At 72.0% G+C, this 55,309-nt stretch carries 56 protein-coding genes and 1 pseudogene (2 of these 57 cut by a window edge); 30 read left to right on the top strand and 27 right to left on the bottom strand.

The genetic code is table 11. The annotated features are described in order from the left end of the window. Both AC0666_RS02380 and AC0666_RS02375 read right to left on the bottom strand, forming a co-directional pair. A protein-coding gene (locus AC0666_RS02380; protein WP_468963110.1) for an SMI1/KNR4 family protein crosses the window boundary here: on the bottom strand, positions 1-283 show its beginning. It extends 335 nt beyond the left edge of the window; the window shows 283 of its 618 coding nt (coding positions 1-283); it begins with the start codon at positions 281-283; its stop codon lies off the left edge, out of view. A gap of 59 nt (positions 284-342) precedes the next feature. Then, positions 343-729 (bottom strand): DUF192 domain-containing protein, encoded by a 387-nt coding sequence (locus AC0666_RS02375; RefSeq protein ID WP_478706933.1) that lies wholly within the window; start codon positions 727-729, stop codon positions 343-345. A gap of 69 nt (positions 730-798) precedes the next feature. On the opposite strand from AC0666_RS02375, the gene AC0666_RS02370 reads away from it, so the two are divergent. Further along, positions 799-1,533 (top strand): prepilin peptidase, encoded by a 735-nt coding sequence (locus AC0666_RS02370; RefSeq protein WP_468963113.1) that lies wholly within the window; start codon positions 799-801, stop codon positions 1,531-1,533. Positions 1,534-1,674: 141 nt separating this feature from the next. On the opposite strand, the gene mgrA is transcribed toward AC0666_RS02370, so the two are convergent. Further along, the gene (gene mgrA / locus AC0666_RS02365) at positions 1,675-2,712 is read right to left on the bottom strand and encodes an L-glyceraldehyde 3-phosphate reductase (protein WP_478706932.1); all 1,038 of its coding nucleotides are present in this window, start codon (positions 2,710-2,712) and stop codon (positions 1,675-1,677) included. Positions 2,713-2,842: 130 nt separating this feature from the next. Between mgrA and AC0666_RS02360 the strand changes: the two genes are divergently transcribed. From AC0666_RS02360 to AC0666_RS02340, 5 genes are all read left to right on the top strand, one after another. Further along, a complete protein-coding gene (locus tag AC0666_RS02360) occupies positions 2,843-3,604 on the top strand; it encodes an isoprenyl transferase (RefSeq protein ID WP_361712060.1) in 762 nt (253 codons plus the stop codon). Between the two features lie 350 nt (positions 3,605-3,954). Continuing rightward, positions 3,955-5,271: a PhoH family protein gene (locus tag AC0666_RS02355; RefSeq protein ID WP_478706931.1), complete on the top strand. Its 1,317-nt coding sequence runs from the start codon at positions 3,955-3,957 to the stop codon at positions 5,269-5,271. A gap of 455 nt (positions 5,272-5,726) precedes the next feature. Beyond that, the gene (locus AC0666_RS02350) at positions 5,727-6,425 is read left to right on the top strand and encodes an aggregation-promoting factor C-terminal-like domain-containing protein (protein ID WP_468582323.1); all 699 of its coding nucleotides are present in this window, start codon (positions 5,727-5,729) and stop codon (positions 6,423-6,425) included. 107 nt (positions 6,426-6,532) lie between these two features. After that, a complete protein-coding gene (locus AC0666_RS02345; RefSeq protein WP_468963118.1) occupies positions 6,533-7,894 on the top strand; it encodes an AI-2E family transporter in 1,362 nt (453 codons plus the stop codon). Beyond that, on the top strand, positions 7,884-8,561 hold the full coding sequence (locus AC0666_RS02340; protein WP_478706930.1) for a hypothetical protein: 678 nt from the start codon (positions 7,884-7,886) through the stop codon (positions 8,559-8,561). Before AC0666_RS02345 ends, AC0666_RS02340 begins: the two co-directional genes overlap by 11 nt. A 20-nt stretch (positions 8,562-8,581) precedes the next feature. Here the strand turns inward: AC0666_RS02340 and AC0666_RS02335 are convergent. From AC0666_RS02335 to AC0666_RS02325, 3 genes and pseudogenes are all read right to left on the bottom strand, one after another. Further along, positions 8,582-8,977, bottom strand: a pseudogene (locus AC0666_RS02335) (Uma2 family endonuclease); the annotation flags it as partial. A 70-nt stretch (positions 8,978-9,047) separates the two neighbouring features. Beyond that, positions 9,048-9,587 (bottom strand): alkyl hydroperoxide reductase, encoded by a 540-nt coding sequence (locus tag AC0666_RS02330; RefSeq protein WP_361719575.1) that lies wholly within the window; start codon positions 9,585-9,587, stop codon positions 9,048-9,050. A gap of 3 nt (positions 9,588-9,590) precedes the next feature. Next, entirely contained in the window at positions 9,591-10,145 is a 555-nt protein-coding gene (locus AC0666_RS02325) for a peroxiredoxin (protein ID WP_356845352.1), read from the bottom strand. Positions 10,146-10,280: 135 nt separating this feature from the next. Between AC0666_RS02325 and AC0666_RS02320 the strand changes: the two genes are divergently transcribed. Both AC0666_RS02320 and AC0666_RS02315 read left to right on the top strand, forming a co-directional pair. Next, on the top strand, positions 10,281-11,228 hold the full coding sequence (locus AC0666_RS02320) for a LysR substrate-binding domain-containing protein (RefSeq protein ID WP_468963123.1): 948 nt from the start codon (positions 10,281-10,283) through the stop codon (positions 11,226-11,228). Positions 11,229-11,396: 168 nt separating this feature from the next. After that, the gene (locus tag AC0666_RS02315; RefSeq protein WP_468963125.1) at positions 11,397-12,896 is read left to right on the top strand and encodes a DUF2079 domain-containing protein; all 1,500 of its coding nucleotides are present in this window, start codon (positions 11,397-11,399) and stop codon (positions 12,894-12,896) included. A 31-nt stretch (positions 12,897-12,927) separates the two neighbouring features. Here AC0666_RS02315 and AC0666_RS02310 read toward each other — a convergent pair whose 3' ends face one another. Then, positions 12,928-13,179 (bottom strand): type II toxin-antitoxin system antitoxin, encoded by a 252-nt coding sequence (locus AC0666_RS02310; RefSeq protein ID WP_361719585.1) that lies wholly within the window; start codon positions 13,177-13,179, stop codon positions 12,928-12,930. Next, the gene (locus AC0666_RS02305) at positions 13,176-14,093 is read right to left on the bottom strand and encodes an SPFH domain-containing protein (protein ID WP_478706929.1); all 918 of its coding nucleotides are present in this window, start codon (positions 14,091-14,093) and stop codon (positions 13,176-13,178) included. The genes AC0666_RS02310 and AC0666_RS02305 overlap by 4 nt, the downstream gene beginning before the upstream one ends. Positions 14,094-14,325: 232 nt before the next feature. Here AC0666_RS02305 and AC0666_RS02300 point away from each other — a divergent pair, with 232 nt between their 5' ends. Next, positions 14,326-16,581, top strand: coding sequence for a transglycosylase domain-containing protein (locus tag AC0666_RS02300; RefSeq protein ID WP_471230199.1), 2,256 nt, complete (start codon positions 14,326-14,328; stop codon positions 16,579-16,581). A 73-nt stretch (positions 16,582-16,654) separates the two neighbouring features. On the opposite strand, the gene AC0666_RS02295 is transcribed toward AC0666_RS02300, so the two are convergent. The 3 genes from AC0666_RS02295 to AC0666_RS02285 all read right to left on the bottom strand — a co-directional run bounded on the left by AC0666_RS02295 (position 16,655) and on the right by AC0666_RS02285 (position 21,633). Beyond that, on the bottom strand, positions 16,655-18,559 hold the full coding sequence (locus AC0666_RS02295) for a SpoIIE family protein phosphatase (RefSeq protein ID WP_468963514.1): 1,905 nt from the start codon (positions 18,557-18,559) through the stop codon (positions 16,655-16,657). A gap of 871 nt (positions 18,560-19,430) precedes the next feature. Then, positions 19,431-20,126, bottom strand: a complete 696-nt coding sequence (fomD, locus tag AC0666_RS02290; RefSeq protein WP_471230200.1) for a cytidylyl-2-hydroxypropylphosphonate hydrolase — start codon at positions 20,124-20,126, stop codon at positions 19,431-19,433. Positions 20,127-20,229: 103 nt separating this feature from the next. After that, positions 20,230-21,633: a class II fumarate hydratase gene (locus tag AC0666_RS02285; RefSeq protein WP_468963132.1), complete on the bottom strand. Its 1,404-nt coding sequence runs from the start codon at positions 21,631-21,633 to the stop codon at positions 20,230-20,232. A gap of 107 nt (positions 21,634-21,740) precedes the next feature. On the opposite strand from AC0666_RS02285, the gene AC0666_RS02280 reads away from it, so the two are divergent. Then, positions 21,741-23,267: a ricin-type beta-trefoil lectin domain protein gene (locus tag AC0666_RS02280; RefSeq protein ID WP_478706928.1), complete on the top strand. Its 1,527-nt coding sequence runs from the start codon at positions 21,741-21,743 to the stop codon at positions 23,265-23,267. A 107-nt stretch (positions 23,268-23,374) separates the two neighbouring features. On the opposite strand, the gene AC0666_RS02275 is transcribed toward AC0666_RS02280, so the two are convergent. After that, the gene (locus AC0666_RS02275; protein WP_468963136.1) at positions 23,375-24,139 is read right to left on the bottom strand and encodes a glycerophosphodiester phosphodiesterase; all 765 of its coding nucleotides are present in this window, start codon (positions 24,137-24,139) and stop codon (positions 23,375-23,377) included. A gap of 53 nt (positions 24,140-24,192) precedes the next feature. On the opposite strand from AC0666_RS02275, the gene AC0666_RS02270 reads away from it, so the two are divergent. After that, positions 24,193-24,561, top strand: a complete 369-nt coding sequence (locus tag AC0666_RS02270) for a hypothetical protein (protein ID WP_468963138.1) — start codon at positions 24,193-24,195, stop codon at positions 24,559-24,561. 45 nt (positions 24,562-24,606) lie between these two features. Here the strand turns inward: AC0666_RS02270 and AC0666_RS02265 are convergent, their stop codons facing one another. Beyond that, complete coding sequence (locus AC0666_RS02265; protein ID WP_468582304.1) at positions 24,607-26,274, bottom strand: fumarate hydratase; 1,668 nt, start codon at positions 26,272-26,274, stop codon at positions 24,607-24,609. A 149-nt stretch (positions 26,275-26,423) separates the two neighbouring features. On the opposite strand from AC0666_RS02265, the gene AC0666_RS02260 reads away from it, so the two are divergent. Both AC0666_RS02260 and AC0666_RS02255 read left to right on the top strand, forming a co-directional pair. Beyond that, entirely contained in the window at positions 26,424-27,101 is a 678-nt protein-coding gene (locus AC0666_RS02260; RefSeq protein WP_468963140.1) for a DUF1707 SHOCT-like domain-containing protein, read from the top strand. 174 nt (positions 27,102-27,275) lie between these two features. Further along, positions 27,276-27,674: a WhiB family transcriptional regulator gene (locus AC0666_RS02255; RefSeq protein ID WP_468582300.1), complete on the top strand. Its 399-nt coding sequence runs from the start codon at positions 27,276-27,278 to the stop codon at positions 27,672-27,674. Between the two features lie 185 nt (positions 27,675-27,859). On the opposite strand, the gene glpX is transcribed toward AC0666_RS02255, so the two are convergent. Continuing rightward, positions 27,860-28,891 (bottom strand): class II fructose-bisphosphatase, encoded by a 1,032-nt coding sequence (glpX, locus tag AC0666_RS02250; RefSeq protein WP_356845365.1) that lies wholly within the window; start codon positions 28,889-28,891, stop codon positions 27,860-27,862. A gap of 273 nt (positions 28,892-29,164) precedes the next feature. Between glpX and AC0666_RS02245 the strand changes: the two genes are divergently transcribed. Next, complete coding sequence (locus AC0666_RS02245; protein WP_468582630.1) at positions 29,165-29,683, top strand: DUF4245 domain-containing protein; 519 nt, start codon at positions 29,165-29,167, stop codon at positions 29,681-29,683. 71 nt (positions 29,684-29,754) lie between these two features. Here the strand turns inward: AC0666_RS02245 and AC0666_RS02240 are convergent, their stop codons facing one another. The 4 genes from AC0666_RS02240 to AC0666_RS02225 form a co-directional block, all read right to left on the bottom strand. Then, positions 29,755-30,345: a malonic semialdehyde reductase gene (locus tag AC0666_RS02240; RefSeq protein ID WP_361719615.1), complete on the bottom strand. Its 591-nt coding sequence runs from the start codon at positions 30,343-30,345 to the stop codon at positions 29,755-29,757. Between the two features lie 123 nt (positions 30,346-30,468). After that, positions 30,469-30,714: an exodeoxyribonuclease VII small subunit gene (locus AC0666_RS02235; protein ID WP_468963143.1), complete on the bottom strand. Its 246-nt coding sequence runs from the start codon at positions 30,712-30,714 to the stop codon at positions 30,469-30,471. 72 nt (positions 30,715-30,786) lie between these two features. After that, a complete protein-coding gene (xseA, locus tag AC0666_RS02230) occupies positions 30,787-31,995 on the bottom strand; it encodes an exodeoxyribonuclease VII large subunit (protein ID WP_361719621.1) in 1,209 nt (402 codons plus the stop codon). 32 nt (positions 31,996-32,027) lie between these two features. Next, positions 32,028-33,410, bottom strand: coding sequence for an APC family permease (locus AC0666_RS02225; RefSeq protein ID WP_478706927.1), 1,383 nt, complete (start codon positions 33,408-33,410; stop codon positions 32,028-32,030). A gap of 93 nt (positions 33,411-33,503) precedes the next feature. Between AC0666_RS02225 and AC0666_RS02220 the strand changes: the two genes are divergently transcribed. Together AC0666_RS02220 and ppgK are read left to right on the top strand one after the other, a co-directional pair. Beyond that, entirely contained in the window at positions 33,504-34,508 is a 1,005-nt protein-coding gene (locus tag AC0666_RS02220) for a 4-hydroxy-3-methylbut-2-enyl diphosphate reductase (RefSeq protein WP_468963146.1), read from the top strand. 25 nt (positions 34,509-34,533) lie between these two features. Beyond that, on the top strand, positions 34,534-35,298 hold the full coding sequence (ppgK, locus tag AC0666_RS02215; RefSeq protein WP_468963148.1) for a polyphosphate--glucose phosphotransferase: 765 nt from the start codon (positions 34,534-34,536) through the stop codon (positions 35,296-35,298). Positions 35,299-35,391: 93 nt separating this feature from the next. On the opposite strand, the gene AC0666_RS02210 is transcribed toward ppgK, so the two are convergent. Next, complete coding sequence (locus AC0666_RS02210; protein ID WP_468963150.1) at positions 35,392-35,883, bottom strand: DUF6542 domain-containing protein; 492 nt, start codon at positions 35,881-35,883, stop codon at positions 35,392-35,394. Positions 35,884-36,042: 159 nt separating this feature from the next. Between AC0666_RS02210 and ychF the strand changes: the two genes are divergently transcribed. Next, positions 36,043-37,131, top strand: coding sequence for a redox-regulated ATPase YchF (gene ychF / locus AC0666_RS02205; protein WP_356845373.1), 1,089 nt, complete (start codon positions 36,043-36,045; stop codon positions 37,129-37,131). 132 nt (positions 37,132-37,263) lie between these two features. Here ychF and AC0666_RS02200 read toward each other — a convergent pair whose 3' ends face one another. Both AC0666_RS02200 and AC0666_RS02195 read right to left on the bottom strand, forming a co-directional pair. Then, positions 37,264-37,527: a type II toxin-antitoxin system RelE family toxin gene (locus tag AC0666_RS02200; RefSeq protein ID WP_478706926.1), complete on the bottom strand. Its 264-nt coding sequence runs from the start codon at positions 37,525-37,527 to the stop codon at positions 37,264-37,266. Continuing rightward, positions 37,520-37,789, bottom strand: a complete 270-nt coding sequence (locus tag AC0666_RS02195; protein WP_468963154.1) for a type II toxin-antitoxin system Phd/YefM family antitoxin — start codon at positions 37,787-37,789, stop codon at positions 37,520-37,522. Before AC0666_RS02195 ends, AC0666_RS02200 begins: the two co-directional genes overlap by 8 nt. 104 nt (positions 37,790-37,893) lie before the next feature. On the opposite strand from AC0666_RS02195, the gene AC0666_RS02190 reads away from it, so the two are divergent. After that, positions 37,894-38,094, top strand: coding sequence for a DUF5988 family protein (locus AC0666_RS02190; RefSeq protein WP_468963156.1), 201 nt, complete (start codon positions 37,894-37,896; stop codon positions 38,092-38,094). A 24-nt stretch (positions 38,095-38,118) separates the two neighbouring features. On the opposite strand, the gene AC0666_RS02185 is transcribed toward AC0666_RS02190, so the two are convergent. Next, positions 38,119-38,793, bottom strand: coding sequence for a hypothetical protein (locus AC0666_RS02185; RefSeq protein WP_468582288.1), 675 nt, complete (start codon positions 38,791-38,793; stop codon positions 38,119-38,121). Beyond that, positions 38,790-39,359 (bottom strand): RNA polymerase sigma factor, encoded by a 570-nt coding sequence (locus tag AC0666_RS02180; RefSeq protein ID WP_468582286.1) that lies wholly within the window; start codon positions 39,357-39,359, stop codon positions 38,790-38,792. Before AC0666_RS02180 ends, AC0666_RS02185 begins: the two co-directional genes overlap by 4 nt. Before the next feature lie 136 nt (positions 39,360-39,495). Here AC0666_RS02180 and AC0666_RS02175 point away from each other — a divergent pair, with 136 nt between their 5' ends. Further along, positions 39,496-39,948, top strand: coding sequence for a cupredoxin domain-containing protein (locus AC0666_RS02175; protein WP_478706925.1), 453 nt, complete (start codon positions 39,496-39,498; stop codon positions 39,946-39,948). A 17-nt stretch (positions 39,949-39,965) separates the two neighbouring features. Here AC0666_RS02175 and AC0666_RS02170 read toward each other — a convergent pair whose 3' ends face one another. Further along, positions 39,966-40,979, bottom strand: a complete 1,014-nt coding sequence (locus tag AC0666_RS02170) for an SMP-30/gluconolactonase/LRE family protein (RefSeq protein WP_468963160.1) — start codon at positions 40,977-40,979, stop codon at positions 39,966-39,968. A gap of 48 nt (positions 40,980-41,027) precedes the next feature. On the opposite strand from AC0666_RS02170, the gene AC0666_RS02165 reads away from it, so the two are divergent. From AC0666_RS02165 to AC0666_RS02150, 4 genes are all read left to right on the top strand, one after another. After that, the gene (locus AC0666_RS02165) at positions 41,028-41,465 is read left to right on the top strand and encodes a MarR family winged helix-turn-helix transcriptional regulator (RefSeq protein ID WP_478706924.1); all 438 of its coding nucleotides are present in this window, start codon (positions 41,028-41,030) and stop codon (positions 41,463-41,465) included. Positions 41,466-41,632: 167 nt separating this feature from the next. Then, a complete protein-coding gene (locus AC0666_RS02160) occupies positions 41,633-42,745 on the top strand; it encodes an alpha/beta hydrolase (protein ID WP_478706923.1) in 1,113 nt (370 codons plus the stop codon). A 216-nt stretch (positions 42,746-42,961) separates the two neighbouring features. Further along, entirely contained in the window at positions 42,962-44,035 is a 1,074-nt protein-coding gene (locus AC0666_RS02155) for an alpha/beta hydrolase (RefSeq protein ID WP_468963515.1), read from the top strand. Then, positions 44,032-44,829 carry a trypsin-like serine peptidase gene (locus tag AC0666_RS02150; RefSeq protein WP_468963166.1) on the top strand — a complete coding sequence of 266 codons (798 nt, stop codon included), beginning with the start codon at positions 44,032-44,034 and terminating at the stop codon, positions 44,827-44,829. Before AC0666_RS02155 ends, AC0666_RS02150 begins: the two co-directional genes overlap by 4 nt. 15 nt (positions 44,830-44,844) lie before the next feature. Here the strand turns inward: AC0666_RS02150 and AC0666_RS02145 are convergent, their stop codons facing one another. Continuing rightward, complete coding sequence (locus tag AC0666_RS02145) at positions 44,845-45,654, bottom strand: isocitrate lyase/PEP mutase family protein (protein WP_468963168.1); 810 nt, start codon at positions 45,652-45,654, stop codon at positions 44,845-44,847. Between the two features lie 95 nt (positions 45,655-45,749). After that, on the bottom strand, positions 45,750-46,862 hold the full coding sequence (locus tag AC0666_RS02140; RefSeq protein WP_478706922.1) for a pyridoxal-phosphate dependent enzyme: 1,113 nt from the start codon (positions 46,860-46,862) through the stop codon (positions 45,750-45,752). Positions 46,863-47,042: 180 nt separating this feature from the next. On the opposite strand from AC0666_RS02140, the gene AC0666_RS02135 reads away from it, so the two are divergent. The 7 genes from AC0666_RS02135 to AC0666_RS02105 all read left to right on the top strand — a co-directional run bounded on the left by AC0666_RS02135 (position 47,043) and on the right by AC0666_RS02105 (position 55,158). Further along, positions 47,043-48,623, top strand: coding sequence for a S8 family peptidase (locus tag AC0666_RS02135; protein WP_468963171.1), 1,581 nt, complete (start codon positions 47,043-47,045; stop codon positions 48,621-48,623). Between the two features lie 104 nt (positions 48,624-48,727). Next, complete coding sequence (locus tag AC0666_RS02130) at positions 48,728-49,825, top strand: DUF4190 domain-containing protein (protein WP_468963173.1); 1,098 nt, start codon at positions 48,728-48,730, stop codon at positions 49,823-49,825. A gap of 138 nt (positions 49,826-49,963) precedes the next feature. Then, positions 49,964-50,716 (top strand): GntR family transcriptional regulator, encoded by a 753-nt coding sequence (locus AC0666_RS02125; protein WP_468582274.1) that lies wholly within the window; start codon positions 49,964-49,966, stop codon positions 50,714-50,716. A gap of 381 nt (positions 50,717-51,097) precedes the next feature. Then, on the top strand, positions 51,098-51,283 hold the full coding sequence (locus AC0666_RS02120) for an SPOR domain-containing protein (RefSeq protein ID WP_361719714.1): 186 nt from the start codon (positions 51,098-51,100) through the stop codon (positions 51,281-51,283). Between the two features lie 52 nt (positions 51,284-51,335). Continuing rightward, positions 51,336-51,794, top strand: coding sequence for a (deoxy)nucleoside triphosphate pyrophosphohydrolase (locus tag AC0666_RS02115; RefSeq protein WP_468963175.1), 459 nt, complete (start codon positions 51,336-51,338; stop codon positions 51,792-51,794). A gap of 164 nt (positions 51,795-51,958) precedes the next feature. Beyond that, entirely contained in the window at positions 51,959-52,387 is a 429-nt protein-coding gene (locus AC0666_RS02110; protein ID WP_361719772.1) for an ATP-binding protein, read from the top strand. Positions 52,388-52,599: 212 nt separating this feature from the next. Continuing rightward, complete coding sequence (locus AC0666_RS02105; RefSeq protein ID WP_468963516.1) at positions 52,600-55,158, top strand: SpoIIE family protein phosphatase; 2,559 nt, start codon at positions 52,600-52,602, stop codon at positions 55,156-55,158. A gap of 74 nt (positions 55,159-55,232) precedes the next feature. Here the strand turns inward: AC0666_RS02105 and AC0666_RS02100 are convergent, their stop codons facing one another. Then, positions 55,233-55,309, bottom strand: the final stretch of a protein-coding gene (locus tag AC0666_RS02100; RefSeq protein ID WP_468963177.1) for a hypothetical protein. It continues 148 nt past the right edge of the window; the window shows 77 of its 225 coding nt (coding positions 149-225); the start codon falls outside the window, past its right edge; the stop codon is at positions 55,233-55,235.

The following is a 55,309-nucleotide window of genomic DNA, read 5'->3' as shown; positions in this document are numbered from 1 at the left end:
AGGCGGCCCGGCCGCCCTCCGCCTCCCAGGTGAGGCGGGCGTTCTCGGTCTCCTCGGCCATCTCGGCGGGATCCCACTGGAGTCCGGGCTTGGGCAGCGGCAGCAGGATGCTGGCCTCGCCGTTGATGGAGCCCGCGCCGAAGCGGCCCATGAAGGCGACGTAGTCGGACGGGAAGCGGGTGCGCCAGGCGGCCTCGGCGGCCCGCCAGTCGATGTCCTCGTCGGCGCCGTGCGTCGCCGGCATGATCTGCTCCAGCGCCTTGACCCGCGCGTTCTCCGTCATGCCGCTCCCCTGACACCCCAGCCCAACCGCCCCAACCTACCGCCGTGTCCGCGCACCGCCTAGCCGCGGCTGAGACGCTCCGGGCGGCCCGGCCCCGCGATGTCCAGGCGGGACCCGGTCCGCAGCCCCCACGCGGCCATGGCACCCGCTTCCGCCTCCAGGACGTGCCGGGAACGCAGCCGGGGCAGCCCGAGCCGACCCGGGACCATGGTGGTCAGCGCGATCACCTCCAACCGCCGGTCCAGGTACGCCACGTCGATCGCGAACCGCATCCGGAAGGTGTGCACGCTCCCGGCGGGCGTGAGCAGCAGGGCGCCGGTGATCCCGTCGCGCCCGAGCAGCCCGCGGGTACGGGCCCGGTAGGAGGCGGCCACCTCCAGCGGGATCGCTTCCCCGGTCCCCTCGACGCGCAGCACCGCCTCGCCGTCCCTCCACCCCGTGGCCATGCGGGCAGCGTAGGGCCATTGGGTCTCCGGGCCCATGCCGCCCGCGCCGCTGCGGCCTACCGTCGGCGGATGGGCATGGTTGTGATCATCCTTGCCGCGGGCTACGGCGTGGCCGCCGGGCTGCTGCTGCCGCGCGCCGCCTACCGGCTCTCCGTGGCGCCGGGGGAGCCCTGGCGGGAGCGGTGCCCGCGGGAGCACCCCCTCGCGGGCTGGCTCGGCCCGGCGCGCTGTCGCGCGGGCGGCGCCGGGGAGCGGCATGCGTACGGGCCCGGGGCCGCGCCGGTCGCGGCGCTCAGCGGCGCGGTGTGCGGGCTGCTCGGCGCCGCCGCCGGGGGGCGGCCCGAGGCTGTGGTGTTCGCCGGGGTGGCGCCCGTACTCGTCCTGCTCGGGCTGGTCGACCTCGCCGTGCACCGGCTGCCCGACGTCCTGACCCTGCCCCTGGCGGCCGTCACGGCCGCCGGCCTCGGGGCCGCCGCCCTGCTGCCCGGCGCCGCCGGGTCCTGGCGGCACGCCCTGACCGGCGGGGCCGCGCTCGCCGCCGCGTATCTGGCGCTGTTCCTGATCAACCCCGCCGGGATGGGGTTCGGCGACGTCAAGCTGGCGCTCGCCCTCGGCGTCACTCTTGGGTGGTACGGCTGGGGGGTATGGGCCGCGGGGGCCTTCCTCGGCTTCCTCTACGGGGCCCTGTACGGTCTCGGCCTTGTGCTGAAGGGCCCCGGAGGAGCGAAAAGGGGCTTCGCGTTCGGTCCGTTCATGGCCGCCGGAGCCTTCACCGGAGTGCTGCTGGGTGGTTTCGGAGCGTAATCATCGCGCGCCGATGCACGCAGCAGGCTTTACGAAGGGTTATGGTGGAACCCCCCCCTCGGGCCGGTCCGTATCCCCCCCACGGACCGGCCCGTTTTCCGTTTCGCCCCATCCCCTCCGGCGGCCGCGCAAAAGCGCAGGTCAGCCGCGCTGGGCCCAGATGTTGGTGCCGGGGGTGGAGACGGCGAAGGAGTCGATCTCCTTCAGCTCCTCCTCCGACAGCGGCGCGCCGGCCAGGGCCGCGATGTTCTCCTCCAGCTGTGCCACGCTCGACGCGCCGATCAGCGCCGAGGTCATCCGCTCGTCGCGCAGCACCCAGCTGAGCGCCAGCTGCGCCAGCGACTGACCGCGCCGGGCCGCGATCTCGTTGAGCCCGTGCAGCCGCCGCCGCACGTCCTCCGAGAGCAGGTCCGGGTTCAGGGACTTGCCCTGGGCGGCCCGCGAGCCCTCCGGGATGCCCTGGAGGTACTTGCCGGTCAGCAGCCCCTGCGCGAGCGGGGCGAAGGAGATGCAGCCCATGCCGGCCTCCTCCAGGGTGTCCAGCAGCGCGTCCTCCTCCGTCCAGCGGTTGATCATGGAGTACGAGGGCTGGTGGATCAGCGGGCGCACCCCCGCCTCGCGCAGGATGCCCGCCGCCTCGGCCGTCTGCTCCGCGGTGTACGAGGAGATGCCGACGTAGAGCGCCTTGCCCTGCTGGACCGCGGACACGAGGGCGCCCATGGTCTCCTCCAGCGGGGTCTCCGGGTCGAAGCGGTGCGAGTAGAAGATGTCGACGTAGTCCACGCCCATCCGCTTCAGCGAGGCGTCGAGCGAGCTCATCAGGTACTTGCGGCTGCCCCACTCGCCGTACGGGCCCTCGTGCATGAGGTAGCCGGCCTTGGTGGAGATGATCAGCTGGTCCCGGTAGGACGCGAAGTCCTGCGCGAAGATCTTGCCGAAGTTGAGCTCGGCCGAGCCGGGCGGCGGGCCGTAGTTGTTCGCCAGGTCGAAGTGGGTCACGCCCAGGTCGAAGGCCCGGCGCAGAATGGCGCGCTGGGTCTCCAGGGACCTGTCGTCGCCGAAGTTGTGCCAGAGGCCGAAGGAGATGGCGGGGAGCCTCAGGCCGCTGCGGCCGGTGCGCCGGTACTCCATGGAGTCGTACCGTGAGGGCTCTGCCCGATAGGGATTGTTATCAGTCACGTTGTCCTCCCTATCACGGACTTGTGACGCACCGGGTTGGGTACCCGATCCCGCCGCGCAGTAATGTGGCGGCCTCGGGGGTAGGGACCGCATTTCGCACGGGGGCATTGCACGGAGGGGCTGGAAGATCGTGAAGCTGCGCGACCTGGTGTACAGGCTCTACGCACGCCGGGTGGAAGGCCGCCTCGACCATGACGCGTCGCCCAAGCACATCGGCGTGATCCTGGACGGGAACCGGCGCTGGGCGAAGGCGTCCGGAGGTACGACGGAGCAGGGCCACCAGGCGGGGGCCGACAAGATCTCCGAGATGCTGGGCTGGTGCACCGAGACCGACGTCGAGGTGGTCACCCTGTGGATGCTGTCCACCGACAACCTGGACCGGCCGGAGGTCGAGCTCCGCCCGCTGCTCAACATCATCGAGAACACGGTCCGGGGCCTGGCCGCGGACGGCCGCTGGCGCGTCCACCACGTCGGCAACCTCGACATCCTCCCCGACCGGACGCAGTCCGTGCTCAAGGAGGCCGAGCAGGCCACGCACGACGTCGACGGCATACTGGTCAACGTCGCCGTCGGCTACGGAGGCCGCCAGGAGATCGCCGACGCCGTCCGCTCGCTGCTGCTGGAGCACGCGGAGAAGGGCACCTCCTTCGAGGAGCTCGCCAACATCCTGGACATCGACCACATCGCCGAGCACCTCTACACCCGCGGCCAGCCCGACCCGGACCTGGTGATCCGCACGAGCGGCGAACAGCGGCTGTCCGGATTCATGCTGTGGCAGAGCGCCCATTCCGAGTACTACTTCTGCGAGGTCTTCTGGCCGGCCTTCCGCAAGGTCGACTTCCTGCGGGCCCTGCGCGACTACGCCGCCCGCCACCGGCGCTACGGCACCTGAGGCCTGACGCCCCCTCGGCACCCCCGGCCCGTACACGGCGCGCCCCGGACCTCCGTCCGGGGCGCGCCGTCTCCGTACAGGGCCTTCACCTGGGATTCACCGAGCGTCCGTCATATGCCATGGCATGGCTGGGCCTGATCTGGGAATACCCCTTTCAGGTCGATGCCCGATCCACGGGTGTCGAGTCTCAGCGGACGGCATGGGGCCGTCCGCCCGGGAGGCCCTTTGCACCAGGACGCACGTGCGGTTCGCACGGACGGAGTGGGAGGGCCGGAAATCGGCCCTGGCAGGGTGCCGATGACCGGTCCGGTCTTCATGGCCCGACCTCTTCCGAGGGGGTACGTCCTTCCGTGGTGACCAGCACAAAGCGCCGCCTGCCCGACAGGCGGACCTACGTCCTCGACACCAGCGTCCTGCTGGCAGACCCCAACGCGATCCGCCGCTTCGACGAGCACGAGGTGGTGCTCCCGATCGTGGTGATCACCGAGCTGGAGGCGAAGAGGCACCATCCCGAACTCGGCTACTTCGCCCGACAGGCCCTGCGCCTGCTCGACGACATCCGGGTTCGCTACGGTCGCCTCGACGCCCCCATCCCGCTGGGGGATCTGGGCGGCACCCTCCGTGTCGAGCTCAACCACTCCGACCCGGGCGTCCTGCCCGCCGGCTTCCGGCTGGGGGACAACGACTCGCGCATCCTCGCGGTCGCCCGCAACCTCCAGGCCGAGGGCTACGACGTCACGGTCGTGTCGAAGGATCTCCCGCTGCGCATCAAGGCCTCCTCGGTGGGGCTGCTGGCAGAGGAGTACCGCGCGGAGCTCGCGATCACCGACGCCGGCTGGACCGGCATGAGCGAGCTCTCCCTCTCCGGGGAACAGGTGGACCTCCTCTACTCCGAGGAGCGCCTCCACGTACCGGAGGCCGCCGAACTGCCCGTGCACACGGGTCTGGTCCTGCAGTCCGAGCGCGGCAAGGCCCTGGGCCGGGTCACCGCGGACGGCAACGTGCGGCTCGTCCGCGGCGACCGCGAGGCCTTCGGGCTGCACGGGCGCAGCGCCGAGCAGCGCATCGCCCTCGACCTGCTGCTGGACCCGGAGATCGGCATCCTCTCCATGGGCGGCCGGGCCGGCACCGGAAAGTCGGCGCTGGCGCTGTGCGCGGGCTTGGAGGCGGTCCTGGAGCGCAGGCAGCACCAGAAGGTGATGGTCTTCCGGCCGCTGTACGCGGTGGGCGGCCAGGAGCTCGGCTACCTGCCCGGGGACCAGTCCGAGAAGATGAGCCCCTGGGCGCAGGCGGTCTTCGACACCCTCTCGTCGGTGGCGGGGCGCGAGGTCATCGAGGAGGTGCTGAACCGGGGGATGCTGGAGGTCCTGCCGCTCACGCACATCCGGGGGCGCTCCCTCCACGACGCCTTCGTCATCGTCGACGAGGCGCAGTCGCTGGAGCGCAATGTCCTGCTGACCGTTCTGTCCCGGATCGGCGCCAATTCGCGGGTGGTTCTGACGCACGACGTCGCCCAACGGGACAACCTGCGGGTCGGCCGGTACGACGGAGTGGTCGCCGTCATCGAGAAGTTGAAGGGGCACCCGCTCTTCGCCCACGTCACGCTCGCCCGATCCGAGCGCTCCCCGATCGCCGCGCTGGTCACGGAGATGCTGGAGACGCTCTAAGGAGAGAAGGGGGTAAATCCCCCATAGCAGAAAAGAGAGTTGGCGCCGCCCGGCAAAGGTCCCAGAGCCTAGCCGGGCGGCGTCGTGCTGCACAGACCTTTGGGGAAACCAACGGCGACAAGCCAGGTGTGACCTTTCCCACGCAACGGAGAATTGCCTTGCGGTGTCGAGGTCCGGCAGAGTCTGTTTTCCGTCAGGCCCCGCATGCGGCACACTCCCCCAGACTCCGTCCGGGGGGACCCCGGTACCTCCCGTGAGGCCACTCCCGTGAGGTACGCGCAGCACCACAACTCCACAGTCGTTCGCCGCATGCCGCCCGAGCACCACGCGGCAGCACCCGCAAGGGAGTTGCCCACGGGCCCGCGTCTCCAGTGATCGCCGTAACCGGAGGCCAGTGTCGAAGGGGCACTATTGCGCCCGCCCGGTCACTGCGGACGCTGCTGGAAGGACACCGTGTGAGCCGGATCTCGGTCCGGGGATTCGCCGTGGCTTCGGCCACTGCAGTCACCACCGTCGGCGCCGTCGTGGGCGTTGCCACTGGCGACCCCGCCTCGAACAGCCTTGAGACCACCGCGTCGGGGGCGACTCTCCTCACCGACATCCCGGTCGGCGACCAGGCGCAGGTCCAGAACGCGTCCCTGACGCAGCAGGCCGACGCCATCTCCGCAGGTGCCGACGCCGACGCCAAGCGCTCGGCCGAGGAGGCCGCCCGCATCCAGGCCGCCGAGGACGCCAAGTCCAAGAAGGCGGAGGCCCAGAAGGCGGCGGACGAGAAGGCGAAGAAGGAGCGCGAGGAGAAGGAGCAGGCCGCGAGCCGCTCCGCGACGCGCAGCGCAGGCGACTTCGCGGTCCAGAGCTCCTACACGATCGCCCAGGTCAAGGCGATTGCCCAGCAGATCGTCCCTGCCGGGCAGTTCCAGTGCTTCTCCAACATCGTCAACCAGGAATCGACCTGGAACTACAAGGCCGTGAACTCGTCCTCGGGCGCGTACGGTCTGGTCCAGGCGCTTCCCGGCTCGAAGATGTCCTCGGTCGCCGACGACTGGCGCACCAACCCGGCCACGCAGATCCAGTGGGGCCTGAACTACATGAACGGCCGCTACGGCAGCCCCTGTGGCGCCTGGAGCTTCCACCAGGCCAACGGCTGGTACTAGCCGACAGCCGTCGCTCAACCTCCGGGAGCCCCGCACCGTCCTACGGTGCGGGGCTTCCCGCGTGTACGGTCATCCGAGGTGTCCACGGGCGGGGGAGAGGGAAAAAGATGGCGAAGAGGGCAGGCTGGCTCGGCCGGCTCGGGAGCAGGCTGAGCCGCATGGAGGCCCGGCTCGAACAGTGGCGTGCCGAGGTGGACGCGGAGACCCGCGACGAAGCCCCGGTCACCGCCCGCGCCGGCGTACCGGCCCACGCCGCCGCGCCCGGACACGGTTCCGGCGCCGAAGCCGGAGCCGAACACCCGGGCCACCACGCCCCGCGCGAGCGCCCCGACCCGGTGAGCGTGGTCCCCTGGGGCGTGCGCGTCGCCGCCGAGGTCAGCTGGCGGCTGCTGCTGCTCGCCGGGATGCTCTGGGTGCTGATGAAGGTGATCAGCGAAGTCCGCCTGGTCGTCCTCGCCTTCGCCGCCGCCCTGCTGGTCACCGCCCTGCTGCAGCCGTTCGTGGTCCGGCTGCGGCGCCTCGGGCTGCCCCGCGGGCTGGCCACCGCCGTCACCGCGATCCTCGGCTTCGTCGTCATCGGGCTGGTCGGCTGGTTCGTCGTGTGGCAGGTGATGGAGAACCTCGACGACCTCTCCGCACGTGTCCGCGAGGGCATCAACGAGCTCAAGGCCTGGGCGCTGGACAGTCCGTTCCACGTGACCGAGAAGCAGATCAACGACATCGCGAAGAACCTCAGCGAGACGATCGGCACCAACACCGAGCAGATCACCTCCGCGGGTCTGCAGGGCGTCACCGTCCTCGTCGAGGTGCTGACCGGGATCCTGCTCTCGATGTTCTCGACCCTCTTCCTGCTCTACGACGGCAAGCGCATCTGGACCTGGGTGCTCGGCCTGGTCCCGGGCGCGGCGCGGCCGGGTGTCGCGGGCGCGGGCCCGCGGGCCTGGCGCACCCTGACCGCGTACGTCCGCGGGACGGTCCTCGTCGCGCTCATCGACGCGGTCTTCATCGGCCTCGGCATCTACTTCCTCAAGGTGCCGATGGCGGTGCCGCTCGCCGTCTTCATCTTCCTGTTCGCCTTCATCCCGCTCGTGGGCGCGGTGGTCTCCGGAGCCCTCGCCGTCGTGGTCGCGCTGGTGACCCAGGGCCCGGTCAGCGCCCTGCTGGTGCTGGCCGTGGTCCTGGCCGTGCAGCAGATCGAGGGGCACGTGCTGCAGCCCTTCATCCTGGGCCGGGCGGTACGGGTGCACCCGCTCGCCGTGGTGCTGTCGGTGGCCGCCGGCGGGATGATCGCGGGCATCGGCGGCGCGGTCGTCGCGGTCCCGCTGGTCGCCGTCACCAACACGGTGGTGGTCTACCTGAGGGCGTACTCCCGGGAACAGTTGCGCCACGGGGCCGCGCTGGTCGGCCCCGCGCCGCACGGTTCGACGGCGCTGGACTCGGCCGCTCAGGAGACCGCCCGTGATCAGTGAGCCTGAATTAGCGGGGGAGTGGGACGAGGGGCGGCCGCCCGAGGAGGCACGGCCCGACACGGTGCGCGACCGCGTACGGGGGCCGCGGGGCGCCTGGTGGTGGGCGCTCGGCGGTGCCGTCCTGGCCTCGGCGGTCTGGGCGGGGGTCCTGGCGGCGCAGGATCGTTCCGCCGATGCGCCGCGGATCGCGTACCGGCACGGCGATGACCTGTGCAAGATGCCGCTGACCGCGCTGTCCCGCACCACGGTGCAGCTCACCGGGAGCTCTGCGCGCCAGGGCGAGCACCCCGTGCTGGACTGGTCGTACTGCGGCTACCACGCCCCGTACGTCGAGGGCGCCCTGTCCTACCAGGCCGAGGTGGCGGTCCAGCTGCACAAGAAGGCCGATCCCCGTACGGAGTTCGGCGCGAGCCCGGCCGGCGGCGCGGGCATCGAGGAGATGGCGGACTCCGGCGTCACGGCGGAGCAGGTCCCCGGGCTCGGCGAACGGGCGCTGATGAACCGGCGGACCCAGGGCCTGCGGCTCCAAGTGCTCGACGGCGGCGCTGTCTTCACGCTCGGCGTGGAGTGGTTCGGGGAGGACGCGGACAGCAGCCCGGACGTGGACGCCGTCCAGGCGGCGATGATCGAGGACATGCGCGCGCTGATGGGGGCTTTGAGGGCCTGAGACGGCGTCGGCCGAGGCCCTCAGCCGGCCGCGTCGGGCCCGGCGACCCGGCAACCGCCGGCTTCCAGCAGGGCGGCGGCGTCGAGGGTGACCTTGGCGCCGATGGAGTCGGGCAGGGTGAGCTGCCGGCCGGCGGCGTAGAGCGTGTGGTGGTCGTAGCCCTCGCCGGCGGGGTCGGTGAGAAGGTGCACGCGGACGTTCTTGCGGTCGACGAGGACGTAGACGGGGATGGCGGCCTTGGCGTAGGCCCGGACCTTGCTCTTGTGGTTGTTGCTGTGGTTGCTGCTGGTGACTTCCAGGACGAGGCGGAAGCAGGACGGCTCGTAGTAGTTGTTCTCGGTCTCGTGGTCCCTGTAATCGGCGTCGACGACCATGATCGTAGGGCGGTACAGCGCCCGGTGTCCTGCGAGCCGTTTGCCTCCCGAACGTGCGAAAGGGCCCCCGCGGCCGGAGCGGCGGCGGGGGCCCGGGGTCGTGCGCGTACGGCTACTCGGCGGCGAGGGCGGCCTCGGCGTCGAGGGTGACCGCGACGGCCTGGATCACCGAGGCGATCTTGAAGGCCTCCTGGATCGTCTCGCGGTCGACACCGGCCTTGCGCAGGACCTGCTCGTGCGAGTCCAGGCACTGGCCGCAGCCGTTGATCGCGGAGACCGCGAGCGACCAGAGCTCGAAGTCGACCTTCTCCACGCCCGGGTTGCCGATGACGTTCATCCGCAGACCGGCCCGCAGGGTCCCGTACTCCGGGTCGGAGAGCAGGTGGCGGGTGCGGTAGAAGACGTTGTTCATCGCCATGACCGCGGCGGCGGACTTGGCGGCGGTGTACGCCTCCGGCGACAGGGCCGCCTTCGCCTCCGGCTCCAGCTCACGCAGGACGCGCGGGGAGCGGGCGGCGATGGCGCAGGACAGGACCGTGCCCCACAGCTGCTGCCCGGTCAGGGTGTCCTGGTTGCCGATGACCGAACCGAGGTTCAGCTTCAGGTCCTTGGCGAAGTCCGGTATGGCGGACTTGAGGGAGTCGAGGGACATCCGTCACTCACCGGCCAGCAGCGCGCCGGCGTCGAGGGTGTCCTCGCCCTTGGTCCAGTTGCAGGGGCACAGCTCGTCGGTCTGCAGGGCGTCGAGGACCCGCAGGACCTCCTTGGGGTTACGGCCCACGGAACCGGCGGTCACCATCGAGAACTGGATCTCGTTGTTCTGGTCGACGATGAAGACGGCGCGCTGCGCGAAGCCGTCCTCGCCCTGCACGCCACAGGCCTGCATGAGCTCGTGCTTGGAGTCGGCCAGCATCGGGAAGGGCAGGTCGCGCAGGTCGGCGTGGTCCTTGCGCCAGGCGTGGTGGACGAACTCGGAGTCGCCGGAGACGCCGAGGATCTGGGCGTCGCGGTCCTGGAACTCCTCGTTCAGCTTGCCGAACGCGGCGATCTCGGTCGGGCAGACGAAGGTGAAGTCCTTCGGCCAGAAGAACACCACACGCCACTTGCCCTCGTAGGTCTTGTGGTCGATCTGGGCGAACTCGCTGCCGGCTTCGAGCGAGACGCAAGCGGTCAGATCGTAGGTGGGGAACTTGTCACCGACAGTGAGCACGTGCTCTCCTTGCGGACAGGAAAGTAACCCTTTTGGGGGCTTTCCGAGAGGGTTGGACGGATCTCACATGCTGACACAGCTGCATTGATTACAGAAATAGCTAGTCTTGCGGCAGGTGATCGGAGGTACCTATCAGTGGCTGTCGGTAATAGGGGAGCGAAGCAGGCGACGCTCGCGCAGCTGCGCGCCTTCGCGGCCGTCGCCGAGCACCTGCACTTCCGGGACGCCGCCGCGTCGATCGGGATGAGCCAGCCGGCCCTGTCCGGGGCCGTCTCCGCGCTGGAGGAGGCGCTCGGCGTCCAGCTGCTGGAGCGCACCACCCGCAAGGTGCTGCTCTCCCCGGCAGGCGAGCGGATCGCGGCCCGAGCGCGGTCGGTGCTCGACGCTATGGGCGCGCTGCTGGAGGAGGCCGAGGCGGTACGGGCGCCCTTCACCGGGGTGCTCAGGCTCGGGGTGATCCCCACGGTGGCCCCCTACCTGCTGCCGACGGTGCTCGGGCTCTTCCACCGCCGCTATCCCGGCATGGACCTCCAGGTGCACGAGGAGCAGACGGCCTCGCTGCTGGAGGGCCTGGCGGCGGGGCGGCTCGACCTGCTGCTGCTCGCCGTACCGCTGGGGGTGCCCGGGGTCACGGAACTGCCCGTCTTCGACGAGGACTTCGTCCTGCTCGCGCCGCGCGAGCACCCGCTGGCCGGGCGCAGGGACATCCCGCGCGAGGAACTGCGGGACCTCCAGTTGCTGTTGCTGGACGAGGGGCACTGCCTGCGGGACCAGGCCCTCGACATCTGCCGGGAGGCCGGGAGGGCCGACGGGGCGGACGTCACCACGACCGCCGCCGGACTGTCCACCCTCGTACAACTGGTCGCCGGGGGGCTCGGGGTGACGCTGTTGCCGCGGACCGCGCTGCGGCTGGAGACCGCCCGCAACGAGTACCTGGCCACCGGGTATTTCGCCGAGCCGGCCCCCTCGCGGCGGATCGCCCTGGCCATGCGGACGGGAACCGCCCGGCAGGAGGAGTTCCGCGCCGTCGCCGCGGCGCTGCGGGAGGCCGTGCGCCCGCTGCCCGTCTGGCCCGCCGCGTAGGGCCCGTCGCGCCGGGCGGCCGGCTGCGCAGGGCCCGTCGCGCCGGGCGGCCCGCCGTCGGGATGCGCCATTCGTAGGGACTCGGGGCCGCCGCGCCCCGGCTCGGAGCGGGGTCCGGGAGCGGCTGGCACTTTGAGGGCAACGGGCCCTGCTCTCGAAAGGCGCGCCATGCACGCACCCCCCACCGACCTCCCCGCGCTCCCGCCCCAGCAGTCGGGTGCCCCGGACCGGAACCCGGAGCCGTCCACCGGCCCCACCGACGAGCCATCCGGGCCTGCGTGGTGGATGTGGGCCCTGGTGTCGGGACTCTTCCTCCTGTACGCGACCCTGTCGCTGCGCATCCACGAGCAACTGGGCTCGCACAGCTTCGACCTGGCCATCTTCGAACAGGCCGTCCGCTCCTACGCCGAGGGCCACCTGCCCGTCTCGGAGGTCAAGGGAGCGGGCTTCCCCGTCCTCGGCGACCACTTCTCCCCGATCCTGGCCCTGCTCGCGCCCCTGTACTGGCTGGCGCCGTCGGCGCGGACCCTGCTGATGGCGCAGGCGGGGCTGATCGCCGTGAGCGTGCTGCCGCTGACCCTGTGGGCGCGCCGGACGCTGGGCTCGCCGGCCGCCGCGGTGATCGGGCTGTGCTACGGGCTCTCTTGGGGCATCGCGAACGCCGCCGCCTTCGACTTCCACGAGTGGGTGTTCGCCGTTCCGCTGCTGGCCTGCTCCCTGAGCGCGCTGGGCAGCGGACGCCTGCGCGCCGCGGCCTGCTGGGCCGTGCCGCTGGTGCTGGTGAAGGAGGACCTCGGGCTCACCGTGGCCGTGATCGGCCTGGTCATCGCCTGGCGCGCGGGCCGCGGCGGGCGCCGGGCCGGGATCGCCTTGGCCGTGGCGGGCGCGGCCTGCACGGCCCTGGCCATGCTGGTGGTGCTGCCGGCCCTGAACCCGAACGGGTCCTACTTCTACGCCTCGTTCCTGGGCGGCGGCTCCGGGGCCGGCGGGGGCGGCGGCTTCGGGGCGCTGCTGTACAAGCTCACCATCGGGCTCGTCACCCCGGACACCAAGGTGACGACCCTGATGATGGTGTTCGCCCCCACCCTCTTCCTGGCCCTGCGCTCACCCCTGGTGCTGGTGGCCGTGCCGTCCCTGGTGTGGCGGGGCGTCTCGGACTACTGGCCCCACTGGACCACCGGCTACCACTACTCGCTCACCCTCATGCCGATCGTCTTCGCCGCGCTCATCGACGCCCTCGGCCGCCGCGGCACCAGCCCGGCAGGCCTGCGGCGCGCCCTGGTGGGCATTGCGGGCGTGTGCCTGCTGCTGCTGCCGGTGTACGCGGTGGGGCGGATGGCCAAGGCGGAGTTCTGGCGCGACGACCCCCGGGCGGCGGTGGCGCAGCACCTGATGGCCCGGATCCCGGACGGGGCCACGGTGCAGGCGTCGGACGCGCTGGTGCCGCACCTGGCCAACCGTACGAGCGTGAGCCTCTTCGGCTGGCCCGAGAGCCGCCCCGAGCCACAGTGGATCATGGTGGACACGTGGGTGGCCCAGGACAAGCGCTGGCCCCTCTCCCTGAGGGACGAGTCCATCTCCCTCGCCCAGGCCCGCAGCCGCGGCTACAAGTCGGTCGCCCGGCGGGACGGCTTCGTCCTGCTGAACCGGCCGGACCGGCGCTCGTAGGGCCGCCCGTCCCCTCCGCGGGGACCGGCCGTCAGTCCGAGGAGCGGGGGCGGCCGCGCGGGCGGATCGGGGCGGCCGTTCCCGGGAGGCGGCCGGCCTCGGACAGGGCGCGGCGGAGCAGGAACTCGATCTGCGCGTTGGCGCTGCGCAGTTCCTCGCCCGCCCAGCGCGCGAGGGCGTCGTACACCTGCGGGTCGAGCCGCAGCAGCACCTGCTTGCGCGCCTGCCGTGCCGCCTTCGCGCCCTGCTGCGGCTCCTGCTCCGGCTCGCCGGCGGGGCTCACTGGTAGAGGGTGCCCGTGTTGACGACGGGCTGGGCGGCGCGGTCGCCGCACAGGACCACCATCAGGTTCGAGACCATGGCGGCCTTGCGCTCCGGGTCCAGGTCCACGATGTCCTCCTCGGCCAGCCGGGTCAGGGCCAGTTCGACCATGCCGACCGCCCCTTCGACGATCGTCTTGCGGGCCGCCACGACCGCACCCGCCTGCTGGCGCTGGAGCATCGCGGAGGCGATCTCCGGAGCGTACGCGAGATGCGTGAAGCGGGACTCGATGACATGGACGCCGGCCGCCTCGACCCGGGTCCGCAGCTCCGCCGCCAGCTTCTCGGTGATCTCCTCGGCGTTGCCGCGCAGTGACAGGCCGCCCTCCTCGTGCGCGTCGTAGGGGTACTCGATCGCGATGTGCCGCACGGCCGCCTCGGCCTGGGTCTCGACGAACTCGGTGAAGTCGTCCACCTCGAATATGGCCCGCGCGGTGTCCTCGACCTTCCAGACCACGACCGCCGCCAGCTCGATCGGGTTGCCGTACGCGTCGTTGACCTTCAGGACGGCCGTCTCGTGGTTGCGGACGCGGGTGGAGACCTTCCTGCGGGAGGTCAGCGGGTTGACCCAGCGCAGGCCGTCCGTGCGGATCGTCCCGCGGTAGCGGCCGAAGAGCTGGACCACCCGGGCCTCGCCGGGTGCCACGGTGTTCAGGCCGCTCATCGCCAGGACCGCGAGGGGGATCAGCAGTACGCCGGGCACGATGAGGGCCGGCTGGGCGGCACTGTCGTCGGCGCCCGTGCCGAGGGCGATCAGCGCGGCCCCGGCGAGGACGCCCAACAGGCCGAGCAGCAGCGCCAGCCCGCCGCCCACGCTGCGGGCCGTGAACTCCCGTACCTCTGTGGCCGTACCGGCCGTGCCTGCCGCGTTCGTCATCATCTGCCCCGTTTCGCTCGGTCGCGATCCCTTGGACCGCCTAGCAAAGTGATATCACTTTTTCGAGGCATCGCAACCCTATGCGCTTTCTGCGCGTCGGTTCCCTTGATGTGGGTGCTGATTCTCACGTCCGAAATGACCGATATTGGCCTTGCTTGGCCAACCTTTGTCACAACCTGCGGTGTTAGCTTGCTGAGCTGACGTCGGGGGGTAATCGAGCGGAGCGGGAGTGATGGGCCGAGCAGATGCGCGCAAGGCGCAGCAGCAGCGCAGTGCGCGGCGGGCGCCGCGCGGGCGCGCCACCGGAAAGGGGCGCGCCGGCAAGCCGACCGGCATACGCCGCTTCTTCACCTGGAAGAAGATCCTGGGGGCCTTCTTCGGGATGATCCTGCTCGGCATGGCCGCGCTGGTCGCCCTCTACTTCTACGTGGACGAGCCCGACCCGAACGCCGAGGCCATCCAGCAGAGCAACATCTACAAGTACGCCGACGGCTCGCTCATGGCCCGCGACGGGAAGATGAACCGCGAGATCGTGGCGATCGACCGGGTCCCGAAGGAAGTCCAGACCGCCTTCATCGCCATCGAGAACAAGTCCTTCTACAAGGACCGCGGCGTGGACTTCCTCGGTGTCGCACGCGGCGCGTTCAACACGGTCACCGGCAAGGGCAAGGCCGGCGGTTCGACGATCACCCAGCAGTACGTCAAGAACTTCTACCTGAACCAGGACCAGACGCCGACCCGCAAGCTCAAGGAACTGGTGATCTCCCTCAAGGTCGACCAGCGCATGGAGAAGGACGAAATCCTCGCGGGGTACCTGAACACCAGTTACTTCGGGCGCGGTGCCTACGGCATCCAGGCCGCCTCCCAGGCGTACTACGGCGTCGACGTCGACAAGCTGAGCCTGGAGCAGGGCGCCTACCTGGCCGCCGTCCTCCAGGCCCCCAGCCAGTACGACTGGGCCGTGGCCGGCGACAACGGCAAGCGGCTGGCGATGGTCCGCTTCAACGGCGTCCTCGACAACATGGTCGAGATGGGCAAGCTCGACGCCGAGAAGCGCAAGACCCTGACCTTCAAGGAGCCGATCAAGCCCAAGGCCACCCCCGGCCTGGAGGGCCAGAAGGGCTACCTGAAGCAGGCGGCCGACGCCGAGCTGCGGCGCCAGACGAACATGACGGAGGCGCAGCTCAAGGCCGGCGGCTGGGAGATAGTCCTCAACATCGAGCCGAAGAAGCAGGCGGCGCTGGAGCAGGCCGTCCAGGACGAGCTGGAGTCCCAGCTCAAGCGCAACGACCGGCCCGTCGACGCGAGCGTCCAGGCGGGCGCCACCTCCGTGGACCCCAAGACCGGCCACATCGTCGCCATGTACGGCGGCACCGGCCTGTCCGACCACTGGTCGAGCAACGCCCTGCGCACCGACTTCCAGCCGGGCTCGACCTTCAAGCCGGTCGTGCTGGCCGCTGCACTGGAGAACAAGTCGACCACGCAGGACGGCAGGCCGATCAAGCCGAGCACGCTCTACGACGGCACCAGCAAGCGCCCCGTCGTCGGCAGCAAGGTCCCCTTCAACCCGCAGAACCAGGACGACAAGGACTACGGCAAGGAGATATCGGTCCAGGAGGCCACCAACTACTCCGTGAACTCGGTCTACGCCCAGATGATCGTGGACGTGAAGCCGCCGGTCGCGAAGAAGACGGCCCTCCAGCTCGGCATGAAGGACCGCGACGGCTGGCCCGAGGACAAGCCGGCCATGTCGCTGGGCACCATGAGCGCCAACACCGTGGAGATGGCGGGCGTCTACGCCACCTTCGACAACCACGGCAAGAAGGTCACCCCGACCATGATCAAGAGCGCCAAGCACGCCGACCGCCAGTTCACGCCGGTCGAGTCCGTCGGGGGCCAGGCCATCACCCGCGAGACCGCCGACACGGTGACCAAGGTGCTCACCGGCGTCGTCAACGACGGCTCCGGCAAGGCCGTCAAGAGCTCCGCCTACGAGGCCGCCGGCAAGACCGGCACCACCGAGTCCAACGTGGCCGCCTGGTTCACTGCGTACACCCCGGAGCTCGTCACCGTCGTCGCGATGTTCGGCGAGGAGCCCGGCACCGCCAAGCAGGTCACCCTGACCGGTACCGCCGGCGGTGGCCGAGCGGGTGGTTCCAGCTTCCCCGCGGAGATCTGGAAGGCGTACACGCTGGCTGCCCTCAAGGGCGTCAAGACCGGTGAGTTCGACCTGGACGAGGCCGACATGGGGACGCCGGTCGTACCGAGCCGCAGCACCTCCCCGTCGAGCTCGTCGAGCCAGTCGAGCCCGTCGCCGAGCAGCAGCAGCCACCCGCCGCAGTCCCCGGACCCCAGCAAGAGCGGGCCGTCCCCGGACCCGAGCAAGAGCCCGCCGAAGCCGGACCCGAGCAAGAGCTCGGGGAAGCCCGACCCGACCAAGAGCCCGCCGAACCCGCCGTTCCCGCCCGTGGTGAACCAGGAACCGTAGGCGCGCCCGTACGCGAAGACCGCCGCCCCGCAGCATCCGTGCTGCGGGGCGGCGGTCTTCGCGTACGAGCCGGTCAGCGGCGGTCGTTCGCCGCCGGCAGCGGGAGCTCGAACCAGACCACCTTGCCGCTGCTCAGCCGGGTCGCCCCCCAGCGGCGGGCCATGCGGTTGACCAGGAACAGGCCGCGGCCGCCCTCGTCGGTGTCCCGCGCCCGGCGCTGGCGCGGCAGTTGCGGGGAGTCGTCCCCGACCTCGCAGCGCAGTACGTCCGTACGCAGCAGGCGCAGCGTGACGGGCCGCTCCGCGTACCGGACGGCATTGGTCACCACCTCGCTGACCAGCAGCTCCAGCGAGTCCTGGAGGTCCTCCAGGCCCCACCGGGTCAGCGCGCGGCGGGCGAACCGGCGGGCCCGGCCCGGAGCGGTCTCCTCCGGGTCCAGGAACCAGTACGCCACGTCACTGGGCGCGATCCCGTCGAAGCGGGCGGCGAGCAGGGCGATGTCGTCGTCCCGGTCGCCGGGGCCCAGCATGTCCAGGACGTCGTCGCACAGCGCCTCCAGCGGCGGCGGATGGTCGAGGCCGGTCAGCTGCGCGGTGGTGGCCAGGCGCTCGCGCAGCTGCTCGATGCCGGTCCACACGTCCCGCAGCCGGCTCTCGACCAGCCCGTCGGTGTAGAGCAGCAGCGTGGCACCGGCCGGCGCGTCCAGCTCCACGGCCTCGAAGTCGACGCCGCCGACCCCGATGGGTGCGCCGGGGGGCACGCGCAGCACCTCGGCACGGCCGCCGAGGTGCAGGAGCACCGGCGGCGGGTGGCCGGCGTTGGCGATGGTGATCCGGTGCGAGACCGGGTCGTAGACGGCGTACAGGCAGGTGGCCATGCGGTCGGAGCCGAGGCGCTGCGCCTGCTCGTCCAGGTGGTGCAGGACCTCGGCGGGCGGCAGGTCGAGCTGGGCCAGGGTCTGCGCGGTGGTCCGGAGCTGGCCCATGATCGCGGCCGAGGTCATGGAGTGGCCCATCACGTCGCCGACGACGAGCGCGACCCGGCTGCCGGGCAGCGGTATGGCGTCGTACCAGTCGCCGCCGACCCGGGCCGTCTCGGCGGCGGGCAGGTAGCGCGAGGCGAGCCGGACGCCGGTCGGCTGGGGCAGGCTGTCGGGGAGCATGGTGCGCTGGAGCTCGTCGGCGATGTACGCCTCGCGGCCGTACAGCACGGCCTTGTCGATGCCGAGTGCGGTGTGGGTGGCCAGCTGGGCGGCGACCAGGAGGTCGTTCTGCTCGAAGGCGGGCCGTTCGGGGCTGCGCAGGAACACGGCCGCGCCGATGACGCGGCGCCGGCCGCGGAGCGGCGCGAGGATGGCCCGCCGGCCGCGCGGTACGGGGTGCTCGGCGCCCAGCAGTTCCGGAAGGGCGTCCTTCGCGCCGACGGCGGACTCGAAGACCGGCCGTACGCCGCGCAGGACTTCGGCGAGTGCCCCGCCGGGGCGGATCTCGCACAGTTCGGCGGCGGGCAGGTCACCCTGCGGGCCGACCATCGGCAGCTGGCTGAAGTCGAGCTCGCCGCCGGCGCCCGCGGCCACCGCGGGCCCGGCACCCTCGGCTCCCGGGGTGCCCGCTGCCGACGCGGTCAGGGCTCCGGTCAGGTCGTCGATCGGGCGGAGCCGGTCGGTGCGGCGCAGCCTTAACACCACCGGGCCGACGGGACGCTCGTCCCCGACCGGCAGCGGGTCCCGCAGGTAGACGAGGATGGCGTCCGAGAAGGTCGGCACGGTGGCCCGGCACAGCCCGAGCACGATCTCGTCGAGGTCGATGCCGCGGGCGATGCGCCGGGTGGCGGCCCCGACGAAGCGCAGCCGGTCCCCTTCCCGGCGGGCCACTCCGCCGCCGGCCGCGGCGCCGCTCCCGCCGCCCGCGCCGCTCCCGTCCTCGCCGCCCTGCCCGGCGGGCGGGGCGGCGGGCTCCTGCACCGTGGGCCCGACCAGCCCCGCGGGGCCGTCCCCGGCCTCGGCCTGCCCGGCAGTCCCGCCCTGGACGTCGATGTCGTGGTCCCACCCGTCGACCGCGTTGTCCTCGCCGCTGCCGCCCGCGCCGCTGCCCGTGCTGCTGCCCGTGCCGCCGGGGGCTGCCGATGCGCTGCGGGCCGCCGCGAGCTCGCGCGTGCCGCCCGGTATCCCGGCTCCGTCGGCCGCCGCCGCACCGGCCGCCCGGCCACCGCCCGGCGCGGGGTCCTGGCCGTCGGGTGCCGCCGGGCCGCGGGCCGCGTTCTCCGCCGCCGCACCGTCGCGTCCCCGGGAGCCGCCGGCGCCGCGGGTGCGGGGCCGCGGGACCTCCGCGCCCCGCCCGCCGACCGGCGCCCCGGGGGCCGGTGCCCCGGGGGCCGGCCAGGACGCCTCGCCGTCGGTTTCCGCGTGCGGGCGCCCGGCGTCGCGGGCAGCGCCGCGTACGGCCTCGGCGTCCGGGACAGGGGCCTTGCCGTGGCCCAGCTCGTCGGTCCCTCCGCCGGCGGCGCCGGCCGTGCCGCGGCCGGGCGCGTCCGTCCCACCGCCGGAGGCAATGGCGGCGGGCTGCGGGCCCTCCTGCGAGGTGGGGTACTCCGTCACGCGTGGAATTCCGTCCGTTTGCGCTCGATGTGCGCTGCACTCAACTCGGTCAGTCGCGGTATACCCGCTCAGCGGCGGGGGCACCATCACCCGCGGTTCCGCGTCCCGCTCGTTACCTCTGGCTCTGCGCTGACCTCCGGTCAAGTCCCGCGTACGGCACGATCTTTACGCATGCACCCGCCGGTCGCGGCGTGCGCACCCGGCCTTGCGGAGGGAGATCTTACGGTTGCTCCCCGGGGGCGCATCAAGGGTCTCATGAGGTCATATGCGCCGGAGTGCGGTCCCAGTCCTCGGGCAGCACCGGAACCCCCCACGCCGGGTCCGGCCGCCAGTCCTGCCAGCCGTCACGGAACGGCGCCCCCCACGCCGTGATCAGGTCGACCGCCGCGCGTCCGGCCTCCTGCACCTGCCGCGCCTGCTCCGCGTCGATCAGACCGGACCGCTGCGCCTGCGCGAACTCGTCCTCGTCGCGCCACTCCCAGGTGCGGTCCGGGTAGACGGAGATGTCCAGGAAGTGGTCGACGGAGTCGACCCCGCCGGCCCACCGCGTCCGGGGCTCCTCAAGGTTCACGTACCAGTTCTTGAACCGCCAGCCGTGCTCCCAGAACAACCACACCGACCAGGGGTCGCCGGGCCGGGCCAGCTTCAGCACCCCCGCGCCGAACCAGCGCGAGCGCACGGTCGTGCGCGGCGCGGTGTAGCGGGTGGCGAGCGGCTCCTCGTGGACGGGAGTGCCGTCGGCGAGCACCGGCTTGACGCATTCGGTGCCGGGGGCCATCCACACCGCCAGGAGGTCGTCGGTGTCCCGCACCACGGTCACCGGACGGCAGATGTGGACCGCGCCCTTCAGCCCCGGGGCGTGGTCGCGGTAACGCCAGAGGATCTGCTCCCCCGGCCGCCAGCGGGTGCCTTGCGCGTCGCCGCCCCCGCGGCCTGCCGTCCCTGTCATGCGCAGATCTTAGGGCGGGGGCCCCCGCGCCCGCTGCGGTGCAGGTCACGGAGGTGTTCGGGGACGGGAAACGACCGAATCCGGCCCCTGCCCTGTGACGTTTTCAGGGCCTGGTCATCCGCAGGACGTCCAGGGCCTCGTCCAACTGCTCCAGGGTGAGGTCGCCGCGGTCCACGTAGCCGGACTCCAGGACGACCTCCCTGATCGTCTTCCGCTCCGCAAGGGACTTCTTGGCGACCTTGGCCGCCTCCTCGTAGCCGATGTACCGGTTCAGCGGGGTCACCACGGAGGGCGAGGACTCGGCGTACTCCCTGGCCCGGGCCGCATTGGCGGTGATCCCGTCGATCGTGCGGTCGGCCAGCAGGCGGCTCGCGTTGCCGAGGAGCCGGATCGATTCCAGGAGGTTCCTCGCCATCACCGGCAGCATCACATTGAGCTCGAAGTTGCCCGCCGCACCCGCGACGGCGACCGCAGTGTCGTTCCCGGTGACCTGTGCGGCGACCATGAGCACCGCCTCCGGGATCACCGGATTGACCTTCCCGGGCATGATCGAGGAGCCGGGCTGCAGGTCGGGCAGATTGATTTCGGCCAATCCTGTGCGCGGGCCCGAGGACATCCAGCGCAGATCGTTGGAGATCTTGGTGAGCGAGACGGCGATCGTACGGAGCACGCCCGAGGTCTCCACCAGCGCGTCCCGCGCCCCCTGGGCCTCGAAGTGGTTGCGGGCCTCGGTCAGCGGCAGCCCGGTCGCCCCGGCCACCTCTGCGATGACGGCCGCGGAGAATCCGGGCGGCGTGTTGATCCCCGTGCCCACCGCCGTCCCGCCGAGCGGCAGTTCGGCGAGCCGGGGCAGGGCCGAGCGCAGCCGCTCGACGCCGTTGCGCACCTGGGCGGCGTACCCGCCGAACTCCTGGCCCAGCGTCACCGGTGTGGCGTCCATCAGGTGGGTGCGGCCCGCCTTGACCACCTCGGAGAACTCGTCGGACTTGCGCTCCAGGGCGGTCGCGAGGTGCTCCAGGGCCGGGATCAGCTCGCCGGTGACGGCGGCGGTCGCGGCGATGTGGATGGAGGACGGGAACACGTCGTTGGAGCTCTGCGAGGCGTTGACGTGGTCGTTGGGGTGCACCTCGCGCCCGAGCCGCTCGGTCGCCAGGGTGGCGATCACCTCGTTGGTGTTCATGTTGGACGAGGTCCCGGAACCGGTCTGGAACACGTCCACGGGGAAGTGCTCGTCCCACCGGCCCTCGGCCACCTCGGCCGCGGCGGACCGGATGGCCCGCGCGACGTCCTCGTCCACCACGCCGAGGCGGGCGTTCACCTCGGCGGCGGCGGACTTGATCCGGGCCAGCGCCTCGATGTGGGCGCGCTCCAGGCGCTGCCCGGAGATCGGGAAGTTCTCCACCGCGCGCTGGGTCTGGGCCCGCCACTTGGCGTGCGCGGGTACCCGTACCTCGCCCATGGAGTCGTGCTCGGTGCGGTACGCGCCGTCGGTCTGATCGTCGGTCATGTTCACAGCCTCCTCAAAAAGTTGAGCAATTCTCTTGTTCAAACTGTTCCCAACTCCCCTACCGGCCAGTAAATACCCGGGGTAACACTGCTATCGGGGAGGCGTTCATGGGACGTGCACGCACGAAACCCAAGCTCAGATCTACCTTCGCCGCCGTCGCGGCGATCGCGGCCGCCCTCGGGGGCGTCACCGCCATCACTCCCATGGCCCAGGCGGCCACACCCGCCGGGGCCGTGACCCCGCTCTCGCCGGAGCTGGAGGCCGTCCGGGCCGCGGAGGCCACCCGGATCTACGGCGATCCGGCGATCCGGCCGCTCGCCGAGCGCAAGACCGGGCTGATCTCGCTGGGCGACAGCGAGATATCCGGTGAGGGCGTGGGGAACTACGACCCCGCGACCAACACCTCGGCCAACCAGTGCCACCGCTCGCCCGACACGGCGATCCACCGCACCGGCATCCCGGCCGACCTGACCTTCAACGTGGCCTGCTCCGGCGCGTACACCGGCAACATCAGGATCGGCGGCAGCAAGCAGTACGCCGACGAGCTGGTGCAGAGCGACAACCTGGCCATCAAGGCCCGCAACACCCGCATCAAGATGGTGCTGCTCGTCGCGGGCGCCAACGACGACCTCCAGTTCGGCCCGGTCATGACCGACTGCGTCACCCGCTGGGTGCTCAGCCAGGGCACCTGCGAGCCCAAGTACGGTCCCGGCTGGCAGGCGCGCGTCGACGGCCTGAAGCCGAAGGTGGAGTCGACCGTCGCCGACCTCAAGACGGTGATGCGCGAGGCGGGCTACGCCGACTCCGACTACAAGCTGGTCGTGATGGGCTACCCGAGCCCCATCGGGCCCGACTTCTACGACAACCCGGGCTTCCCCGGCAAGCTCCCCGGAGGCTGCGCCGGCTACGACTCCGACGCCACGTGGGGCCGCAACTACGCGGTGCCCACCTTCGAGAAGGGCATGCGCGAGGCGGCCCTCGCCTCCGGCGCCACCTACCTGGACAACTCGCGGCTCTTCCACGGCCACGAGGTGTGCATGGAGGACACCTGGGCCCGCGGCCTCTACCTGGACCTGGGCGACCACTTCCCGTGGGACGAGAACACCGCCCGGCAGTCCTTCCACCCCAACTACCGCGGCCACGGTGCCTTCGCGTCCTGCCTGACCCAGCTCTACACCTCGGGTCTGCGCGAGGCCTCCTGCGCCGACCCGGCCGGCACCGGGACACCGGTCCTCCAGGCCGGCGCCTGGGACGCGCTGTACAAGCCGCTGAAGAACGAGGCGAACGGCAACTGCCTCGACGCCGACGGCGGTTCCAGCGCCAACGGCACGAGGGTCCTCGGCTGGGACTGCCACGGCGGACGCAACCAGGGCTGGTGGTACGACTCCGCCAGGAAGGCCGTCCACATCGAGCTCACCCACGACCGTTGCCTGGACGCCCCGGGCGCCAACTACGGGGCCGGCACCGGCCTGATCCTCTGGAACTGCCACGGCGGAGCCAACCAGCAGTGGGTCCGCGACGGCGCCACCGTCCGGCCCGCGGCCGCCTCGGGCATGTGCCTGACCGTGGCGGGGGCGCACGAGCCGCTGCGGCTGCAGACCTGCAACGGGTCGGCGAACCAGCGCTTCGCGTAACCGCCGCCCGCGTCGCCAGACCCGTACCCGCCAGATCCGTACCCCCCACACCCGGCCGGCGCACCCCGGCCGGGTGTCCTGCACGGAGCCGTGCCCCGGCCCGTGCCTCACAGGCTGCGCAGGTACTCCCGTACCTCCCGGGGCCGGTTCGTGATCAGCGTGTCCACGCCGAGGCGCAGGCAGAGCTCCACGTCCTCCGTCTCGTCCACCGTCCACACCCGCACCCGAAGCCCCTTGGCCTTCAGCCGCCCCACCAGTCCCGGATCCCTGCGGACGAGGTCGATGCCCGGGCCGGCATGGCCCGCGAACGGCGGGCGCAGGGGCCGCAGCGGCCGCTCGATCAGATAGACGGCGGGCAGGCCCGGAGCGAGCCGGTGCAGCCGGGTCAGGGCGGCCCGCGAGAAGCTCATCACCTCGACGAGGCCGTCGGCGCCGTCGGCGAGCCCGTGTTCCTTGAGCACCCGCACGAGCTCGGCCTCCAGCCGGCCGCCGGCGCGGGTGGGGTGCTTGGTCTCGACGGCCAGCCCGACGGGCCGCTCGGCGGCCAGCGCCTCCTTGAGCAGGTCCTCGAAGAGCAGCACCTGCGCCCCGCGGTGCTCCTCGCCCTTCCACCGGCCGAAGTCGAGGGCGGACAGCTCCTCGTAGGTCATGGCGGAGACGACCCCGCGCCCGTCCGAGGTCCGCTCCACCCGCCGGTCGTGCACGCACACCAGCCGCCCGTCGGCGCTGAGCCGCACGTCGCACTCCAACGCGTCCGCGCCGTCGGCGATGGCCTGCCGGTAGGCGGCGAGGGTGTGTTCGGGGTGCTCGTGGGAAGCCCCGCGGTGGGCGATGACCCGCACGTCGCGGGCGGTGGGGAGCAGCTGTGTCATGGAGGAGACGTTAACCGGATGCGGTGCAGCACCCGGTACCGCATCATCCGCGGATGGCCGAATTCTGCGTGACATCGCCCTGCGAACCGTGCGACTCCTGCCGGCACGAGGTCGGGCAGCGCATCGTCGACGGCCGACTGCGCTGGGACGAGACGTCGCACTGCACCGCCGAGGGGCGCGCGTACGAGTCCTGCGGCGGTGGATGGGGCCCGCCGCCGCCGTGGGTCCGCCGGCGGATCGTCGCAGAGGAGGGCACGGTCCACCTCGCCGTCGGCGGGCCGGACGGACTCCCGCTGAAGGCCGTCCGCGAGGTGTACGCCCTCACGCTCCCGAAGCTGCGCGCGGTACGCGCGCACGGACTGGACGCGACCCCGGTCGAGGCCGAGTTGTTGCGCCGGATGCACGGCGGGCTCCGGGGGTGATCACCCCCGGAGCCCGAAGCTGCCGGACCGGTACCGGCCGGGGCGTTACGCCAGGCCGGGGCCGCGGACCGGGATGTGGGTGAAGGTGGGCTCCGGGGCCGGGTTCTGGAAGAAGTCGTTGCCCTTGTCGTCGACCACGATGAAGGCCGGGAAGTCCTCGACCTCGATCTTCCAGACCGCCTCCATGCCGAGCTCCTCGTACTCCAGGACCTCGACCTTCTTGATGCAGTCCTGGGCCAGGCGCGCGGCCGGGCCGCCGATCGAGCCCAGGTAGAAGCCGCCGTGCGTGCCGCACGCGTCCGTCACCTGCTGCGAGCGGTTGCCCTTGGCCAGCATGACCTTGGAGCCGCCCGCCGCCTGGAACTGCTCGACGTACGAGTCCATGCGCCCGGCCGTGGTCGGCCCGAAGGAGCCCGAGGCGTAGCCCTCGGGGGTCTTCGCCGGGCCGGCGTAGTAGACCGGGTGGTCCTTCAGGTACTGCGGCATGTCCTCGCCCGCGTCCAGCCGCTCCTTGATCTTGGCGTGGGCGATGTCGCGCGCCACGACCAGCGGGCCGGTCAGGGACAGGCGGGTCTTGACCGGGTGCTTGGTCAGCGTCGCCAGGATCTCGTCCATCGGCTGGTTCAGGTCGATGGAGACCACGTCGGAGGACTCGGCCAGCTGCTCGTCGGTGGTGTCCGGCAGGAAGCGGGCCGGGTCGCGCTCCAGCTGCTCCAGGAAGACGCCCTCGGCGGTGATCTTCGCGACCGCCTGGCGGTCGGCGGAGCAGGAGACCGCGATCGCGACCGGCAGGGACGCGCCGTGGCGGGGGAGGCGGACGACGCGGACGTCGTGGCAGAAGTACTTGCCGCCGAACTGCGCGCCGATGCCGATCTTCTGGGTCAGCTCGAAGACCTGCTGCTCCAGCGCCTCGTCGCGGAAGCCGTGGCCGAGGGCGGAGCCCTCGCGGGGCAGCTCGTCCAGGTAGTGCGCGGAGGCGTACTTCGCGGTCTTCAACGCGTGCTCGGCGGAGGTGCCGCCGACGACGATCGCCAGGTGGTAGGGCGGGCAGGCCGCCGTACCGAGCGAGCGGATCTTCTCCTCCAGGAACTTCATCATGGAGGCCTCGTTGAGGACCGCCTTGGTCTCCTGGTACAGGAAGGACTTGTTGGCCGAGCCGCCGCCCTTGGCCATGAAGAGGAACTTGTACGCGCCGCCGTCCGTCGCGTACAGCTCGATCTGCGCGGGCAGGTTCGAGCCGGTGTTCTTCTCCTCCCACATGGTGAGCGGGGCCATCTGCGAGTAGCGCAGGTTCAGCCGCGTGTACGCGTCGTAGATGCCGCGGGACAGGGCCGCCTCGTCGCCGCCCTCGGTCAGGACGTTCTGGCCGCGCTTGCCCATCACGATCGCCGTGCCCGTGTCCTGGCACATCGGCAGGACGCCGGCCGCCGCGATGTTCGCGTTCTTCAGCAGGTCGAGGGCGACGAACTTGTCGTTCGAGGAGGCCTCGGGGTCGTCGATGATGCGGCGCAGCTGCGCGAGGTGCGCCGGGCGCAGGAAGTGCTGGATGTCGTGGATGGCCTCTTCGGCGAGCTTGCGCAGCGCCTCCGGCTCGACCTTGAGGAACGTACGGCCGTCGGCCTCGAAGGTCGAGACGCCTTCGGAAGTCACCAGCCGGTAGGGGGTGGTGTCCTCGCCCAGGGGCAGCAGGTCGGTGTACGCAAATTCTGGCATGACGGCAGTCATTCCTCACTCGGCAGACAGCGCTGACGACCGTTGGCAGCGCAGTCAACCAGCCTAGGACCTCCGCCGAGCGCTGTGTCTGTGAGGTAGGGCTCACCGGCGACTATCGCGATCTATCGTGTCTCGCTATGCTGGTTGTCGTGGACCTGGAAAAGCACCTCGCCGCCTCTGCCGCCCCTGCCCCCGCCGCGCTGCGCGCCTCCGACGCCGACCGCGACCGGATCGCGCAGATCCTCGCCGACGCCCTGGCCGAGGGCCGGCTGACCGCCGACGAGCACGCCGAGCGCCTCGACTCGCTGTACGCGGTGAAGACGGTGGGGGAGCTGGAAGTGCTCGTACGGGACCTGCCCGCGCCCGGCGGCGCGGCGCAAGCCGTCCCCTCGTACGCTCACGCCCCGGCCGGGCCCGTCGGGACGGCGGGGACCGCCGAGACGGTCCTCGCCGTGTGCAGCAGCGCCTCCCGCAAGGGGCGCTGGCGCCCCGGCCCGCACACCCGCGCGGTGTCCGTGATGGGCGACATCGGCATCGACCTCACCGAGGCGGTCTTCGCCCAGCAGGTCACGGAGATCCAGGTGACCTGCATCCTCGGGAACGTCGAGGTCCTGGTGCCGGAGAACGTGACGCTGCGCGGCTACGGCGGCGGCGTCCTCGGCAACTTCGAGGTGCGCGGCGAGGGCGGCGCCGCCGCCGATCCGAACGCGCCGGTGGTGATCGTGCGGGGCTTCTCGCTCCTGGGCAACATCGAGGCCCGCCGCAAGCCCGGCGCCCGCCTGGTCGACCTCGCCCGGACCGAGCGCGACCGCCCCGACGGCCGGTAGCGGACGCTCGGCGGCCGGCGGCCGGTGCGTGTCCCGGCCGGCGTTCCCGGGGCGGATTTCGGTCGCATTTCCCCGGACCGGTACGCGGGCGGCACGCAGTGCTTAGGGGCGCGTACAGCGGGTAGGGACAGGTGCATCGTCTCTCGCTTGCGTACCCGTCGTCAGGAGTAGACCGTGCAGCATCCGCCGCATCAGTCCCTGCAGGTAGCCGCCATACCGAGCCTTAGGGCGCGTCCGGCGGCCGTGCCGAAGCCGCGGGTGCCGGCGAGGGAAGAGGACGGGCCGTGGCACGCGGAGGCGGTGTGCCGCCGGGACGAGGCGGGACTCTTCTTCGCGCCCTCCAAGGAGCCGACGGCGGCCAGGCTCGCCCGCGAAGAGGCCGCCAAGCGCGTCTGTGCCCGCTGCCCCGTCATGGTCGCCTGCCGCGAACACGCCCTGCTCCAGCCCGAACCGTACGGGGTCTGGGGCGGCCTCACCGCGGCCGAGCGCCGGGTCGTGCTCGCCCGTCGGCGCCGCAGGGCGGCCGAACTTCGCCAGGCCCCGGGGACGGGCCCGATCGCCGCCGCGGGCTGAGGCCGAGGACTCCCGCTCAGGACCGCGCGCCGGACGCCCCCGCTCACCGGACGACCGCGCCCACCCGCACTCCGCCCACGGACACCGGTCCACCGGACACCGGCCCACCGGACACCCGCCCACCGGACACCGAAGGGGCGGTCCCGCCGCACGCGGGACCGCCCCTTCGGTGTGCCGTCCGCGGCCTACTGGGCGCGGTCGAAGTCGATCGCGCTGTAGGCGCGCAGCTTCGAGAGGCGGTGGGTCGAGTCGATCTGCCGGATCGTGCCCGACTTCGAGCGCATGACCAGCGACGAGGTGGTCGCGGTCTCCGAGCGGTAGTGGACGCCGCGCAGCAGCTCGCCGTCCGTGATGCCGGTGGCGACGAAGAAGACGTTCTCGCCGGACACCAGGTCGTTGGTGTGCAGGACCCGGTCCAGGTCGTGGCCCGCGTCGATGGCCTTCTGGCGCTCGGCCTCGTCCTTCGGCCACAGCTTGCCCTGGATGGTGCCGCCGAGGCACTTGATCGCGCATGCCGAGATGATGCCCTCGGGGGTGCCGCCGATGCCCAGGAGCAGGTCCACGCCCGTGCCCTCGCGCACCGCCATGACCGACCCGGCGACGTCGCCGTCCGAGATGAACTTGATCCGGGCGCCCGTCTCGCGGATCTCCTTGACGATGCCCTCGTGGCGCGGGCGGTCCAGGATGACCACGGTGACGTCCTCGACGGCCATGTTCTTGGCCTTGGCGACGCGGCGGATGTTGACCGAGACCGGGGCGTTGATGTCGACGAAGTCGGCCGCCTCGGGGCCCGTGACCAGCTTCTCCATGTAGAAGACGGCGGACGGGTCGAACATGGTGCCGCGGTCGGCGGCGGCCAGGACGGCGATCGCGTTCGGCATGCCCTTGGCGTTGAGCGTGGTGCCGTCGATGGGGTCCACGGCGATGTCGACCTCGGCGCCGGAGCCGTCGCCGACCCGCTCGCCGTTGTAGAGCATCGGTGCTTCGTCCTTCTCGCCCTCGCCGATGACGACGACGCCGTTCATCGAGACGGTGGAGATCAGGGTCCGCATCGCGTTGACCGCGGCGCCGTCGGCTCCGATCTTGTCGCCGCGTCCGACCCACCGGCCCGCGGCCATGGCCGCGGCCTCGGTCACCCGGACGAGTTCCAGGGCAAGGTTGCGGTCGGGGGCCTCGGGAGAGACTTCGAGCTGGGGCGGCAGGTTGTGCTCGGTCATCGGAGCGCACCTTTCTGTACGACGACGGCCGGGAAGTGAGGGTGACTGGACTCTATCGGTACGTCGACAAATTGAGCATGGCGGGTCACGTATGAGCGGGATATCGGTCAGTCGTTTGGCCTGAGCGGACGTCTTGCGGTCGTCTCGGGTACGGTCGGCCTTCGCGCGGCCTTCGGGCGGCCGTCGGATGCGGGCGGGCACGGGCACGGGCGCCGCGCCGACCCCCGGCGGTGATCGCTCCCCGCCATGGGGGACGATGGTGCCGTGGCAGGTATGAAGGGCAAGCAGACGGTCTGGGACATGGTCCGGTCGCTGGCGGTGATCGGTGTCGTGGTCGCGGGTATCTACATTTTCGTCCCGCACGACGACAAGGCCGACCCGACGCACGTGGTCGACTACCGCGTGGAGACGATCACGGCCCGGCGCGCGGCGCCGTACCCGGTGGCCGCTCCGGTGGGACTCCCCGAACAGTGGCGGGCCACCTCGGTGAGCTTCGACCGCAAGGACGCCCACGCGTGGCACCTCGGCTTCCTGGACCCGCAGGGGCAGTACGTGGCGATCGAGCAGACCGGCGACGCCTCGGCCAAGCACATCGCCAAGGTGACCCACCAGGCGCAGCCCACGGGTGAGCGGCAGCAGGTCGGCGACCTGTCCTGGGAGCGCTGGGAGGGCGAGAAGTACGACGCCCTGGTCCGGCAGGAGCAGGGCCACGCCACCGTGGTGACCGGGACGGGCTCTTTCGAGGAGCTCGCCACGATGGCGGCGGCGCTGGAGTTCAAGCAGGGCCAGTAGAAGGCTCGCGCAGACGCGCAAAAGGCCGCGCACCCCGGGCTCCCGGGGTGCGCGGCCTTTTGCATGTCCGCTCAGACGGTGGTGATGACCTCGTCGAAGCTCAGGCGCGGGCCGCGCGGGAACCACGCGTCCTCACCCGGCTTGCCGATGTTGACGACCATCAGCGGGGTGTGGTCGTCGTCCAGGAACTCCTTCTGGACGGCGGCGAAGTCCAGGCCGGCCATCGGGCCGGCGGCCAGGCCGGCGGCGCGGATGCCGACGATGAAGTACGCGGCCTGCAGGGCGGCGTTCATCAGGGCGGTCCGCTCGCGGACCGGGCGCTCGGCGAAGAAGGCGTCCTTGGCCTGCGGGAAGTGCGGCAGCAGGGTGGGGAGCTCCTCGTGGAACTCGTTGTCCGCGGAGAGGATCGCGACGAGCGGCGCGGCGGCGGTCTTCGCCTGGTTGCCCTCGGCCATGTGGGCCACCAGGCGGGCGCGGGCCTCGGGGGAGCGGACCAGGGTGATGCGCAGCGGCGTCGAGTTGAAGGCGGTGGGGCCGTACTTGACGAGGTCGTAGATCGCCTGGACCTGCTCCTCGGTCACCGGCTCGTCGGAGAACGAGTTGGCGGTGCGTGCCTCGCGGAACAGCAGGTCCTGGGCGGCGGAGTCAAGAACGAGAGACATCGGGGAAGCCTTCTTCCATACGGAGGTGAAGCGATGTCCGAAACTCTACGGCCAAAGTAGTCGAATTTTCAACTAACCTGTCGTCGAGTGGCTTGAATCACGTTTGCCCCGCGACGCCCGGCCTCAGGCGTCCCGCCCGTCCCGCCCGCCGCCCTCCTCGCCCTCGGCCTCACGGGCCGCGAGCGCCGAGTCGAGCCTCGCGCGGGCGCCCTCCAACCAGCGGCGGCACACCTTCGCGAGCTCCTCCCCGCGCTCCCACAGAGCCAGCGAATCCTCCAGCGAGGTACCGCCCGCCTCCAGCTTCCGGACGACCTCGATGAGTTCGTCCCGCGCCTGCTCGTACCCCAACGAGGTACCGGTTTCAGTCATTCCCGTGCCCTTCCGTGTCCGCATTCCTGATCCGCCGTGCCCGCCCCGGCGCGGCGGGGCCCGCGGCCCGCCTCACTCGCGGACCCGTACGGAGAACTCGCCCTCAGCCACCCGGGCCCGCAGCACCTCGTCCGCCGCGACCTCCTGGGGGGAGCGGACCACGTGCCCGTCCGCCCGCTGGAGCACGGCGTACCCCCGCTCCAGCGTCGCCGCGGGGGAGAGGGCCACCACCCGGGCGAGCGTGTGCCCGAGCTCCGAGTCCGCCCGGTCCAGCAGATGCCCCAGCGTGCGCCGGCTGCGCCCGAGCAGGGCCTCCAGCTCGTCCTCCCGGCTCTCCACCATCCGCTGCGGATGGACGAAGACGGGCCGGGCCAGCGCCTGCGCCAGCCCGCGCTCCTCCCGGTCGAGCAGTCCGCGTACCGCGCGCAGCCCGCGGGCCTGGAGCTGGCGTACCCGCTCCAGCTCCTCGCCGACGTCCGGGACCACCTTCTTCGCCGCGTCCGTGGGCGTCGAGGCCCGCAGGTCCGCCACCAGGTCCAGCAGCGGCGAGTCCGGCTCGTGCCCGATCGCCGAGACGACCGGGGTGCGGGCCGCCGCGACCGTCCGTACGACCTCCTCGTCGGAAAACGGCAGCAGGTCCTCCACGCTGCCGCCGCCCCGCGCCACGATGATCACATCGACCTCGTCCAGGGCGTCGAGCTCCTTGACCGCCTGGATCACCTGCGGCACGGCATTCACCCCCTGCACCGCCACGTTGCGCACCTCGAAACGGACCGCCGGCCACCGCCGCCGGGCGTTCTCCAGCACATCGCGCTCGGCAGCCGAGGCCCGCCCGACCACCAGCCCGATCAGCTGCGGCAGGAACGGCAGCGGCTTCTTGCGCTCCAGCGCGAACAGGCCCTCCGAGGCCAGCGACCGCTTGAGCCGCTCCAGCCGGGCGAGCAGCTCCCCGATGCCGACCGGCCGTATCTCCGTCGCCCGCAGGGACAGCTGCCCGCGCGGCGCGTACCACTCCGGCTTGGCCAGTACGACGACCCGGGCGCCCTCCGTCACGGCGTCCGCGACCTCGTCGTACACCTGGCGGAAGCAGGTCACGCCGATCGAGATGTCGTGCGACGGGTCGCGCAGCGTCAGGAAGACCACCCCCGCCCCCGGCCGCCGGGAGAGCTGCGTGATCTGCCCCTCCACCCACACCTGCCCGAGCCGGTCGATCCAGCCCCCGATGAGCCGGGACACCTGACCGACCGGCAGCGGCGCCTCGGCCGACGTATTCAGACCCATGCACGCAGGCTAGCGGCCGGGACCGACACGGGTCAGAGGGCGTCCCCCGGATCCGCCGCGCGTCGGCCGCGCTGGACGGCCAGCACGCCCAGCCCCGCCGCCAGCCACACCGCCCCCGCCACCTGCGCCGTCCAGGACGCCCCGACGATCACCGCCACCATCACCGCCGCGCCCAGCACCGGCACCACCAGGTGCCGCCACCACACCGGCGCGCCCGCCGCCCGGCGCACGACGAACCACCCCACCACCGACGCGTGCAGCAGGGTGAACGCCACCAGCGCCCCGATGTCCACCACCGACACCAGGTGGTCGAGCCCGTCGTCGCGCCCGGCCGCCCACACCGCCGCCACCAGGGTCACCGCGGCCGCCACCAGCAGCGCCGGCCGCGGCGTCCCGGCCGAGGTCCGCGCCAGCACCCCCGGCAGCCGCCGCTCCCGGGCCATCGCGAACACCAGCCGCCCGGCCGCCGCCTGCCCGGCCAGCGCCGCGAACGCCGCGCCCACCGCCTTGCTCACCGCGACCAGGTCGTGCAGCCAGGAGCCCACCGAGGACTCCACGGCGGTGTAGAAGGCCGGCCCCTGCTGCGCCGGGTCCGCCGCCAGCTCCGCCGAGGACACCGGCATCAGCAGCGCTGCCAGATAGCTCTGCACGAGGAACAGCAGTCCCGCCAGCCCCAGGCAGAACAACACCGCCCGGGCCACCCGCTGCGAACCCCCCGTCACCTCCTCCGCGAACGAGGCGATCGCGTCGAAGCCGAGGTAGGACAGGACCGCGACGGACACCGCGCCCAGCACCGCGGCCACCGGGAAGCCGCCCGCCGCGCCGTCCCCGGTCAGCGGGGACAGCCAGCCGCGCCGCGCCCCGTCCCGGACCAGGACGGCCACCGCGCCGGCCATGAACACCAGCAGCACCGCGATCTCCAGGGTGAGCACGGCGAAGCCCACACGCGCCGCCGCCCGTACGCCCCGCAGGTTGAGCGCCGTCGTCACCAGCACCGCCAGCGCCGTCCACACCCAGCGCGACACCTGCGGCACCAGCGCGTTCATCGCGATCCCGCAGAACAAGTACGCGACGGCCGGGATCAGCAGGTAGTCGAGCATCGCCATCCACCCGGCGATCAGCCCCGGACCCTCGCCCAGCCCCTTGCGGGCGTACGTGAACACCGAACCGGCCTGCGGGGCCACCTGCACCATCTGCGCGTACGAGAAGGCCGTGAACGCCATCGCAGCGGTCGCGCAGAGGTACACGAGGGCGACGGCGCCGTGGGATTTCGCGTCGAGGGTGCCGAAGATCCCGACCGGGGCCATGGGGGCGATGAAGAGCAGCCCGTAGACGACCAGGTCCCGGAAGCCCAGGCTCCGCCGCAGGGCGGCCGCAGGCGTCGTACTGGAACCGGAATCCGTCACGGACGCCATCATTCCTCCGGGGGCGGTCGGTACGGACGTCCGACACCTGCACCCAGTCCGGGCGCGGCGGCCGACGCCCGGCCTTCGCAAGACCCCCGTACGATGGACCGCATGAGTGCTGCCGCCCCTGCTCCCGCTTCCCGCCGCGTCCTGCTCGCCGCCCCCCGCGGCTACTGCGCGGGCGTGGACCGAGCCGTGATCGCCGTCGAGAAGGCCCTCGAACAGTACGGGGCGCCGGTCTACGTCCGGCACGAGATCGTGCACAACAAGTACGTCGTCCAGACCCTGGAGAAGAAGGGGGCCATCTTCGTCGAGCGGACGGAGGAGGTGCCCGAGGGCTCCATCGTGATGTTCTCCGCGCACGGCGTGGCCCCGGTGGTGCACGAGGAGGCGGCGCGCGGCAGGCTCGCGACGATCGACGCGACCTGCCCGCTGGTCACCAAGGTCCACAAAGAGGCGATCCGGTACGCGCAGGAGGACTTCGACATCCTCCTCATCGGCCACGAGGGCCACGAGGAGGTCATCGGAACCTCCGGCGAGGCCCCGGACCACATCACGATCGTGGACGGCCCCGCGGACGTCGACAAGGTCGAGGTGCGCGACGAGTCCAAGGTCGTCTGGCTCTCCCAGACCACCCTCTCGGTCGACGAGACCATGGAGACGGTCGACGCGCTGAAGCAGAAGTTCCCCCTGCTCGTCTCCCCGCCGAGCGACGACATCTGCTACGCCACGTCGAACCGGCAGGCCGCGGTCAAGGCGATGGGCGCGGACTCCGACCTGGTCATCGTCGTCGGCTCCAAGAACTCCTCGAACTCGATCCGGCTGGTCGAGGTCGCGCTCGACGCCGGCGCGCGCGCCGCACACCTGGTCGACTTCGCGAGCGAGATCGACGAGGCCTGGCTGGAGGGCGTCGGCACGGTCGGCCTGACCTCGGGCGCCTCGGTGCCGGAGGTGCTGGTCGAGCAGGTGCTGGAGTGGCTGGCGGAGCGCGGCTTCGAGGACGTCGAGATCGTCAAGACCGCCGAGGAGTCGATCGTCTTCTCGCTGCCGAAGGAGCTGCGCCGCGACCTGCGCGCCGAAGCGGCTGCACTGGTCGCCGACAAGTAGCGGCTTCGTTTCGTACGGTGATTCCATGCAGATCTTCGGCGTGGACATCGGCGGTACCGGGATCAAGGGCGCTCCTGTGGACCTTGACCGTGGCGAGCTGGCGCAGGAGCGCCACAAAGTGCTGACACCGCATCCGGCCACCCCGGACGGGGTGGCCGGATGCGTGGCCGAGGTGGTGGACCACTTCGGCTGGGACGGCCCCGTGGGGGTGACGTTCCCGGGAGTGGTCACGGGCGGCGTCACCCGTTCGGCGGCCAACATGGACAAGGCGTGGATCGGCGTCGACACCGCCGCGCTGCTGCGCGAGCGCCTGGGCGGCCTGCCGGTCACCGTCCTGAACGACGCGGACGCCGCCGGCGTCGCGGAGATGACCTACGGCGCGGGCCGCGGGCGCACCGGCACGGTCATCCTGCTCACCCTGGGCACGGGCATCGGCAGCGCCCTGTTCACCGACGGCCGGCTGGTGCCGAACACGGAGCTCGGGCACCTGGAGCTGAAGGGCCACGACGCGGAGACGCGGGCGTCGGTCAAGGCCAAGGAGGACCACGAGCTCACCTGGGAGCGCTGGGCGAGGCGGCTGGAGAAGTACATGGCCCACGTGGAGATGCTGTTCTCCCCGGACCTCTTCATCCTGGGCGGCGGCGTCAGCCGCAAGCCGGAGAAGTTCCTCCCGCTGATCGACGGCATCCGGGCAGAGATCGTCCCCGCGGCCTTGCAGAACAACGCGGGAATCGTGGGGGCGGCCATGGCGGCGAAGGCCGCCGGGGTGACGTCGGCGGCCGACCGCTAGGGCCTGGGCGGGCAGCGGTCCGGCGGGCAGGCTCCGGCGGGCAGCGGTCCGCGTCCGGCGCGTACGGGCTCCGGCGGTCCGGCGGGTACGGGCTCAGGCGGTCCGGCGGGGGAGCCTGCGGCGCCCGATCAGCACCGCCTTGCGCACCAGCGCGACCAGGGCGGCGACGAGCGTCCCCCCGTACAGCCAGCCGGCGTGCAGGGACAGGGCCGACACGACGCCCATGAGCTGGGCGCCGAAGCCGCCGGAGCCGCCCGTGAGGGGCCACACTCCGGCGGCGAAGGCGATCGGCGCGCTGATCGGCGCCGTGATCAGGTCGGCGGGCCGGACCCACAGCGCCGTGGCGGCGCAGACGGGCAGGAAGAGGAGCCCGTATGCGAAGAGCGAGCTGTCGAAGAGCAGCCAGGCGATCGCGGCCGCCAGCGCCATGGCGGCGCAGGCGAACATCCCGCCGCCGAGCCCGGTCAGCCGGGCCCGCGGCATGCGGCGCACCGGCGCCGGCCGGGGCCGCGGACGCCCGCCCTGCGCGGGCACCTGGCCGTGCCGGTGCCGCTGTCCCTGCCGCTGTCGCTGCGGGTGATCCACCGAGCGCGTCCTGTATTGCTCCACCCCACCACGCTAGGCGCGACGGGCGCGGGATCGGGGCGGGGACACGCGTACAACGAGAGCAGCTCATCGGAAAGTAAACTGTCCGGTGGCCCTCTCCTGGGCCGCCGCCCCCTCCAGCTACGGGAAGTCGCCAACGTGTCGCTCACGATCGGAATCGTCGGTCTGCCGAATGTCGGCAAGTCGACCCTGTTCAACGCCCTGACCAAGAACGACGTGCTGGCGGCCAACTACCCGTTCGCCACGATCGAGCCGAACGTCGGCGTCGTCGGTGTCCCGGACCCCCGCCTGGCCGTCCTGGCCGGCATCTTCGGCTCGCAGCGGGTCCTCCCGGCCACGGTCGACTTCGTCGACATCGCCGGCATCGTCCGCGGCGCCTCGGAGGGCGAGGGCCTCGGCAACAAGTTCCTCGCCAACATCCGCGAGTCGGACGCGATCTGCCAGGTCATCCGGGCCTTCAAGGACGAGAACGTCGTACACGTCGACGGCAAGGTCTCGCCCAAGGACGACATCGAGACGATCAACACCGAGCTGATCCTCGCCGACCTCCAGTCCATCGAGAAGGCGGTCCCCCGCCTGACGAAGGAGTCCCGCCTCCAGAAGGACAAGGTCGCGGTCCTGGCGGCGGTCGAGAAGGCCCAGAAGATCCTGGAGGCGGGCGACACGCTCTTCTCCCAGGGCATCACGAAGGGCACCGAGCAGGGCGACCTCCTCCACGAGCTCCACCTGCTGACCACGAAGCCGTTCCTGTACGTCTTCAACGTGGACGAGGACGAGCTGATGGACGACGCCTTCAAGGCGGAGCAGAGCGCGCTGGTCGCCCCGGCGGAGGCGATCTTCCTGAACGCCAAGCTGGAGCAGGACCTCGCCGAGCTGGACGACGAGGAGGCCCTGGAGCTCCTCCAGTCGGTGGGCCAGCAGGAGCCCGGCCTGGCCACGCTGGGCCGCGTCGGCTTCCAGACCCTGGGCCTCCAGACCTACCTGACGGCCGGCCCGAAGGAAACCCGCGCCTGGACCATCAAGAAGGGCGCCACGGCCCCGGAGGCGGCGGGCGTGATCCACACGGACTTCCAGCGCGGCTTCATCAAGGCCGAGGTCATCTCCTTCGAGGACCTGGTCGCCTGCGGCTCGGTCACGGAGGCCCGCGCCAAGGGCAAGGCCCGCATGGAGGGCAAGGACTACGTCATGCAGGACGGCGACGTGGTCGAGTTCCGCTTCAACGTGTGATCCGGCCGTTGCCGCACCGCGAGCTGATCTCGCAAGCGCGCAGGTGAAGGGGTCGACTCCTCCAGGGGTCGGCCCCTTCGCCGTCACCGTGCTGGACGGGTACTGGAGATTCTGGCGCCGGATCAGCTCGTATCACGTGTCGTAGACGGTCGAGCGGTGTCCGACGTGCACGATCCACACCACGAGCTCTCCGTTGTCGATCGTGTAGACGAGGCGGTAGTCGCCGACCTGCAGGCGACGGCGTTCCGGCTGCGATACGAGCGCCGCGGTGTTGGATCCGAAGGGGTCGCTCTCCAGCTCGGTCAGCTTGGCCAGGATGCGCAGCGCCATGTCGCGGGGGATCTTGCGAAGCTCGGCCTGTGCCTCGGGGCGGAAGACGGTTCGGTACTCACTCACCGCGCGCCAGCGTCTCCCTCATGACGTCCTCGATCGGGATGCCGGGTGCCGGGTTGGCCATGCGCTCATCGATGATCCGGTTGATCTCGCGCTCTTCCCACTCCTGGTACTTGCGCAGCACCTCGATGGAGACGACGGCGGCCACTTCCTTGCCCCGGCGCGTGATCACCGTGGGGACGTCGTCGCGATCGGCGCGCTCCACGACCTCAGCCAGGTGTGCGCGTACCTCACGGATGGACTTCATGGGCAGCGGCTGTGTCATGCGCCCAAAGGTACCGAGTGTCTCATGTGTACACAATGCGTCGTTGTAGTCCTGGGATGGGGCGTCGAGGTGCGGGGCGGGGGACGGGTCGTGAGACTGGGGGTATGGCTGGCAAGGCAGTTCTTGAGGGCGGACCGGACGACCTGCAGGAGCGGGTCGTTCCCGCCGCCCCTTCCGGAGAAGACCTGAAGATCCGGCACCGGGGTGGCTACGAGCACTTCCGGGCCACCTCCCGGCAGCAGGACGGCCCCGAGGGGCGGATGCCGGTGTACGAGTGGTGGGAGCGGACCGAGATCGCCGAGTGAGGGGCCCGGGCCTCCGCCGCCGCTCTAGGTGAACCGCGCCGTCGCGACCGTCGAGCCGTCCGGTGCGAGGAGGCGGGCCGAGGACAGCGTCGTGGGGTCCACGTGGGCCGGCGCCACCCAGTAGCCGTAGCCCTCGCTGAGGGCGAAGGTGCCGAGCGAGGTGGTGCTGCCGTCCGGGTGGACCAGTACGCACCGGACCGCGCCGAGCTCCTCGCCCTCCAGGTCCACCGCCATGTAGACCCACCCCTCCGTACCGGGGTGGACGAATATCCGGCCCACCTCCAGCCCGTCCGCCATCAGGGGCGCCTGGACGAGCTCGGCGTTCGCCGGGGACGTGACGGAGGAGGGTGCGGTGGCCTGGTTGATCGCCGTGCCGGCCGCCCAGCCGGCGAATCCGCAGGCCACGGCCAGGGCCGCCGCCACGGCCGCCATCCGCGGCCGGAGGAGGCGCCGCCGTGCAGGCGGGTTGGACTGGCGCAGGGCCTTGGCCACGCGGGACTCGAAGCCGACCGGCGGTTCCGTGCCCGGCAGCAGTTCGAGCAGGACGTCGGCGGCCAGGGACAGCTGCTCGATGCGTACCCGGCAGTCGGCGCACCGGTCCAGGTGGGCGACCGCTCGGGCGCGTTCCTGGGCCGGGAGAATGCCCAGCGCCAGCTCGGCGTCGAGTTCCCTCAGGTGCTCGCAGGTCATCTCGCTCATCGCCGGCTCTCCTCGGCCCCCAGGGTGATCCGCAGCTTGTGCATCGCGGCCCTGATGCGGGTCTTCGCCGTACCCAGCGGGATCCGCTCCATGTCGGCGATCTGCTGCGCGGTCATGCCGTAGATCCCCGCCATCACCAGGGCGCGTGCCTGCTCCCTGGGCAGGGCCGCCACCGCGGTACGGACCCCGGCCGACGTCTCCGCGGCCACGGCCCGCTGCTCGGGGGTTTCCGTCACGACGTCGAGCAGGGCGTCCAAGTCCTCGGGGGCGACGGGGGCGGCCCGGCGGGCCCGGACCGCGTCGATCGCCAGGTTGTGCGCGATGGTCGTCAGCCAGGTGCGTACCGACCCTCGGCGGGCGTCGTAGATCTGGGCATGCTTCCACGCCCGCTCGAACGTCTGCTGTGCGACGTCCTCGGCGAGCTGCGGATCCCCCACCACGGCAATGGCCACGCCGAACACCGTCCGCTGGAAGCGCCGAACGAACGCGACAGCGATCTCTGGATCGCCGGTTGCCAGACCCGACAGCAGTGCCTCGTCCGGTGCGCGTCCGAGCGGCAGGCCCATTCTCTGCACATCACTGGATACGGGCGGCTCCCGCGATGGGATTGCGGCACACTGGCCCATTCTCTCCCAGATGCCCACAATCCTCAGCTCCACTCCGGCCGTATCCCCTCCGAGGGAACGTCCGGAGGGCTGAGTGATGGCGGGAACGAAGACGGGAACAGCGGGAACGGCGCGGGCACGCAGCCGGGCGGGCCTGGCCCTGGCGGCCGGAGCACTGGCCGCCGGGCTGCTCGGCGCCTGCGGGGACGGATCGGCCACTTCCACGACCGCTCCGCCGCCGGCGGGCGGGAGCGCGGTGGCGGCGGCCATGCGGGTCGAGGCGGACCTGAGCGACTTCCGCATCGGACTGTCGCAGAAGGCGTTCAAGGCCGGCCCTTACACGTTCGTGGTCAAGAACACCGGCCACCACCAGCACGCCCTGGAGATCGAGGGTCCGGGCGGGGAGCACCGCTCCAAGACCCTGGCTCCCGGGGAGAGCGACCACCTCGACATCACCCTGAAGTCCGGACGGTACGAGCTCTACTGCCCCGTCGACGGACACAAGGACTTGGGGATGGAGTCGGAGATCACCGTAACCGGCGCCTCCTGAGAGCCGCGGTCCCGGGCTCAGAGCCCGCGGACGGACGCGACCGTGAAGGTCGTCGGGGTCCCCGGGCCCATCGGGCCGCCCTTGTCGAACTGGGAGCGGACCACCAGCGTCCGGCCCGGCGTGTGGCTGAGGGTGGTCGGGATCTGCAGGGACGGGTCCGTGACCGTCCGGCTCAGCCGGGCCTCGGTGCCGTCGGGGCTTAGGCGCCAGCGGGTCAGGGTGTTCGTGGTGTTGTGGGCGACGCGCAGGGTGCCGTCGGGGGCGAGGTCGAGGCCGTCGGCATGCAGGAGGTCGCCCCCGTGCAGCGCCACCCGGGAGATCGCACCAGTGCGCAGGTCGATCCGGTGGAGGTCGCCCGCCACCATGTCCACGGCCAGCAGGAAGCGCCCGGCCGGGTCCGCCACGATGCCGTTGAGGGAGAAGCGGCCCTCGACGGGCGGGGTGAGGTACGGGCGCAGGTCGTACGCGGCGGTCAGCGGGCCCGAGCCCGCGGCGAGCAGCTCCGGGGTGACCCGGTAGACCACCCCGCGGACGCTGTCCGTCAGGTAGGCCGTGCCGTCCGGGGTGATGGCCAGGTCGTTGACGAAGAGGGGCTCGGACCCGGTGACTTCGAAGTGGGCCAGGCGCGTGCCGGAACCGGTGTCGTAGACGGAGACGCCCGAGGTGGAGTCGGTGACCCACAGGCGCCCGCGCAGGTCGACGCGCAGTCCGTTCGCGGTGTGGCGCCCGTCGGTGCCCGGGGGCAGGAAGACCTCGGCGGCGGCCCGGCCGGGACGGGCCCGGTAGACGGTGCCGTCCGCGTACGAGCCCACGTAGACGGTGTGGTTGCGCGGGTCGGCGGCTATGCCCTCGGGGTAGACCTTCTGGCCGGGGAGGGTGAACGCGGTGGTGATACGGCTGTCCGCAGGCGTGCGGCCGGCGGCCTGGGCGGCCGGCGCCGCGCCCAGGGCGAGCACGGTGGTCAGGGTCAGGAGCGGGACGGGCAGGAACTTCTTCGGCACGGCGATGTCCTCTTCCATGTAGGTGACCACGAAGATAGGTTAGAGCTCTAATCCATGCAAGGCCCGTAGGATGCGGGGATGACCTCCATGCCTCCCGAGGAGCGCATCGGCTCGCACATCAAGCGCGCCGAGCAGGCGCTCCTCGCGGCGAAGAACGCCGCCTGCAAGCCGGCCGGGGTAACGGTTCCGCAGTACGCCGCGCTGCTCTGGCTCGCCGAGAAGCCGGGGATCTCCGCCGCCGCCCTCGCCCGCCTGTGCGGGGTGACGCCGCCGACGATGAACACCGTGTTGAAGAACCTCCAGGAGCGCGGGCTCATCGAGCGGAGCCCGCACGAATGGCACCGCAACGTGCTGGAGACCCGGCTCACGGAGGAGGGGCGGGCCGCCATGGAGCTGGCCGACGCCGGCGCGGTGGAGGTCGAGCGGGCGCTCGCCGCCGCCTTCTCCGCGGAGGAGCGCGAGCTGCTGATCCGCCTGCTGGGCCGGTGCGCGGAGGCGCTCGAAGCGCAGAGGTGAGGGCCGCCGCCGTCCAGCAGGCCCCGCGCCCGCCGACCCGGTGCGTCCAGCCGGCCCCGCGCCCGCCCGACCCGCGTCCGCCGGCCCCCGTGCGCCCGGCAGACCCCGTAGCGAACCAGCCGTTCTGTCCCGTCGGGGGACAGGCATGACCGTTCGGAGCACCGTCCGTGGACCAGTACCCGTACCAGCAGCGCAAGCGCTCCCGGCGCGCGATATGGACCGGCGTCGCCGTGGCGTTCGCCCTCCTGCTCGGCGGCGCGGGCTTCGCCGCCTGGAAGCTCGACTGGTTCTCCGGCAACGGCGGCGCGGTGAGCTTCGGCAAGGCGCCGTCCCCCGCTCCCACCCCGGACGCCCCCGGCGGCGCCACGCCGTCGCCGGGGGCGCCGCAGACCCCGGCCAAGCCCAGCGGGGACCCGGACGTGGTCCTGCCGGCCGGCCCGAAGTCCGACTTCAAGCAGACGACCAAGCTCGATGACGGCACGGTCATCGCGAAGACCCGCCTCGCGGGCGCGAAGTCCGGCTTCGAGGGCGACGTCTGGGTGTGGACGCCCAAGGAGTACGACGACCCGACGTACGCCAAGAGCGCCTTCCCGGTGCTCATCGCGCTTCCCGGCGGCAACGGCTTCCCGACCAACTACTGGGCGGACCGCAGCCTGGGCCTGCAGAAGGCCGTCAGCGAGGGCGTCCAGGCCGGCACCAGCCTGCCGTTCATCCTGGTCATGCCGGTGCTGAACCCGGACAACAAGTACTACTACGACGGCTCCGACATCCCCGGTCAGCCGAAGATGGGCACCTGGATCGCCGAGGACGTCCCGGACTTCGCCCGCGCCAACTTCCGTACGTACAAGTCCCGCGACGGCTGGGCCTTCATGGGCTCCTCCTCGGGCGCCTTCGTCGGCATGAAGACCGTGCTGCAGTACCCCGACCGCTTCAAGGCGGTGATCGCCAGCGGTGGCGAGATCGTCCCCGACTCCCCGCTCTGGAAGGGCCACCAGGCGGAGATGGACGCGAACAACCCGGAGAAGCTCGCCCAGCAGCTGATCGACCGCAACGGACCCGAGGTCTACATCAACTTCCAGATCGGGACCAAGGAGAGCGGGAAGCAGCGGATGACCGCCTTCCAGCAGCAGTTCGGCAAGGGTCCGGTCAAGATGACCATCCGCGACATCCAGAACGGCGAGCACAACGGCTGGCACTACGTCAGGGGGATGAAGGAAGGCTCCCTGGAGTGGATCAGCAAGGTCCTGAAGGGTCCCCGGGCCGAGCCCGGCACCGGCTGAGCCCCGGTCCTGTTCGACTCCTTCCCTCGTACGTCCCGTTCCCACGTGGCACACACCACGTCACACCGGTCCCAGGCAACCCATGTGGTCGTTGAAACCTCAGTAAGGGGTGTAGGGGGACCAATCGGTCCGACCCGCGCTTGTGACCGAGCGCCGGAGAAGGAACGGGACAATTCCGTGCAGCATGACCAGCTTCAGGTCGGCGAGGGCAGCCTCATGACCGAGGAGGGCCCGACGACCACGGGCCGCCGCCGTCCGCAGCACCTGCGCAGACTCGTGATCAGCGGCGGGCTCGCGTTCGCCCTGGCCGCCGGGGGCGGCGCGGCCGCGTACAAGTACGGGCTCTTCTCGGACATAGGGGATCCGGTGTCCTTCGGGAAGGTCCAGGAGTCGGCGGCCGCCGAGGACGTCCGGCCGGGGGTGAGCATGCCGACCGGGCCGAAGGCCACGTTCGTCCGCACGCACCGGATGCCGGACGGCACCCAGATCGGCCGGACGACCCTCACCGGGGCGAAGTCCGGATTCACGGGCGACGTGTGGGTGTGGGTCCCGAAGGAGTACGACGACCCGAGGTACGCCAAGAGCGGCTTCCCGGTCCTCATCTCCTTGCCCGGCGGCCGCGGGTACCCCAAGAACTACTGGGGGACGGGCCCCGGGCTCGGCCTGGAGCAGGCCGTGATCGACGGGGCGAAGGCGGGCAAGAGCCTGCCCTTCATCCTCGTCATGCCGGTGATCAACGCCGACACCAAGCACCACTTCGACGGATCGGACATCCCCGGGCAGCCCAAGATGGGCACCTGGATGGCGGATGACGTCCCGGATTTCACGCGGGCCAATTTCCGCACCTTCACCTCCCGTGACGGGTGGGCCTTCATGGGCTCCTCCTCGGGCGGGTTCGGCGCCTTCAAGCACGTGCTGAAGTACCCCGAACGCTTCAAGGCGGCCATCGCCAGCGGTGTGGACTTCGTCCCCGACTCCCCGCTGTGGAAGGGGAACCAGCAGGCCATGGACGAGAACAACCCGGAGAAGCTCGCCGAGAAGCTGATCCGCGCCGGCGGCCCGGACGTCTACATCAACTTCCAGATCGGCACCGCCGAGGGCGGCCGGGACGCGACGGAGACGTTCATGCGGGAGTACGGGAAGGGTCCGGTGCACACCCGGCTCCAGGTGATCCAGGATGGGGAGCACAACGGAAAGTCCTACGTACGCGGTATGAAGGAGGGCTCCCTGGAGTGGATCAGCAAGGTCATGCTGGCACCGACACCCGACCCCGTTCCCGGCGTGCGGTGAACGCAGTGGTGAAGGGGGCCTCCGCGGCCGCCGCCGCCGGGCTGGCGGCGTTGCTCGCCGTCGCCTTCGTCAAGGCGACGGAGGCGAACGGCAGCGGGGTGCACCCCTTCCCCGCCGTGGGCGTGCTCATGGCGAACGGCGAGCACTGGTGCACGGCGAGCGTCGTCGACAGCCCGAAGGGCAACGTCGTCGCCACCGCCGCGCACTGCGTGGTCCCGGCCGGGGAGAACGGCGCACCGGGCGAGCTCGCGCACGACGGGCACGCCATCGGCGAGCTCTCCTTCGCCCCCGCGTTCTCCGGCGGGGGCGCAGGCCGCCGGCCCCTCGGCGTGTGGAAGGTCCGGGCGGTCCATGTGGACGACCGCTGGACGAGGTGGGGCGAGGACACCGCCGACTTCGCCTTCCTCAGCATCGAGCCGGACGCGGACGGGCACTCCGTCCAGCAGGCGGTCGGCGGCGCGATGGAGGCCCCGAAGCCCGACTGGACCTCGGGGTACGAGCGCGAGGTGACGGTGGTCGGCTATCCGGAGTCCGACCGCAACCCGCAGAACCAGCCCGTCTCCTGCACGACGCAGACCGGCCACGACCAGGACGACCCCGCCATGCTGTACATGAGCTGCGCGGGCTTCTGGACGGGCACCAGCGGCAGCCCCTGGATCGCCGACCGGGGCGGGCCGGGCAACCCGGGCCGGCTGATCGGGGTACTGAGCGGCGGGGACACGGACGTGGACTCCACGGCCGCGCTGTTCGACGAGCGGGCGAAGGCGCTGTACGAGCAGGCGGCCCGGGACTGACGCCGCCCCCGGCCCTCAGTCCTTGAGCAGGTCGTTCAGTTCGCGGTACGGGGCCGCATCGGCCAGCGCCTCGTACGTGCCGCCCGCGATCAGCTCGGCGGAGGCCCGCCGGACCAGCTGGTAGGCGGCCTCCGCGACCCAGGAGCCGAGGCTCACCCGGGCCACGCCGAGGGCGCCGAGCTCGCCGACGGAGGGGGCGCCGGGGCCGACGAGGATGTTGAGCGGGGCGTCGATGCCCTTGGCGAGCTCCGCGACGGTCGCCGGGTCGATCACGCCGGGCACGAAGATGCCGGAGGCCCCGGCCCGCAGGTAGGCGGCGGCACGGGCGAGGGTCTCGTCGAGCCGCGTCCCCTCCTCGCCGAGGCCGAAGAGGAAGGTGTCGATGCGGGCGTTGATGTAGAGCGGGATCCCGGCGGCGTCGGCGGCGGCGCGGGCCGCGGCCAGGCGCTCCGCGTGGTCGGCGGGGGCGCGGGTGCCGTCCTCGATGTTGACGCCGACCGCTCCGGCGGCGAGGACGCCGGCCACGGTCTCGGCCACCCCGGCGGGGTCGGCGCCGAAGCCGCTCTCGATGTCGGCGGTCACGGGGACGGAGACGGCGGCGGCGACGCGGGCGACGAGGTCGAGCGCGCGGTCGCGGCTCAGCGCGTCACCGTCGGGCGCACCGAGGGACCAGGCGACACCGGCGCTGGTGGTGGCGACGGCGGGTGCGCCGGAGGCCTCGACGAGACGGGCGCTGACCACGTCCCAGGCGTTGGCGAGGGCGAGCGGCGCGGCGGGGTCGTGCAGGGCGGTGAACCGGCGGGCGAGGTCAAGGCTGTTGGTCATGGGGGCAGTTCATCAGACCGCGGCCGCCCGGGCTGGCGATTTTCCGACACCTTCGTCCGGGCCGAGTCCGGGCCGGGTCCGGGTCCGGACCCGGGTCACTCGGGGAGGCCCGCCTTGGCGCCGGCGCCGCAGAGCGGGACCACCGCCGTGCGCCCCCTGAGCGGGTCCGCCGGGGACAGCGGCCCCACCGCCGCCCAGCAGGCGGCCGCCGTCGGCTCGACGAACAGGCCGCGGCGGGCCAGATCCCGCTGGGCAGCCCGCAGGGCCGGTTCCGTGACCGTCAGGAAGGTGCCCCCGGAGGCGCGCACCGCGGCAAGGATCTGCCGGGCCCGCGGCGGGGCCGGGATCGCGATCCCCTCCGCCAGCGTGGGCAGTTCGGGCACGGACGTCGCGTCCTCGGCGCCCGCGGAGAAGGCGGACGCCAGCGGGGCCACGACCTCCGCCTGCACGGCGATCAGCTGCGGCGGCCGCACGCCCCGGGCGGCGAGCTCCCGCACCGCCAGCGCCGCCCCGAGCAGGAGGGTGCCGTTGCCCACCGGCAGGACCAGGGTGTCGGGGAGCCGGCCGCCGAGTTCCTCCCACACCTCGTACACGTACGTCTTCGTCCCGTGCAGGAAGTACGGGTTGAAGACGTGGCTGGCGTAGAAGACGCCGGGGAGGTCCGCCTCGGCGCGCGCCGCCAGCGCCGCGGCCTCCCGGCCGCCGGGGACCACGCGGACCGAGGCGCCGTGCGCGCGCATCTGGTCGGTCTTCTTCGGGGAGGTGCCCTCGGGCACGAAAACTTCACAAGTGAGCCCCGCGCGGGCGCAGTACGCCGCGACCGCCGTTCCCGCGTTGCCGCTGCTGTCCGCCACGACCCGCTCCGGGCCCAGACGCCGGGCCAGCTCGGCGAGCATCACCGCACCCCGGTCCTTGAAGGACAGGGTCGGCATCAGGAAGTCGAGTTTGGCGTGAATCCGCTCCCCGAGCGGGACCAGCGGAGTCCTGCCCTCCGACATCGTCACGGAGAAGGCCCCCGGCAGCGGCAGTGCGCCGCCGTACCGCCACAGCGAGGGCGGTCCGCCGTCCGGGGCGAGCGGGCCGGCCGGATCCGGCGTGAAGTCGAGGTCCCACGGGCCGCCGCAGACCGGGCAGCACCACGGCGCCGTCCGGACGTCCGCGCGCGTCTCGTCCTCGGGGCAGACGTAGCCGGGGAGTGCGTGCGTCATGTGCGGAGCGCCTTTGCTCTTTCATGGCGGTCGTATGGCACGGATGTTACGCGTTCGCAGTCCTCTTGTGGGATGGCGAAAGGGTGGGTCAACCTTTCGGAAGCGGCGGCCCGGCACCCACTAATTGTCATGGGCATGCTTGCGGGCCGCTCCGTGTCGTCCACGAGGAGGACCCCCCACATGTCCGTGATACGCCACACCCGCCGCAAGATCGCGGGCCTCGGCGCGACCGCCGTCGCAGCCTTCGCGCTCGGCGCGGCAGCCGCCTTACCCGCTTCCGCTGCCGAGGGCGGCCCGCAGGGCGTCATCGAGAACGCCGGAGCGCCCGGCTCCGTCCCCGGCAGCTACATCGTGACCCTGAAGGACTCCGCCGCCCGCTCCACCGCCGACAGCGGCAAGGCGGTCGCCCGGCGCTACGGCGCGAAGATCGACCGGACCTACAGCGCCGCCCTCAACGGCTACTCCGTCGCGGTCTCCGAGGCGCAGGCCAGGAAGCTCGCGGCCGACCCCGCGGTCGCGTCCGTCGTCCAGAACCGCGTCTTCACGATCGACGACGCCCGGGGCACCCAGCCCGGCCCGCCGTCCTGGGGCCTGGACCGCATCGACCAGCGCGCGCTGCCGCTGGACAGCAGCTACACGTACCCGGACAAGGCCGGCGAGGGCGTCACCGCCTACATCATCGACACCGGCGTCCGCATCACGCACCAGGACCTCGGCGGCCGGGCGTCCTACGGCTACGACGCCGTCGACAACGACAACACCGCGCAGGACGGCCACGGCCACGGCACGCACGTCGCCGGCACGGTCGCGGGCACCACCTACGGCGTGGCCAAGAAGGCCAAGATCGTCGGCGTCCGCGTCCTCGACAACAACGGTTCCGGTACGACGGCCCAGGTCGTCGCGGGCATCGACTGGGTGACGCGGAACGCGGTGAAGCCCGCCGTGGCGAACATGTCCCTCGGCGGCGGCGCCGACTCCGCGCTCGACACCGCCGTGCGCAACTCCATCGCCTCCGGCATCACCTACGGTGTCGCCGCGGGCAACGAGTCCACGGACGCGAGCACCAAGTCCCCGGCGCGCGTCGCCGAAGCCATCACGGTGGGCGCCACCACCAGCGCCGACGCCAAGGCGAGCTACTCCAACTACGGCTCGATCCTCGACATCTTCGCCCCCGGCTCCTCCATCACCTCCTCCTGGGGCACCGGCGACACGGCGACCAACACCATCTCGGGCACCTCGATGGCGACCCCGCACGTGGTCGGCGCCGCCGCCCTGTACCTCTCGCAGAACCCGTCGAGCACGCCGGCCCAGGTCGCCTCGGCGCTGGTCGCCGCCGCCACCCCGAACGTGGTGACGGGTCCGGGCTCCGGCTCCCCGAACCGCCTGCTCCACGTCGGCGGCGGCACCACCCCGCCCACCGGCCCGCGCTTCGAGAACACGGCGGACTACGCGGTCAACGACAACGCGACCGTCGAGTCCCCGCTCACCGTCACCGGGGTCCCGGGCAACGCCCCGGCGGCGCTGAGCGTCGCGGTCGACATCAAGCACACGTACATCGGCGACCTGAAGGTCGACCTGGTCGCCCCCGACGGCACCCTCTACACCCTGCACAACCGCAGCGGCGGCAGTGCCGACAACCTCGTCAAGACCTACACGGTGAACGCCTCTTCCGAGGTGGCCAACGGGGTGTGGAAGCTCCGCGTGAACGACAACGCGAACCTCGACACCGGCAAGATCGACTCGTGGGCGCTGCAGTTCTGACCTTGCGGGCCGCGTGACGGCGGGGGCGACCGGTTGCCGGTCGCCCCCGCTGCGTACTATTTCGCGCATTCGTTCGCGATCTTTGTGATGGAGTCCCTCACCCCGTGAGCACCCCGCCCTCCCCCCACTGGCCCGCTCCGTCCCCGCAGCAGCCGTCCCGGGAGCCCGCGCTCAACGGTTTCGCCCTGGCGTCCCTGCTGGTCGGGCTGTTGTGCCTGCCGCCGCTCGGCATCGTCTTCGGGATCGCGGCCCTGGTGCAGATCGCCCGGAAGGGGGAGCGGGGCCGGTCGCTCGCGGTCGTGGGCCTGGCGGTGTCGGTCGTGCTGACGCTGTCCGCCGTGGCGGTCGTGGGCCGGTACGGGCCGGTGCTCCTGGACCGGCTGGAGGCGCTGCCGCAGTACGAGGGCGTCGAGGGCGAGTTGGCCGACATGGACGAACTGCGGGCCGGTGACTGCTTCAACGTCCCCGGCGGGGACCTCCTCGACGAGGAGCCGCTGATCCACCGGGTCGCCTGTACGCAGGCGCACCACGCGGAGGTCACCTCCTCGACCCGGTTCGAGGACGAGGTCTTCCCCGGCACGCAGCAGGTGGAGAAGTGGGCGGCGGACGCGTGCTGGAAGGCCCAGGACGCGTACGCCATGGACACCTGGGCGCTGCCCTCGTACGCGCAGATGTATTACTTCTCGCCCTCCCGCGAGGCGTGGAACGACGGCGACCGGCAGCTGCTGTGCGTGATCGGCACGGCCGGGCACGACCACCGGGGGAGCCTGCGCAAGGACGCCGGGATGCTGGAGCCGGAGCAGGTGGCCTTCCTGCGGGCGATGAACGAGGCCGATCTGGCGCTGGGGGGCGCGCCGGACGAGGAGATCGACGAGGCGCTGCCCTCGTACCGGGAGTGGGCGCGCGAGGTGGACGGGGCGCTGGGCGCGGAGGCCCGGATGCTGGAGGAGGCGAAGGCCCGGCCCGAGGCCGCCGCGGCGGCGGAGGCCCGGTTGAAGGAGGTCGCGGCGGCGCGCGGGCAGTGGCAGCGGGCTTCCCGGGCGACCCGACCGGCGGATTTCCAAGATGCCTGGGACACGGCGTCGGGGGCCTTGTCGGTGGGGGTGGAGAAGGCCCTGCGCGGGGCGTTCGGGCTGTCGACGGAGGTCCCGGAGTGGCTCGTGGACCAGCCGCGGGACGGCTCCGGCTCCGAAGCCGCCTGAAGCCCCCGAAGGTAACGCACGGTAACGGGTTTGAGTGACCAGGCTTCATCACTTCGGGTGAAACTCTGGCCCTCGCTTGCGGCGTACAACCGTCGGTTGCCAGGGTGTAGCTGTCTGTCAACCTGATGGGAGTGGCCAGTGACTTTCGGTGAGCAGCCGGCCTATCTGCGCGTCGCCGGGGATCTGCGACGGAAGATCGTCGATGGGTCCCTGCCCCCGCACGCCAGGCTCCCCTCCCAGGCCCGGATCCGCGAGGAGTACGGGGTCTCCGACACCGTGGCGCTGGAGGCGCGCAAGGTCCTCATGGCGGAGGGCCTGGTCGAGGGCCGGTCCGGATCGGGCACGTACGTACGGGAGCAGCCGGTTCCGAGACGGGTCGTGCGCTCCGGGTACCGCACGGGCGGGGCGTCGACCCCGTTCCGCCAGGAGCAGGCGGAGGCCGGCGCGCGCGGCACGTGGGACTCGAACAGCGAACAGACGGCCGCCCCGGCGGACATCGCCGAGCGGCTCGGGATCGCGCCGGGCGAGCGGGTGATGCGGACGCGGTACGTCTTCCGCGACGCGGGGGAGGCGATGATGCTGTCGACCTCCTGGGAGCCGCTCGCCGTGACCGGCAGGACCCCGGTGATGCTGCCCGAGGAGGGTCCGCTCGGGGGCTCGGGCGTGGTCGAGCGGATGGCCGCGATCGACGTGGTCGTCGACAACGTGGTGGAGGAGGTCGGGGCCCGGCCGGGTCTCGCCGAGGAGCTCATGCTGCTCGGAGGGGTCCCGGGCCACGTGGTGCTGGTGGTCGGGCGGACGTACTACGCCTCCGGACTGGCCGTGGAGACCGCCGACGTGGTGGTGCCGGCGGACCGCTACCGCCTCTCGTACCACCTGCCCGTGCGCTGACGACGCGAGGCGGGGCCGGGTGCAACGCCGGTGCCGCGGGGCGGGGTGATGGCGCGTCATGCATCGTTTTCGGGGCGACCGCCTGCCGCCGACGGCCCGTCGGAAACGGGCCGATCTGCTCCGCGCGCTGCCTCTCGGGCGGGACCTGCGCGAACGCCGGCCGCACCGCGCCGGAAGGGGGCGCAGGGGTGCTGCCGATGCCGAGGGTGCGCCGGTTCTGAACCGGCGTACGCGGCCCACTCGTACGCATGGCCGGATGCGTACGCCTGTGAGGTACCTCTTCGTGAAAAACCGTATCCGCTGTGTAAAGGTCGGGCGTAAGCTCGGGCATATGCGCAATGCGGTTTCCCGGGCAGGTACATCGGCGGAGGGTGAAACGCGATGAACGACAGCGGTGCCCTGCTCCCGTGGCTGGTCATACGTCAGGACGACAACGGCAACCGCTACCGGGTGGGCCGGTACGCCACCCGGGCCGAGGCCCAGAAGGTCGTCGACAGCCTCGACGACCGAGGACACAAGCAGCTCTACTGGGTCGAGCGGATCGGTCAGACCGCCACGACGAACTGAGCGTCGCAGGGCCGCGGCACCGGCAGCCGCGGCCCTGCCTTAGGCTCCGCCCATGACGGTACGCGTGGTCGTGGGTGGAGCCCTTTGTCGTGAGGGCCGCCTGTTGGCGGCCCGTCGCAGTGCGCCCCCCGAGTTGGCCGGCCGCTGGGAACTGCCGGGCGGCAAGGCCGAGCCCGGTGAGACCGCGCCCGAGGCGCTGGTGCGCGAACTGCGCGAGGAGCTCGGCGTGGAGGCCGAGCCGCTGGAACGGATCCCGGGGGAATGGCCCCTGCGGCCCGGGCTCGTGCTGCACGTGTGGACCGCGGCATTGCTCTCCGGCGAGCCGGCCCCGCTTGAGGACCACGACGAGCTGCGCTGGCTCGGCCCGGACGAGCTGGACGGGGTGGACTGGCTCGACCAGGACCGGCCGGGGGTGGCCGAGGTGGGCCGCCGGCTGCGCGACGGCCGGTACGGCGGGGCGGGCGGCGAGCGGCGCAGCCGACTGCACGGAGGGTCGCACGGGGGCGCGTGACAGCTCCGCTCTAGGCCGTCTGCGCCACAGTGCGCCGGTGCACGGGGGATCGAGTGGTACGACGCCTCGAATATCGGGTATGCCGCTATTAGTCCCTAATGTGCACAAGCCTCTCGTGGCTCTGTCCCTGCGGAATCGGACGGGGGCCCTTGCCGGCCCGGGAAGTGATCGGCGTGATCGACACAGACGGTGAATGCGCCGAGTGGGCCTTCCCCGCCGAACCCGGTGCCGTCCGCGCCGCCCGCCATGCCGTGCGCGGCCAGCTCCGCTCCTGGGGCCTCGAAGCCGTCGGCGATGTCACCGTCCTGCTGGTCAGCGAGCTGGTCACCAATTCCCTGCGGTACGCCTCCGGCCCCATCGGCGTGCGTCTGGAGCGGCGTGAATCAGCCGTCGACGGCGGCTCGGAGGGACCTGCCCTGCTCGTGGAAGTTTCCGATCCGCTTCCGGATCCGCCCCGCAAACGGCTTGCCGCACCCGACGAGGAGGGGGGCAGGGGACTGCACCTCGTGGCCGTCTCGGCGCAGAGCTGGGGGACGCGGCACGGGAAATCGGGCAAGACCGTGTGGTTCGAGTTGGCTCTTCCTGGTGAGTAACAAGGTGAAGGGTGGCCGACGATCACGGGATGTGGCTCGAAACAGTCGGGACCTTTTTGTGATCGTGAACGCCGTGCCGTCCGGGGCCGTGGTGCTGAATACTTCGGTCATGGCCGGTCCGGTTGCGGTGAGCTGGAGGGGACGGTCGCGTGAGCGAGATACCTGCGCAGGCACATCAGACCCGTGTGTCCGGGGAGACGTGGCACGACTCCCTGTGGCACAGCAGTCCGCCTGGCTCGATATATGACTACATAAAGGTCGCGTCGTTCTCGATCGGGCCCGACGGGCTCATCGACCAGTGGAGTCTGCGTGCCGAGGACCTGTTCGGGCTGACCGCCGCCCAGGCCGTGGGGCGCGATCCGGTCGACGCGTTCATGCCGCCGGAGCTGCGCCCCGACGGGCACCGCAGGGTTGCGGAGATTCTCGACGGCAAGGAGTGGACCGGTCTCGTCCCCTTCCGCGTCCCCGGCGGGAGCGGCGCACACGGTGTGGCCGAGATCTACGTGATGCCCACCCAGACGGAGACAGGCCGGCGGGCCGCGCTCTGTGTCGTGGTGGACGTACGCGCGCTGCGGCGGATCGAATCGGATCTGGCGGCCTCGCAGGCCATTTTCGGCCAATCCCCTTTCGGCTTCCTGCTCTTCGGTACGGACCTCACCGTGCAGCGGGCCAACCGCCGCTTCGCGACCGTCTTCGGCGGCGCAGTGGAGGAGCACCGCGGCCGCACCGTCCACGACTACCTCCCGCCGCAGGAGGCCGACCGGATGGCCGACGCCCTGCGGCGGGTCCTGGAGACCGGTGAATCGGTCACCGACCTCCAGATCAGCGGCTCCGCCCCCGGCAGCCGCGAGCACCGCCACTGGTCCATCAACCTCTACCGCGTGCACGGCGGCACCGGCCGCCCCGTCGGGGTCGCCGGCCTCGGCACCGACGTCACCCGCCGCCACCTCGCCGCCCGCGAGGCCGCCGGGGTCCGGCGCAACCTGGCCCTGCTCAACGAGGCCGGGCACCGCATCGGCAACTCCCTCGACCTGGAGACCACCGCCCGGGAGCTCCTGGACGTGACGGTGCCCGGCTTCTGCGACCTCGCCGCCGTCGACCTCTACCAGGGGCTGCTGCTCGGCGACGACGACCGGCCCGCCCGGCCCCAGGGCCCCGGAGTGCCGTCCATGCCCGCGGGGCTCGGCCCCGGCCGCGCGCCCTCCGCCCCGCTGCGCCGGGTCGCCTTCGCCTCGGCGGTCTCGGACGCCCCGCTCTCCGGCCCCGTCGCGCCGGTCACCGTGGGGGAGATCCACCGCTACCCGGCCGCCTCGCCGGTCGCGATGGCCCTGCGCACGGCACGCCCGCGGCTGATCGAGGGCGGCGGGGCGGACGACCTCGTGCAGTCGACGCTGGTCGTGCCGATGGTCGCCCACGACACCGTCGTCGGGCTCGCCCAGTTCTCCCGTACGAAGGGCAGCGAACCCTTCGGGGAACGGGACCGGGCGGTCGCGGTGGAACTCGCCGCCCGCGCCGCCGTCTGCATCGACAACGCCCGCCTCTACCGGCGCGAACACGAGCGGGCGCTGATCCTCCAGCGCAGCCTGCTCCCGCCCGGGGACCCGGAGGCGGCCGGCCTGGACATCGCCTGCCGGTACCTGCCGGGGAACGCGGCGACCGAGGTCGGCGGGGACTGGTTCGACGTCATCGAACTGCCCGGACACCGCACGGCCCTGGTCGTCGGCGACGTCATGGGCCGGGGGCTGCGGGCCGCCGTCGCCATGGGCGAACTGCGGACCGCCGTACGGACCCTGGCGCTGCTGGACCTGGAACCGGCGGAGGTGCTGTCGGCGCTGGACGAGATCGCGCGCGGCCTCGGCGCGCCCGGCGGATCCCAGCAGGCCTCCCGGGCGGCCCTGCACTCGCGGGACGCCGACCGTTCCGAGGTGTACCTCGCCACCTGCGTGTACGCCGTCTACGACCCGGTGACCCGGCGCTGCACGATCGCCAACGCGGGCCACATGCCGCCCGTTCTGGTGGAACCGGCGGAACCGGGCGCCCCGCCGCGGCCGGCGCTGCTGCTGGAGGTACCGCCCGGGATGCCGCTCGGCGTGGGCGGCGAGCCGTTCGAGGAGGTGGACGTGGAACTCCCGGAGGGCGCCCTGCTGGCGCTGTACACGGACGGGCTGGTGGAGTCGCGGGAGCACCCCCTGGAGGAGGGGCTGCGCGGGCTGCGGGAAGCGCTGGCCGACCCGGTGCGCCCGCTGGAGGACGTGTGCGACCACGTGCTCAACACGCTCGACACCCGGCACGGTGAGGACGACATCGCCCTGCTGATGGCACGCGTACAGGGGCTTCCGGTGGATGCCGTGGGGGACTGGCAGCTGCCCCGCGAGGCACGCTCGGTGGGCCGGGCCCGCGAGCTGGCCCGCGCGAAGCTCCCCGCCTGGGGGCTGGAGGGGCTGCTCGACACCACGGAGCTGCTGGTCAGCGAGCTCGTGACCAATGCCCTGCGGTACGGGGAGGGGGAGATCCGCCTGCGCCTCCTGCTCGACCGCACCCTCGTGTGCGAGGTGTGGGACGGGAACCTGGTCCAGCCGCGGCGCCGCCGCGCCCGGGACACGGACGAGGGCGGGCGGGGCCTCCAGCTGGTGGGCCTGCTCTCCGCGGGCTGGGGCACCCGCCGCACCCACCGGGGCAAGACCGTCTGGTTCGAGCTCCCGCTCCCGGGGGCCGCGGCCGAACCGGCATCGGAGCTGTCCGCGGAGCAGCTGCTGGGCATGTACGGCTGAGCCCGGCCGCCCGGGGGAGGGCGGCCCGCAGCCGGTCGGCCCTGCCCGGCCCGGCTCGCGGCCGGGAGTCCGCCTCAGCCCCGGGACACCGCGACCGCCGCCAGCTCCGCAAGCGCGAGTGCGAGGTGCTCGCCGACCAGGACCACCTGGC

It is taken from the genome of Streptomyces sp. NPDC043680 (assembly GCF_056436685.1).
The sequence above is the reverse complement of the archived record's forward strand: the minus strand, read 5'-3'. Positions and strand labels throughout refer to the sequence as shown.

Coding starts and splice junctions, on each gene's coding strand:
- AC0666_RS02375 (WP_478706933.1), bottom strand. CDS start 729: ATGGCCACGGGGTGGAGGGACGGCGAGGCGGTGCTGCGCGTCGAGGGG.
- AC0666_RS02370 (WP_468963113.1), top strand. CDS start 799: ATGGGCATGGTTGTGATCATCCTTGCCGCGGGCTACGGCGTGGCCGCC.
- AC0666_RS02345 (WP_468963118.1), top strand. CDS start 6,533: ATGGCGAAGAGGGCAGGCTGGCTCGGCCGGCTCGGGAGCAGGCTGAGC.
- AC0666_RS02330 (WP_361719575.1), bottom strand. CDS start 9,587: ATGTCCCTCGACTCCCTCAAGTCCGCCATACCGGACTTCGCCAAGGAC.
- AC0666_RS02315 (WP_468963125.1), top strand. CDS start 11,397: ATGCACGCACCCCCCACCGACCTCCCCGCGCTCCCGCCCCAGCAGTCG.
- AC0666_RS02305 (WP_478706929.1), bottom strand. CDS start 14,093: ATGACGAACGCGGCAGGCACGGCCGGTACGGCCACAGAGGTACGGGAG.
- AC0666_RS02300 (WP_471230199.1), top strand. CDS start 14,326: ATGGGCCGAGCAGATGCGCGCAAGGCGCAGCAGCAGCGCAGTGCGCGG.
- fomD (WP_471230200.1), bottom strand. CDS start 20,126: ATGACAGGGACGGCAGGCCGCGGGGGCGGCGACGCGCAAGGCACCCGC.
- AC0666_RS02285 (WP_468963132.1), bottom strand. CDS start 21,633: ATGACCGACGATCAGACCGACGGCGCGTACCGCACCGAGCACGACTCC.
- AC0666_RS02280 (WP_478706928.1), top strand. CDS start 21,741: ATGGGACGTGCACGCACGAAACCCAAGCTCAGATCTACCTTCGCCGCC.
- AC0666_RS02275 (WP_468963136.1), bottom strand. CDS start 24,139: ATGACACAGCTGCTCCCCACCGCCCGCGACGTGCGGGTCATCGCCCAC.
- AC0666_RS02270 (WP_468963138.1), top strand. CDS start 24,193: ATGGCCGAATTCTGCGTGACATCGCCCTGCGAACCGTGCGACTCCTGC.
- AC0666_RS02265 (WP_468582304.1), bottom strand. CDS start 26,274: ATGCCAGAATTTGCGTACACCGACCTGCTGCCCCTGGGCGAGGACACC.
- glpX (WP_356845365.1), bottom strand. CDS start 28,891: ATGACCGAGCACAACCTGCCGCCCCAGCTCGAAGTCTCTCCCGAGGCC.
- AC0666_RS02245 (WP_468582630.1), top strand. CDS start 29,165: ATGAAGGGCAAGCAGACGGTCTGGGACATGGTCCGGTCGCTGGCGGTG.
- AC0666_RS02240 (WP_361719615.1), bottom strand. CDS start 30,345: ATGTCTCTCGTTCTTGACTCCGCCGCCCAGGACCTGCTGTTCCGCGAG.
- AC0666_RS02235 (WP_468963143.1), bottom strand. CDS start 30,714: ATGACTGAAACCGGTACCTCGTTGGGGTACGAGCAGGCGCGGGACGAA.
- xseA (WP_361719621.1), bottom strand. CDS start 31,995: ATGGGTCTGAATACGTCGGCCGAGGCGCCGCTGCCGGTCGGTCAGGTG.
- AC0666_RS02225 (WP_478706927.1), bottom strand. CDS start 33,410: ATGGCGTCCGTGACGGATTCCGGTTCCAGTACGACGCCTGCGGCCGCC.
- AC0666_RS02220 (WP_468963146.1), top strand. CDS start 33,504: ATGGACCGCATGAGTGCTGCCGCCCCTGCTCCCGCTTCCCGCCGCGTC.
- ppgK (WP_468963148.1), top strand. CDS start 34,534: ATGCAGATCTTCGGCGTGGACATCGGCGGTACCGGGATCAAGGGCGCT.
- AC0666_RS02195 (WP_468963154.1), bottom strand. CDS start 37,789: ATGACACAGCCGCTGCCCATGAAGTCCATCCGTGAGGTACGCGCACAC.
- AC0666_RS02190 (WP_468963156.1), top strand. CDS start 37,894: ATGGCTGGCAAGGCAGTTCTTGAGGGCGGACCGGACGACCTGCAGGAG.
- AC0666_RS02185 (WP_468582288.1), bottom strand. CDS start 38,793: ATGAGCGAGATGACCTGCGAGCACCTGAGGGAACTCGACGCCGAGCTG.
- AC0666_RS02180 (WP_468582286.1), bottom strand. CDS start 39,359: ATGGGCCTGCCGCTCGGACGCGCACCGGACGAGGCACTGCTGTCGGGT.
- AC0666_RS02175 (WP_478706925.1), top strand. CDS start 39,496: ATGGCGGGAACGAAGACGGGAACAGCGGGAACGGCGCGGGCACGCAGC.
- AC0666_RS02165 (WP_478706924.1), top strand. CDS start 41,028: ATGACCTCCATGCCTCCCGAGGAGCGCATCGGCTCGCACATCAAGCGC.
- AC0666_RS02155 (WP_468963515.1), top strand. CDS start 42,962: ATGACCGAGGAGGGCCCGACGACCACGGGCCGCCGCCGTCCGCAGCAC.
- AC0666_RS02145 (WP_468963168.1), bottom strand. CDS start 45,654: ATGACCAACAGCCTTGACCTCGCCCGCCGGTTCACCGCCCTGCACGAC.
- AC0666_RS02140 (WP_478706922.1), bottom strand. CDS start 46,862: ATGACGCACGCACTCCCCGGCTACGTCTGCCCCGAGGACGAGACGCGC.
- AC0666_RS02135 (WP_468963171.1), top strand. CDS start 47,043: ATGTCCGTGATACGCCACACCCGCCGCAAGATCGCGGGCCTCGGCGCG.
- AC0666_RS02120 (WP_361719714.1), top strand. CDS start 51,098: ATGAACGACAGCGGTGCCCTGCTCCCGTGGCTGGTCATACGTCAGGAC.
- AC0666_RS02115 (WP_468963175.1), top strand. CDS start 51,336: ATGACGGTACGCGTGGTCGTGGGTGGAGCCCTTTGTCGTGAGGGCCGC.